51 protein-coding genes and 1 tRNA gene (2 of these 52 running past the window's edge) are annotated in these 57,130 nt (G+C 65.4%); 23 read left to right on the top strand and 29 right to left on the bottom strand.

Annotation, left to right across the window (positions count from 1 at the left end; translation table 11 throughout):
- The 6 genes from DCM79_RS05780 to DCM79_RS05755 all read right to left on the bottom strand — a co-directional run.
- Positions 1–378 carry the 5' portion of a sn-glycerol-3-phosphate import ATP-binding protein UgpC gene (locus DCM79_RS05780; RefSeq protein ID WP_257179039.1) on the bottom strand. The gene continues 711 nt to the left of window position 1, outside the view, so the window shows 378 of its 1,089 coding nt (coding positions 1–378); the start codon lies at positions 376–378; the stop codon falls past the left edge of the window.
- A 14-nt stretch (positions 379–392) separates the two neighbouring features.
- Positions 393–1,241 (bottom strand): sn-glycerol-3-phosphate ABC transporter permease UgpE, encoded by an 849-nt coding sequence (gene ugpE / locus DCM79_RS05775; RefSeq protein WP_257179038.1) that lies wholly within the window; start codon positions 1,239–1,241, stop codon positions 393–395.
- Position 1,242: 1 nt separating this feature from the next.
- Positions 1,243–2,124: a sn-glycerol-3-phosphate ABC transporter permease UgpA gene (gene ugpA / locus DCM79_RS05770; RefSeq protein WP_257179037.1), complete on the bottom strand. Its 882-nt coding sequence runs from the start codon at positions 2,122–2,124 to the stop codon at positions 1,243–1,245.
- 47 nt (positions 2,125–2,171) lie between these two features.
- Positions 2,172–3,488, bottom strand: coding sequence for a sn-glycerol-3-phosphate ABC transporter substrate-binding protein UgpB (gene ugpB / locus DCM79_RS05765; protein ID WP_257179036.1), 1,317 nt, complete (start codon positions 3,486–3,488; stop codon positions 2,172–2,174).
- 290 nt (positions 3,489–3,778) lie between these two features.
- Positions 3,779–4,984, bottom strand: a complete 1,206-nt coding sequence (locus tag DCM79_RS05760) for a CaiB/BaiF CoA-transferase family protein (protein WP_257179035.1) — start codon at positions 4,982–4,984, stop codon at positions 3,779–3,781.
- Positions 4,985–5,169: 185 nt separating this feature from the next.
- Entirely contained in the window at positions 5,170–5,595 is a 426-nt protein-coding gene (locus tag DCM79_RS05755; protein ID WP_257179034.1) for an organic hydroperoxide resistance protein, read from the bottom strand.
- Positions 5,596–5,745: 150 nt separating this feature from the next.
- On the opposite strand from DCM79_RS05755, the gene DCM79_RS05750 reads away from it, so the two are divergent.
- On the top strand, positions 5,746–6,207 hold the full coding sequence (locus DCM79_RS05750) for a MarR family winged helix-turn-helix transcriptional regulator (protein ID WP_257179033.1): 462 nt from the start codon (positions 5,746–5,748) through the stop codon (positions 6,205–6,207).
- Between the two features lie 5 nt (positions 6,208–6,212).
- Here the strand turns inward: DCM79_RS05750 and DCM79_RS05745 are convergent, their stop codons facing one another.
- From DCM79_RS05745 to DCM79_RS05735, 3 genes are all read right to left on the bottom strand, one after another.
- Positions 6,213–6,455, bottom strand: coding sequence for a GIY-YIG nuclease family protein (locus DCM79_RS05745; protein WP_257179032.1), 243 nt, complete (start codon positions 6,453–6,455; stop codon positions 6,213–6,215).
- A gap of 285 nt (positions 6,456–6,740) precedes the next feature.
- Positions 6,741–6,816 (bottom strand) — tRNA-Ala (locus DCM79_RS05740).
- Between the two features lie 94 nt (positions 6,817–6,910).
- Positions 6,911–7,318: a TIGR02300 family protein gene (locus DCM79_RS05735; RefSeq protein WP_028133602.1), complete on the bottom strand. Its 408-nt coding sequence runs from the start codon at positions 7,316–7,318 to the stop codon at positions 6,911–6,913.
- A gap of 160 nt (positions 7,319–7,478) precedes the next feature.
- Here DCM79_RS05735 and aroA point away from each other — a divergent pair, with 160 nt between their 5' ends.
- The 12 genes from aroA to DCM79_RS05675 all read left to right on the top strand — a co-directional run bounded on the left by aroA (position 7,479) and on the right by DCM79_RS05675 (position 19,704).
- The gene (gene aroA / locus DCM79_RS05730) at positions 7,479–8,816 is read left to right on the top strand and encodes a 3-phosphoshikimate 1-carboxyvinyltransferase (protein ID WP_257179031.1); all 1,338 of its coding nucleotides are present in this window, start codon (positions 7,479–7,481) and stop codon (positions 8,814–8,816) included.
- Positions 8,813–9,451 (top strand): (d)CMP kinase, encoded by a 639-nt coding sequence (cmk, locus tag DCM79_RS05725; protein WP_257179030.1) that lies wholly within the window; start codon positions 8,813–8,815, stop codon positions 9,449–9,451. Before aroA ends, cmk begins: the two co-directional genes overlap by 4 nt.
- A 267-nt stretch (positions 9,452–9,718) precedes the next feature.
- Positions 9,719–11,425, top strand: a complete 1,707-nt coding sequence (rpsA, locus tag DCM79_RS05720; protein WP_257179029.1) for a 30S ribosomal protein S1 — start codon at positions 9,719–9,721, stop codon at positions 11,423–11,425.
- A gap of 268 nt (positions 11,426–11,693) precedes the next feature.
- Complete coding sequence (gene sppA / locus DCM79_RS05715) at positions 11,694–12,674, top strand: signal peptide peptidase SppA (RefSeq protein WP_257179028.1); 981 nt, start codon at positions 11,694–11,696, stop codon at positions 12,672–12,674.
- 171 nt (positions 12,675–12,845) lie between these two features.
- Positions 12,846–13,151: an integration host factor subunit beta gene (locus tag DCM79_RS05710; RefSeq protein WP_008539997.1), complete on the top strand. Its 306-nt coding sequence runs from the start codon at positions 12,846–12,848 to the stop codon at positions 13,149–13,151.
- 67 nt (positions 13,152–13,218) lie between these two features.
- Positions 13,219–13,611 (top strand): lipopolysaccharide assembly protein LapA domain-containing protein, encoded by a 393-nt coding sequence (locus DCM79_RS05705; protein WP_028133607.1) that lies wholly within the window; start codon positions 13,219–13,221, stop codon positions 13,609–13,611.
- 66 nt (positions 13,612–13,677) lie between these two features.
- The gene (locus DCM79_RS05700) at positions 13,678–14,337 is read left to right on the top strand and encodes a phosphoribosylanthranilate isomerase (RefSeq protein WP_257179027.1); all 660 of its coding nucleotides are present in this window, start codon (positions 13,678–13,680) and stop codon (positions 14,335–14,337) included.
- Entirely contained in the window at positions 14,334–15,548 is a 1,215-nt protein-coding gene (trpB, locus tag DCM79_RS05695; protein ID WP_257179026.1) for a tryptophan synthase subunit beta, read from the top strand. Before DCM79_RS05700 ends, trpB begins: the two co-directional genes overlap by 4 nt.
- On the top strand, positions 15,545–16,381 hold the full coding sequence (gene trpA / locus DCM79_RS05690) for a tryptophan synthase subunit alpha (protein WP_257179025.1): 837 nt from the start codon (positions 15,545–15,547) through the stop codon (positions 16,379–16,381). The genes trpB and trpA overlap by 4 nt, the downstream gene beginning before the upstream one ends.
- Before the next feature lie 172 nt (positions 16,382–16,553).
- Entirely contained in the window at positions 16,554–17,495 is a 942-nt protein-coding gene (accD, locus tag DCM79_RS05685; protein ID WP_257179024.1) for an acetyl-CoA carboxylase, carboxyltransferase subunit beta, read from the top strand.
- Positions 17,492–18,835, top strand: coding sequence for a folylpolyglutamate synthase/dihydrofolate synthase family protein (locus DCM79_RS05680; RefSeq protein ID WP_257179023.1), 1,344 nt, complete (start codon positions 17,492–17,494; stop codon positions 18,833–18,835). The genes accD and DCM79_RS05680 overlap by 4 nt, the downstream gene beginning before the upstream one ends.
- 128 nt (positions 18,836–18,963) lie before the next feature.
- Positions 18,964–19,704 (top strand): metallophosphoesterase, encoded by a 741-nt coding sequence (locus tag DCM79_RS05675; RefSeq protein ID WP_257179022.1) that lies wholly within the window; start codon positions 18,964–18,966, stop codon positions 19,702–19,704.
- 90 nt (positions 19,705–19,794) lie between these two features.
- Here DCM79_RS05675 and DCM79_RS05670 read toward each other — a convergent pair whose 3' ends face one another.
- The 12 genes from DCM79_RS05670 to ubiE form a co-directional block, all read right to left on the bottom strand.
- Positions 19,795–20,802, bottom strand: coding sequence for an ATP-dependent DNA ligase (locus DCM79_RS05670; protein WP_257180705.1), 1,008 nt, complete (start codon positions 20,800–20,802; stop codon positions 19,795–19,797).
- Positions 20,803–20,948: 146 nt separating this feature from the next.
- Positions 20,949–21,269, bottom strand: a complete 321-nt coding sequence (gene trxA, locus DCM79_RS05665; protein WP_007598398.1) for a thioredoxin — start codon at positions 21,267–21,269, stop codon at positions 20,949–20,951.
- A 69-nt stretch (positions 21,270–21,338) separates the two neighbouring features.
- Positions 21,339–24,848: a double-strand break repair helicase AddA gene (addA, locus tag DCM79_RS05660; protein WP_257179021.1), complete on the bottom strand. Its 3,510-nt coding sequence runs from the start codon at positions 24,846–24,848 to the stop codon at positions 21,339–21,341.
- Positions 24,842–27,988, bottom strand: coding sequence for a double-strand break repair protein AddB (addB, locus tag DCM79_RS05655; RefSeq protein WP_257179020.1), 3,147 nt, complete (start codon positions 27,986–27,988; stop codon positions 24,842–24,844). The genes addA and addB overlap by 7 nt, the downstream gene beginning before the upstream one ends.
- Before the next feature lie 313 nt (positions 27,989–28,301).
- Positions 28,302–29,024 carry a nucleotidyltransferase family protein gene (locus DCM79_RS05650; protein ID WP_257179019.1) on the bottom strand — a complete coding sequence of 241 codons (723 nt, stop codon included), beginning with the start codon at positions 29,022–29,024 and terminating at the stop codon, positions 28,302–28,304.
- Positions 29,025–29,142: 118 nt separating this feature from the next.
- Positions 29,143–29,460, bottom strand: coding sequence for a PilZ domain-containing protein (locus DCM79_RS05645; protein WP_257179018.1), 318 nt, complete (start codon positions 29,458–29,460; stop codon positions 29,143–29,145).
- A gap of 87 nt (positions 29,461–29,547) precedes the next feature.
- On the bottom strand, positions 29,548–31,080 hold the full coding sequence (gene tsaE / locus DCM79_RS05640) for a tRNA (adenosine(37)-N6)-threonylcarbamoyltransferase complex ATPase subunit type 1 TsaE (protein WP_257179017.1): 1,533 nt from the start codon (positions 31,078–31,080) through the stop codon (positions 29,548–29,550).
- Positions 31,077–33,581 carry a PAS domain-containing sensor histidine kinase gene (locus tag DCM79_RS05635; protein ID WP_257179016.1) on the bottom strand — a complete coding sequence of 835 codons (2,505 nt, stop codon included), beginning with the start codon at positions 33,579–33,581 and terminating at the stop codon, positions 31,077–31,079. The genes tsaE and DCM79_RS05635 overlap by 4 nt, the downstream gene beginning before the upstream one ends.
- A gap of 205 nt (positions 33,582–33,786) precedes the next feature.
- Entirely contained in the window at positions 33,787–34,245 is a 459-nt protein-coding gene (gene dut / locus DCM79_RS05630; protein ID WP_257179015.1) for a dUTP diphosphatase, read from the bottom strand.
- Positions 34,242–35,690, bottom strand: a complete 1,449-nt coding sequence (coaBC, locus tag DCM79_RS05625; RefSeq protein WP_257179014.1) for a bifunctional phosphopantothenoylcysteine decarboxylase/phosphopantothenate--cysteine ligase CoaBC — start codon at positions 35,688–35,690, stop codon at positions 34,242–34,244. The genes dut and coaBC overlap by 4 nt, the downstream gene beginning before the upstream one ends.
- A 56-nt stretch (positions 35,691–35,746) precedes the next feature.
- Positions 35,747–37,321, bottom strand: a complete 1,575-nt coding sequence (gene ubiB, locus DCM79_RS05620; protein WP_257179013.1) for a 2-polyprenylphenol 6-hydroxylase — start codon at positions 37,319–37,321, stop codon at positions 35,747–35,749.
- Complete coding sequence (gene ubiE / locus DCM79_RS05615; RefSeq protein WP_257179012.1) at positions 37,318–38,079, bottom strand: bifunctional demethylmenaquinone methyltransferase/2-methoxy-6-polyprenyl-1,4-benzoquinol methylase UbiE; 762 nt, start codon at positions 38,077–38,079, stop codon at positions 37,318–37,320. The genes ubiB and ubiE overlap by 4 nt, the downstream gene beginning before the upstream one ends.
- Positions 38,080–38,160: 81 nt before the next feature.
- On the opposite strand from ubiE, the gene mutM reads away from it, so the two are divergent.
- A complete protein-coding gene (gene mutM, locus DCM79_RS05610; protein ID WP_257179011.1) occupies positions 38,161–39,060 on the top strand; it encodes a bifunctional DNA-formamidopyrimidine glycosylase/DNA-(apurinic or apyrimidinic site) lyase in 900 nt (299 codons plus the stop codon).
- Between the two features lie 131 nt (positions 39,061–39,191).
- Here the strand turns inward: mutM and DCM79_RS05605 are convergent, their stop codons facing one another.
- Positions 39,192–39,935: a ParA family protein gene (locus DCM79_RS05605; RefSeq protein ID WP_257179010.1), complete on the bottom strand. Its 744-nt coding sequence runs from the start codon at positions 39,933–39,935 to the stop codon at positions 39,192–39,194.
- A 236-nt stretch (positions 39,936–40,171) separates the two neighbouring features.
- Between DCM79_RS05605 and ggt the strand changes: the two genes are divergently transcribed.
- Both ggt and DCM79_RS05595 read left to right on the top strand, forming a co-directional pair.
- Complete coding sequence (gene ggt, locus DCM79_RS05600; protein WP_274069707.1) at positions 40,172–41,851, top strand: gamma-glutamyltransferase; 1,680 nt, start codon at positions 40,172–40,174, stop codon at positions 41,849–41,851.
- A 254-nt stretch (positions 41,852–42,105) separates the two neighbouring features.
- A complete protein-coding gene (locus DCM79_RS05595; protein WP_257179009.1) occupies positions 42,106–43,203 on the top strand; it encodes a sensor histidine kinase in 1,098 nt (365 codons plus the stop codon).
- An 81-nt stretch (positions 43,204–43,284) separates the two neighbouring features.
- On the opposite strand, the gene DCM79_RS05590 is transcribed toward DCM79_RS05595, so the two are convergent.
- Positions 43,285–44,646, bottom strand: a complete 1,362-nt coding sequence (locus DCM79_RS05590) for a serine protease (RefSeq protein ID WP_257179008.1) — start codon at positions 44,644–44,646, stop codon at positions 43,285–43,287.
- 239 nt (positions 44,647–44,885) lie between these two features.
- Here DCM79_RS05590 and DCM79_RS05585 point away from each other — a divergent pair, with 239 nt between their 5' ends.
- Complete coding sequence (locus tag DCM79_RS05585; protein WP_257179007.1) at positions 44,886–45,689, top strand: molybdopterin-synthase adenylyltransferase MoeB; 804 nt, start codon at positions 44,886–44,888, stop codon at positions 45,687–45,689.
- Positions 45,690–45,695: 6 nt separating this feature from the next.
- On the opposite strand, the gene DCM79_RS05580 is transcribed toward DCM79_RS05585, so the two are convergent.
- Complete coding sequence (locus DCM79_RS05580) at positions 45,696–46,697, bottom strand: D-glycerate dehydrogenase (RefSeq protein WP_028133629.1); 1,002 nt, start codon at positions 46,695–46,697, stop codon at positions 45,696–45,698.
- A 322-nt stretch (positions 46,698–47,019) separates the two neighbouring features.
- Between DCM79_RS05580 and DCM79_RS05575 the strand changes: the two genes are divergently transcribed.
- Positions 47,020–47,547: an SH3 domain-containing protein gene (locus DCM79_RS05575; RefSeq protein ID WP_257179006.1), complete on the top strand. Its 528-nt coding sequence runs from the start codon at positions 47,020–47,022 to the stop codon at positions 47,545–47,547.
- A 137-nt stretch (positions 47,548–47,684) separates the two neighbouring features.
- Here the strand turns inward: DCM79_RS05575 and irrA are convergent, their stop codons facing one another.
- Positions 47,685–48,176: an iron response transcriptional regulator IrrA gene (irrA, locus tag DCM79_RS05570; protein ID WP_257179005.1), complete on the bottom strand. Its 492-nt coding sequence runs from the start codon at positions 48,174–48,176 to the stop codon at positions 47,685–47,687.
- 380 nt (positions 48,177–48,556) lie between these two features.
- Here irrA and fabA point away from each other — a divergent pair, with 380 nt between their 5' ends.
- The 4 genes from fabA (at position 48,557) to DCM79_RS05550 (ending at position 53,498) form a co-directional block, all read left to right on the top strand.
- Positions 48,557–49,078: a 3-hydroxyacyl-[acyl-carrier-protein] dehydratase FabA gene (fabA, locus tag DCM79_RS05565; RefSeq protein ID WP_257179004.1), complete on the top strand. Its 522-nt coding sequence runs from the start codon at positions 48,557–48,559 to the stop codon at positions 49,076–49,078.
- A gap of 51 nt (positions 49,079–49,129) precedes the next feature.
- Entirely contained in the window at positions 49,130–50,353 is a 1,224-nt protein-coding gene (gene fabB / locus DCM79_RS05560) for a beta-ketoacyl-ACP synthase I (protein WP_028133633.1), read from the top strand.
- 136 nt (positions 50,354–50,489) lie between these two features.
- The gene (gene fabI / locus DCM79_RS05555; protein WP_257179003.1) at positions 50,490–51,290 is read left to right on the top strand and encodes an enoyl-ACP reductase FabI; all 801 of its coding nucleotides are present in this window, start codon (positions 50,490–50,492) and stop codon (positions 51,288–51,290) included.
- Positions 51,291–51,488: 198 nt separating this feature from the next.
- On the top strand, positions 51,489–53,498 hold the full coding sequence (locus tag DCM79_RS05550; RefSeq protein WP_373568107.1) for an autotransporter outer membrane beta-barrel domain-containing protein: 2,010 nt from the start codon (positions 51,489–51,491) through the stop codon (positions 53,496–53,498).
- A gap of 10 nt (positions 53,499–53,508) precedes the next feature.
- On the opposite strand, the gene DCM79_RS05545 is transcribed toward DCM79_RS05550, so the two are convergent.
- The 4 genes from DCM79_RS05545 to DCM79_RS05530 form a co-directional block, all read right to left on the bottom strand.
- Positions 53,509–54,105, bottom strand: coding sequence for a glutathione S-transferase family protein (locus DCM79_RS05545; RefSeq protein WP_257179002.1), 597 nt, complete (start codon positions 54,103–54,105; stop codon positions 53,509–53,511).
- A 133-nt stretch (positions 54,106–54,238) separates the two neighbouring features.
- Complete coding sequence (locus DCM79_RS05540) at positions 54,239–54,907, bottom strand: hypothetical protein (protein ID WP_257179001.1); 669 nt, start codon at positions 54,905–54,907, stop codon at positions 54,239–54,241.
- A 251-nt stretch (positions 54,908–55,158) separates the two neighbouring features.
- A complete protein-coding gene (locus DCM79_RS05535) occupies positions 55,159–55,614 on the bottom strand; it encodes a GNAT family N-acetyltransferase (RefSeq protein WP_257179000.1) in 456 nt (151 codons plus the stop codon).
- A 6-nt stretch (positions 55,615–55,620) separates the two neighbouring features.
- Positions 55,621–56,547, bottom strand: a complete 927-nt coding sequence (locus DCM79_RS05530) for a hydrogen peroxide-inducible genes activator (RefSeq protein WP_257178999.1) — start codon at positions 56,545–56,547, stop codon at positions 55,621–55,623.
- Between the two features lie 114 nt (positions 56,548–56,661).
- Here DCM79_RS05530 and katG point away from each other — a divergent pair, with 114 nt between their 5' ends.
- Positions 56,662–57,130: the start of a catalase/peroxidase HPI gene (gene katG, locus DCM79_RS05525; protein ID WP_257178998.1), read on the top strand. It continues 1,700 nt past the right edge of the window; the window shows 469 of its 2,169 coding nt (coding positions 1–469); its start codon is at positions 56,662–56,664; its stop codon lies beyond the right edge, outside the window.

The following is a 57,130-nucleotide window of genomic DNA, read 5'->3' as shown; positions in this document are numbered from 1 at the left end:
CGATGTGAGCTCGAGCACGCGCGCGGCTTGCTCGACGCGGGTCCTGATCTCGGCCTCCGCCATGCCGCGGTTGCGCAGGCCGTAGGCCATGTTGTTGTACACGCTCATATGCGGATAGAGCGCGTAGTTCTGGAACACCATGGCGATGTCGCGATCGGCGGGCTCGATGCCGTTGACGATGCGGCCGCCGATGTCGATCTCGCCGCCGGTGACCGTCTCGAGCCCTGCGACCATGCGCAGCAGCGTGGACTTGCCGCAGCCGCTCGGCCCGACCAGCACGCAGAACTGTCCGTCGCCGACATCGACGTCGACGCCCTTGATGGCCTCGAAGCCGCCGGGATAGGTCTTGCGGACGTTGCGCAGGGTGACGTTAGCCATCAAAAACTCACTTGTTACTTTTCCGTCTCGACCAGTCCGCGCACGAACAGCTTCTGCATGACGACGACGACGAGCACCGGCGGCAGCATGGCCAGCACGGCGGTTGCCATCACGATCGGCCATTCGGTCAGCGCGTCGGTGGTGGTGATCATCTTGCGGATGCCGATCTGGATGGTCTGCATATCGTCGCGCGTCGTGATCAAGAGCGGCCAGAGATATTGATTCCAGCCGAGGATGAACAGGATCACGAACAGCGCCGCCATGTTGGTGCGCGACAGCGGCAGCAGCGTATCCCAGAAGAAACGGAAGGGGCCGGCGCCGTCGATGCGGGAGGCTTCCAGCAGTTCGTCCGGCACGGTCATGAAGAACTGGCGGAACAGCAGCGTCGCGGTGGCCGAGGCGATCAACGGCAGCGACAGGCCCGCATAGCTGTCGAGCATGTGCAGGTCGGCGACGATCTTGTAGGTCGGATAGATGCGCACCTCGACCGGCAGCATCAGCGTGATGAAGATCAGCCAGAACAGCGCCATCCGGAACGGAAAGCGGAAATAGACGATCGCATAGGCCGAGATGATCGAGATCGCGATCTTGCCGACCGCGATCAGGAGCGCCATCACCAGCGAGTTCAGCATCATGTTGCCGACCGGCTCGCGGGTCGAGCCGCTCGTGCCGACGAAGATGGTCTGGTAGTAAGTCTGGAGGAAATGGCCGCCGGGCAGCAGCGACATCTGCCCGTTCGCGATCACCGCGTTATCCTGCGTCGACGCGACGAAGGCGAGGTAGACCGGGAAGGCGACGATCGCGATCCCGATCCAAAGGATGATGTGGGCGATGTAGCGCCGAAAGCCTTCTTCCTCGACCATATCAGTAGGTCACCTTGCGTTCGACGAAGCGGAACTGGATGCCCGTCAGCACGATCACCATGATCATCAGGATCACCGACTGCGCCGCGGAGCTGCCGAGGTTCCCCCCGAGCAGGCCGTCGGTATAGACCTTGTAGACCAGCGTCTCGGTCGACTTGCCCGGACCGCCCCGGGTCATGGTGTCGATGATCCCGAACGTGTCGAAGAAGGCGTAGACGATGTTGACGACCAGGAGGAAGAAGATGGTCGGCGACAGCAGCGGGAAAATCACGGTCCAGAACCGCCGCATCGGGCGAGCGCCGTCGATCGCGGCGGCCTCGATCACGCTCTTGGGGATGCTCTGCAGGCCGGCAAGGAAGAACAGGAAATTGTAGGAGATCTGCTTCCAGGCGGCGGCGAGGATGATCAGGGTCGCGGCCTGGTTGCCGTCGAGCAGCGGATTCCAGTCGACGCCGAGGGCGCGCAGGTAGCGCGAGAGCACGCCGAGAGAGGGATGCAGCATGAAGATCCAGAGCACGCCGACGACCGGCGGCGCCACCGCATAGGGCCAGATCAGCAGCGTGCGGTAGAGCATCGAGCCGCGCAGCGGCTTGTCCGCCATCACGGCGAGCAGCAGCGCGAACGACAGCGACGACACCGCGATCGCGAACGAGAAGAAGAAGGTGCGCAGGATCGCCTCGAAATAGGCGGGGTCCTTGAACAGGTCGATATAGTTCTCGAACCAGACGAACGTGGTCGACAGGCCGAAGGCGTCCTGCAGCAGGAACGACTGGATCATCGCCTGCAAGGCGGGCCAATAGAAGAATATCAGGACGATCGCGAGCTGCGGCGCAACCAGCGCATAGGGCAACAGCTTCGACTGGAAAATGGCTTGTTTCTGCATGATGCCCCGGAGCGGCAGGCCGGGCGACCGGCCTGCCGCTTGTCGCCTTACTTCACGGCGGTCTTTTCGAACTGGCGCAGCATGGTGTTGCCGCGCTCGACGGCCGCATCCAGCGCCTGCTTGGCAGTCTTCTTGCCGGCCAGCGCCTGCTCGATCTCTTCCGCCCAGACGTCGCGGAGCTGCACCATGTTGCCGAGGCGCAGGCCGCGCGAATTCTCGGTCGGCTCCTTGTTGGTCAGCTCGAGCAGCGGGGTCTCGAGATAGGGCTGGTCCTTGTAGAAGCCCTCTGCCTTGGCCTTGTCATAGGCCGCCTTGGTGATCGGCAGATAGCCCGACGATTTGTGGATGTAGACCTGCCGATCCGTATCGGAGAGGAACGTCAGGAACTTCGCCACGCCCTTGTACTCGTCGGCCGACTTGCCGCCCATGATCCAGAGCGAGGCACCGCCGATGATCGAGTTCTGCGGCGCGCCCTTGGCGTCCGGATAATAGGGCATCGGCACCGCGGTGAAGGCGAACTTGGCCTGCGCCTTGACGTTGCCGAAGAACGCCGACGAGGTCAGGTAGAGCGGACATTCGCCCGACGTGAAGCGGCCTTCGCCGGTGTTGGTGCGGCCGGCATAGTCGTAGGTCTTGTCCTTCTGGAGCTCGACCAGGTTTTCGAGATGCTTAACCTGGAGCGGACCGTTGAAGGACAGCACGGTGTCGAAGCCGTCGAGACCGTTGGCTTTGGTCGACAGGGGCACGTTGTGCCAGGCCGACAGCTGCTCCAGATTGACCCAGGTGACCCAGGAGTTGGAGAAGCCGCAGGTGGCGTGGCCGGCCGCCTTCAGCTTCTTGGCGGCGTCGAACACTTCGGGCCAGGTCTTCGGGATCTCGACATTGGCCTTCTTCAGCGCGTCGAGATTGACCCACATTACCGTCGACGACGAGTTGAAGGGGAAGGACAGCATCTCGCCCTTCGAGGTCGAGTAGTAGCCGGTGATCGCGGGCAGATAGGCCTTCGGATCGAACTTCTCGCCGGTCTCGGCCATCAGCTTGTAGACCGGCTTCACGGCGCCGGTCGCCGCCATCATGGTGGCGGTGCCGACCTCGAACACCTGCATGATGTGCGGCGCGTTGCCGGCGCGGAACGCGGCGATGCCGGCGTTCATCGTATCGGCGTAGTTGCCCTTGTAGGTCGGAATCACCTTGTAGTCGCTCTGGGCACCGTTGAAGTCGCTCGCGAGCTTGACGATGACGTCGTTGTTGGCGCCCGTCATCGCGTGCCACCACTGGATTTCGGTCACGGCCAGCGCCGGCGAGGCGCCGAGACCAACCGTGAGTGCAACAGCAGCTGCCGCACCAAAATGTCGAAGAGCCATCAAGAAAACCTCCCTTGCCCGCCACTAAAGAAGCGCTTGCGCTAGCAGCGCCGTATGACGTTCACATGACTGTGTAAGCGGCCGAAACGAAAGCGGCAAGCGCTGGAAAAGGGAAGCCGGAAAATAGGCGAAGGCGATGCGGACAGCCTCCCCCGTTCGCGGTGCACCCGCGTGGATCGCGCCGCAGTGCGGTATTGGGTAGTTGCGGGACGATGGGCCGCGAGTTCGAAAACCTCTCCCGCAAGCGGGAGAGGGTGCGCACCACCTTGACGAGCGACGTTTGGCCTACCTCAGCGCTTGCGCTCAGGGCCGCAGACCGTGCCGTTTTCGACCATCGCGTCGATCTCGGCCTTGGAGTAGCCGAACTCGCCCAGCACCTCGGCTGCGTGCTGGCTGAATTTCGGCGGCAGCCGGCGCAGGCTCGGCTTGCTGCGGTCGAGCCGGATCGGCGAGGCCACGCCCTTGTACCAGTCCTTCTCGATGATATCGCCGCGCGCGATCGTGTGCGGGTTGGTCAGCGCCTGGTCGATCTTCTGCACCGGACCTGCGGGCAGGCCCGCGGCGAGCAGGCGGTTGCACAGCGGCTCGGCCTCGTGCTGGCTGAACACCGCGGCGAGCTCGGCGCGCAGCGCCTCGCGGTTGGCGATACGGTCCTTGTTGCGGGCAAAACGCGGGTCAGTGCCGAGCTCCGGCTTGCCGATCTCCTTGGCGAGCTTGCGGAAGGTGCCGTCATTGCCGACGCCGATGAAGATGTTGTCGGTTTTGGTCGGGAAGATCGCGTAAGGCACGAGGTTCGGATGCTCGTTGCCGGTGAGACCAGGCGGCTTGCCATGCATGAAGTAATTCGCGGTGTGCGGATGCATGATGGCAAGGCCGGTCTCGTACAGCGTCGTCTCCAGGAACTGGCCTTTGCCCGAGCGCTGCCGCTCCGACAGCGCCATCAGGATGCCGATCGCCGCATAGAGCCCGGTGCCGATGTCGACCAGGGGCACACCGATCCGCATCGGGCCGCTCTCGGGCGAGCCGGTCGCGGCGATCATGCCGGTCATGGCCTGGATGATGGCGTCGTAGCCGGGATTGCCGCCGCGCGGTCCGTCGGCGCCGAAGCCGCAGATCCGGCAATGCACGAGGCGCGGGAATTTCCTGCTGAGGACGTCGTTGCCGATGCCCCATTTCTCCAGCGTGCCAGGCTTGAAATTCTCGATCAGGACGTCGGCGGTCTCCAGCATTTTCAGCAGCACGACGCGGCCGCCTTCCGAGGCGAGGTCGAGGCCGATCGAGCGCTTGTTGCGGTTGATGCCGACGAAATAGGCCGCGTCCTCCTCATGGAAGGGGGGACCCCATTCACGCACCTCGTCGCCGGCGGGCGGCTCGACCTTGATCACGTCGGCGCCATGGTCGGCGAGGATCTGGGTGCAATACGGGCCGCCGAGCACGCGCGTGAGATCGATGACGCGCAGTCCGCTCATGGCACCTGTGGCGGCTTCAGAACTCATGCCTTCGCTTCCCCTGTGTCGACGTTTGGTCACAGGCCTAGCGAGGTTTGCAGGGAGCAGCAATGGCTCCCGGCGTAGGGCCGCATGCGCCCGCCGTTGCGGCAATCCCGCGGCGTGGCAAATGCGGATTCTGGCGGAAGCGGCCGGCCCGAGGGGGATCCCGGGCCAGCCAATCCGCCGTTCGATCAGACGACCGTCAGGCGAACGTCGACGTTGCCGCGGGTGGCGTTGGAATAGGGGCACACCTGGTGGGCCTTTTCGACCAGCGCCTCGGCCTCGGCGCGGGCAAGGCCCGGCAGCGAGACCGCGAGGTCGATATCGAGGCCGAAGCCGCCTGCGGAGCGCGGGCCGATGCCGACGGTCGAGGTGACGGAGGCGTCATTCGGAACCTTCGGGCCGCCCTGCGAGGCCACGAACTTCATCGCGCCGATGAAGCAGGCGGCATAGCCGGCTGCGAACAGCTGCTCGGGATTGTTGCCGGCGCCGCCGCCGCCGCCGAGCTCCTTCGGCGTGGCCAGCTTGACGTCGAGCGCGCCGTCGAGGGTTGCAGCATGGCCGTCGCGGCCGCCGGTGGCCTTGGCGCTGGTCTTGTAGAGCACGTTCACGGACATTGTCGTCTCCCTGGTTTCGATGGGTGCGGTGTTTATTGCAAGCAATTTGATTGTGCGCAATTGAAATTGCAATGCCTCACATTTAATTGTTCGCAATTGAATATGCCGCCGCCGGGCGGCACAATGAGGCCAAACCCCGGGAGATTCGCCATGCCCCGAAAATCATCGGCAGCGGACGCGCCGCTGCGGCTCGATAACCAAATCTGCTTCGCGGTCTATTCGGCCGCACATGCCTTCAACCGCATCTACAAGCCGCTGCTGGACCGGCTCGGCCTGACCTATCCGCAATACCTGGTGATGCTGGTGCTGTGGGAACGCGACGACGTGCCGGTCAAGGACATCGGCGAGCGCCTGTTCCTGGATTCGGGCACGCTGACGCCGCTGCTGAAGCGGCTCGAAGCGGCGCATCTCGTCAAGCGCACCCGCTCCAGCGAGGACGAGCGCCAAGTCTTGATCGCACTGACGCCGCAGGGCCATGCCTTGAAGGACAAGGCCCGCAGCGTGCCGCAGTCGATCCTGGCGGCCTCGCACTGCTCGGTGCCGGAACTGGTCGCGATGAAGGACGAGATCGTGGCGCTGCGGGATCGGCTGAATGCGGTGATCGGGGAGTAGGGGTTCTAGGAAAGCCGCTTCTTCGTGAAGGCCCGGCCAGAGTGAGACTTCAAGTAAGCCTCGAACGCGAGCGCCTTATGCTTATTAAGGAAGGCGCAGTACCAGATCAGCTTCCATGGCCCAAATTTGGCGGTGTGACTGGACTTGCCGGCATTGTGTTCCGGAATCCGCCGCTTCAAATCCTCTGTGGCGCCGACGTATTCCTGCTCAGGAAATTCGATGCTGCGAAGGATGTAGACGTACCACATTGACGGCTATCGCCCGGGTAGTCGTTCGGTGGGGCCTCACCAGTCCGTCTTCGCCCTTCGGGCTACGCCGGACACCACGCTTCGCCCTTCTGGCTCCGACGTGGCTGCGCCACGCGTAGCGCCGACAGAGGGTTGCCCTATATTGGCGGCTTCCACATGGATCGTCGATAGAATTGATCGGAATTGTCACCAGTCCGTCTTCGCCCTTCGGGCTACGCCGGACACCACGCTTCGCCCTTCGGGCTCCGACGTGGCTGCGCCACGCGTAGCCCGAAGGGCGAAGCGTGGTGGAGCCAGGCGGGATCGAACCGCCGACCTCTTGCATGCCATGCAAGCGCTCTCCCAGCTGAGCTATGGCCCCTTAGTCCTCGACGGGGTGAATCTGGTGGATCACCCCAACCGGCGAGTCCGGGCGACTCGCGCGGTGCACCCTTTTTCACAGATCAGGACTGATCTCAAGTCTCTTCATCACCTCCGACATCACCAATGATGTCGGTCACGTCCTCATCGCCCTCTTCCTCGTCGGCAATGAAGGTCGAATCATCGTCATCGTCGTCGTCGAGGGTCTCGTCGACCTCGATATCGTCCTCCGACTCGGGCACCACGGCCTTGACCTTGCCGGTGTTCTCCTCGGCGTCGGCTTCCTCGAGCGAAACCTCTTCGACCTCTGCCGGCTCGGGCGCAGCATCCGCTGTCGCCGCGTGCCGGGCCTCCGCGCCGCGGGGCATGCGCGCCGGCGCCACAGGGGCGATCGGCACAACTTCGCCGGTATAAGGCGAGATCACCGGATTCTTGTTGAGGTCATAGAACTTTTTGCCCGTGGTCGGGCAAATACGTTTGGTTCCGAGTTCGGACTTGGCCACGGCAGGAATCCTGGGAATGTCTGAAAAGCGGTGTTTCACTTGGCTAGTTGGCGGCCCGCTGTCAATAGCGCATTACGGGAGAACGACATGCCCGTGACGGCGCGCGGACCATGTGGTACCTGCGCCGCAGTCCCCTCAGGGCTCATCCAAGGACACAATCTTGACTCATTCCGACCATCCGAGGCCGCTGCAGTCTCGCGCCAGCGGACCCCTGACCGGGAAAGTACGGGTGCCCGGCGATAAGTCGATCTCTCACCGTGCGCTGATCCTGGGCGCGCTGGCGGTCGGCGAGACCAGGATTTCGGGCCTGCTGGAGGGCGAGGACGTCCTCAACACCGCCAAATCCATGCAGGCGCTGGGCGCCAGGGTCGAGCGCACCGGCGATTTCGCCTGGAAGGTGAACGGGGTGGGCGTCGCGGGCTTCGCCACGCCCAAGGCGGCTCTGGATTTCGGCAATTCCGGCACCGGCTGCCGGCTGGTGATGGGCGCCGTCGCCGGCTGCCCGATCTCGGCGATCTTCGACGGCGACGCCTCGCTGCGCAGCCGCCCGATGCGCCGGATCCTCGATCCCTTGGAAAAGATGGGCGCGAAGGTCATCTCCGGGGGAGAGGGCGGTCGTCTGCCCCTGACCCTGCAGGGCGCGCGCGATCCGCTGCCGATCACCTACACCACTCCGGTCGCCTCGGCCCAGATCAAGTCGGCGGTGCTGCTGGCGGGCCTCGCCGCCCCCGGCACCACGACTGTCATCGAGACCGAAGCCAGCCGCGACCACACCGAGCTGATGCTGAAGCATTTCGGTGCCGACATCGCCTCGGCGCGGGAGGGCGTGCATGGCCGCCGCATCACGCTCAAGGGCCAGCCCGAACTGCACGGCGCCACCGTGGTGGTGCCTGCCGATCCCTCCTCGGCGGCTTTCCCGATGGTCGCTGCGCTGATCGTCGAGGGCTCCGATGTCGTTCTGTCCGACGTCATGACCAATCCGCTGCGCACCGGCCTGTTCACCACGCTGCGCGAGATGGGCGCCTCGATCGAGGAAAGCGAGGCGCGCGGCGATGCCGGCGAGCCGATGGCGAAACTGCGGGTGCGGGCCTCGAAGCTGCGCGGGGTCGAGGTGCCGCCGGAGCGGGCGCCCTCGATGATCGACGAATATCTGGTCCTGGCGGTGGCGGCCGCCTTCGCCGAAGGCACCACCATCATGCGCGGCCTGCACGAGCTGCGCGTCAAGGAATCCGATCGGCTCGAGGCCACCGCCGCCATGCTGCGCGTCAACGGCGTGAAGGTCGAGATCTCCGGCGACGATCTGATCGTCGAAGGCCGCGGTCACGTTCCCGGCGGCGGCACGGTCGCCACCCATATGGACCATCGCATCGCGATGTCCGCGCTGGTGATGGGCTGCGCCGCCGACCAGCCCGTGACGGTCGACGACACCGCCTTCATCGCCACCAGCTTTCCGGATTTCATTCCGATGATGCGTTCGCTAGGGGCCGAGTTTTCATGATCATCGCCATCGACGGGCCCGCCGCCTCGGGGAAGGGGACGCTCGGCAAGCGCCTCGCCCACCATTACGGCTATCGTCATCTCGATACCGGCGTAATCTACCGTGCGGTGGCCTACGCCCTGATGCAATCCGGTCATGATCTCCGTGACGAGGCGGCCGCGGTGCAGGCCGCGCTGGAGCTCGATCCCGAAAAGTTCGGCAATCCCGCGTTGAAGACCCAGAAGGCCGGCGAGGGGGCCTCCATCGTCTCGGCGATCCCCAGGGTTCGCGAGGTCCTGGTCAATTTCCAGCGGCAATTCGCCGCCGATCCGCCCGGCGCAGTGCTGGACGGCCGCGACATTGGAACCGTGATCTGCCCGGACGCCGACGTGAAGATTTTCGTCGTTGCCGACCCCCGGGTCCGTGCCCGCCGCCGCACCATGGAGGCCAGGGCGAGGGGCGAGGAGGCTGACGAGGCCGCCGTGCTCGCCGACATCATCCAGCGCGACGAACGCGACCAGAACCGGCCGATCGCCCCCTTGAAACCGGCCCCGGATGCTTACTTGCTAGATAACTCCCAACTGGATATAGAAGGCGGCGTCCGGGCCGCCATCGACATTATCGAGGCCGTCCGAGCGGGCCGGTCGCGGGGTTAAGCCGCAGCCGTCATTGGAGGAAGCGCCCGCTCCCGCTCTTTGAGGTCGATACGTCAGGCCCCTCGTTTCGGGACCGGCACGATCCAGGCTCCGGACACAAGATTTCCACGTATCGAACGCGCGGGCCTCAGCCGGCCCGCTTCCGCTGTTTCGGCGTCAAGCCGGGGCAGCGAGCGGTCGCTCGAAGGTTCTGCGGACCTTCCGACACTGCGCGTGCGATACGCCCATGAACCCAACGGCCGGCATGCTTCCGCAATTGGAGAACAAATGGCTTCGACTTCTGCTGATACCTATAGCCCGTCGCGCGACGATTTCGCTGCGATGCTCGACGAGTCCTTTGCAGGCGGCAACCTGCAGGAAAGCTCCGTCATCAAGGGCAAGGTGGTTGCAATTGAAAAGGACATGGCCGTCATCGACGTCGGCCTGAAGACCGAGGGCCGCGTCGCCCTGCGCGAATTTTCCGGCCCCGGCCGTGACAGTGAACTGAAGGTCGGCGACGAGGTGGAAGTGTTCCTCGATCGCATCGAGAACGCCCTCGGCGAAGCCGTGCTGTCGCGCGACAAGGCGCGCCGCGAAGAGAGCTGGGGCAAGCTCGAGAAGGCGTTCCAGAACAACGAGAAGGTCAACGGCGTCATCTTCAACCAGGTCAAGGGCGGCTTCACCGTTGACCTCGACGGTGCCGTGGCCTTCCTGCCGCGCTCGCAGGTCGACATCCGTCCGATCCGCGACGTTGCACCGCTGATGAACAACTCGCAGCCGTTCCAGATCCTCAAGATGGATCGCCGCCGCGGCAACATCGTGGTGTCGCGCCGCACCGTGCTGGAAGAGACCCGCGCCGAGCAGCGCCAGGAGCTGGTGCAGAACCTCGAAGAGGGTCAGGTCATCGACGGCGTGGTCAAGAACATCACCGATTACGGTGCGTTCGTCGATCTCGGCGGCATCGACGGCCTGCTGCACGTCACCGACATCGCGTGGCGCCGCGTCAACCATCCGACCGAGGTGCTCTCGATCGGCCAGACCGTGAAGGTCAAGATCATCAAGATCAACCACGAGACGCACCGCATCTCGCTGGGCATGAAGCAGCTGCTGGACGATCCGTGGCAGGGCATCGAAGCCAAGTACCCGCTGGGTGCCCGCTTCACCGGCCGCGTCACCAACATCACCGACTACGGTGCGTTCGTCGAGCTCGAGCCGGGCATCGAAGGCCTGATCCACGTCTCCGAGATGTCGTGGACCAAGAAGAACATGCACCCCGGCAAGATCGTTTCGACCTCGCAGGAAGTCGAAGTGCAGGTGCTGGAAGTCGATTCCGTCAAGCGCCGCATCTCGCTCGGCCTCAAGCAGACCATGCGCAACCCCTGGGAGGTCTTCGTCGAAGGTCACCCGACCGGTTCGGTGGTCGAGGGCGAGGTCAAGAACAAGACCGAGTTCGGTCTGTTCCTGGGCCTCGAGGGCGACGTCGACGGCATGGTCCATCTCTCCGATCTCGACTGGAAGCTTCCGGGCGAGCAGGTGATCGACAACTACAAGAAGGGCGACATGGTGAAGGCCGTGGTGCTCGATGTGGACGTCGAGAAGGAGCGTATCTCGCTCGGCATCAAGCAGCTCGAAGGCGACCCCTTCGCCGAGCCGGGCGATGTCAAGAAGGGCGCCGTCGTGACCTGCGAAGTGCTCGAAGTGAAGGAAAGCGGTATCGAGGTGAAGATCGCCGGTACCGACTTCTCGACCTTCATCAAGCGCTCCGAGCTTGCCCGTGACCGCAACGACCAGCGCGCCGAACGCTTCGCCGTCGGCGAGAAGGTCGACGCCCGCGTGATCCAGTTCGACAAGAAGGCCCGCAAGGTCCAGGTGTCGATCAAGGCGCTCGAAGTTGCCGAAGAGAAGGAAGCCATCGCGCAATACGGCTCCTCCGATTCGGGTGCGACGCTCGGCGACATCCTGGGCACCGCGCTCAAGAACCGCGACAGCAAGTAAGCGGAACGTTCTTTTCGCTGACATCGAAGCCCCGGCGCGAGCCGGGGCTTTTTTGTTGGGCTCGTCGTTCTTGTAGCCCGATGGAGCACAGCGAAACCCGTGGGGCTCCAAACGTGGCACGAATCCCGGATGACGCTGCGCTTCATCCGGGCTACGCAGTCGCAGGCCTTGTTTTCTTCAAATTGCGCCGCAATTGATGTATCCAGATAAGCCGTTGGTCACGCCGTGACGGCACAACGCGTCCCATCTTTCATTTGGAGATATTCCGATGTCGCTCGATTCGGACATCATCGTCGATCGCCGCCGGATCCGTCGCAAGCTGACGTTCTGGCGCGTCGTGGCCGCGCTGATCGCGATCGCGGCGATCGCAAGCGCCGCGCTGATCGCGACACCCGGCGCGCGGGGTAGCTTCGCATCCGCCGGCTCGATCGCGCGGGTTCACATCGAGGGCCTGATCCGCAGCGATTCCGATCGCACGCAGGCGCTGGAACGGCTGGAGAATTCGCAGGCCGCCGCCGTCATCGTTCACATCAACTCGCCGGGCGGCACCACCGCCGGCTCCGAGCAGCTCTACGATTCGCTGGTCCGGCTGAAGGCGAAGAAGCCGCTCGTCGTGGTGGTCGAAGGCCTGGCTGCCTCCGGCGGCTACATCACGGCGATCGCGAGCGATCACATCATCGCCCAGCAGAGCTCGCTGGTCGGATCGATCGGCGTGCTGTTCCAATATCCCAACGTCAGCGAGCTCTTGAAGACCATCGGCGTCAAGGTCGAGGAGGTGAAGTCGTCGCCGCTGAAGGCCGCGCCGAACGGTTTCGAGCCGACCAGCCCCGAAGCGCGGGCCGCCCTCGATGCGCTGGTGAAGGATTCCTACGCCTGGTTCAGGGGATTGGTGAAGGATCGGCGTGGCATGGATGACACGCAGCTCGAGAAAGTGGCCGACGGCCGCGTCTTCACCGGACGCCAGGCGATCGCCCTCAAGCTGATCGACCAGATCGGCGACGAGAAGACGGCGGTGTCCTGGCTCGTCGAGCACAAGAGCGTCAAGAAGGGTCTGCCGGTACGCGATTACAAGCTCCAGCCGCGTTTTGGCGATCTGACGTTCCTCAAGACGGCGGCCGCCGTCACGCTGGAAGCGCTTGGTTTGAGCTCGATTGCGCATCAAATCGGGCAAACCGGCGTCGCGCAGGCGGTCGATCGGTTCGGAATGGACGGAATGCTGGCGCTGTGGCAACCGGCCACCTCGAACTGAGGTGTCTAGGCGAGCTTCCCAAGGTTTTCCCGTCTGACGGGCATCGGGGCAGCCCGCTTTTTCGGCATTTGTCACGCATTTTCACGACGCTCAACCTTGATTTAGCGTCTTGACAGATCAAGGTATTTTCACGGAAATGGTCATCCGCACGCTCCCGGGTCCTATCTCTCGATGATCAAATCCGAACTTGTTCAGCGTATCGCCGAGCACAACCCGCATCTGTACCAGCGGGATGTCGAGAACATTGTGAATGCGATTCTCGAGGAGATCGTAGCGGCCCTCGCGCGCGGCGATCGCGTCGAGCTGCGCGGCTTCGGTGCCTTCTCGGTCAAGCATCGCCCCGCACGCGCCGGGCGTAATCCGCGTACCGGCGCCCATGTGCCCGTCGATCAGAAGAGCGTTCCGTTCTTCAAGACTGGCAAGGAAATGCGCGAGCGGCTGAACCGCGACCATCCGGATCCCGGCGCGGCGGACTGAGCCGGCCAGGTTGTCTGCGGTCGCGCATGACGCGGCTGCGAGCTTGATTCAAGGCGAGCGAAGCGAGATGCGAAAGTTCCTGACCGCGCTGATCGTGATTCCGCTGGGCCTGATCCTGGTGGCGTTTGCCGTCGCCAACCGGCATTTCGTCACGGTCTCGTTCGATCCCTTCATTGCGGACGATCCGTCATTGTCGATCACCTTGCCGCTGTTCCTGCTGCTGATCCTGGTGGCGGCCATCGGGGTCTTCGCGGGCGGCTGTGCCGTTTGGTTCGGCCAGCGGCACTGGCGGCGCTCCGCGCGCCGGCACGAGGCGGAGGCCCGGGCCGCCAGGGGCGAACTGGCCGATCTGCGGGCCCAAGCGGCCGCGGCGAGGCCCGAATCCCAGCGCCTTCCGGCCCCGATCGGGGTGGGGCTCTACGGGCCCATCGGGCGAGACAAGCAGCGTGCGACGTTGTAGAAGCGGCCGCAACGCAAAACCCTTTTTTCCGGCCGCGAGCCCGCGGTCTCCATTTGCCTTGAGATCATGTCCCTGCTCGTCAAGATCTGCGGCCTGTCCACGCGCGAGACGCTTCAAACGGCGCTCGCGGCGGGTGCGGATATGGTGGGCTTCGTGTTCTTCCCGCCGTCGCCGCGGCACCTGTCCCTCGAGCTCGGCGGCGAGCTCGGCCGCCAGGTCGAGGGGCGCGCGCTCAAGGTGGCGCTGACCGTCGATGCCGATGATGCCACGCTCGACAACATCATGGACGCGCTGTCGCCGGACATTTTCCAGCTCCACGGCAAGGAGAGCGTCGCGCGGCTGCGCGACATCAAGCAGCGGTTCGGCCGCCCGGTGATGAAGGCGCTGCCGGTCGAGACGGGGGCCGATCTCGCCGTGTTGCCGGGCTATGCTGCGGTCGCCGACCGCATCCTGTTCGATGCGAGGCCTCCGAAAGACGCGACGCGGCCGGGCGGGCTCGGAGCGCCGTTCGATTGGCACCTGCTGCAAAACCTTGAGCTCGCGCTGCCGTATATGGTTTCAGGCGGACTTCACGCCGACAACCTCGCCGAGGCGCTCCGCGTCACCCGCGCCGGCGGCGTCGACGTCTCCTCTGGTGTCGAGAGCGCCCCCGGCGTCAAAGACCCAGAAATGATCAAGGCCTTCATTCGCGCCGCGCGCGCTACTCAAGAGTTGAGCGTCCGATGAACATCGCCAAGCCAAATTCCTACCGCAGCGGCCCCGACGATCGCGGCCATTTCGGCATTTTCGGCGGCCGCTTCGTCGCCGAAACGTTGATGCCGCTGATCCTCGATCTCGAGAAGGCCTACACCGCGGCCAAGGCCGATCCGGCATTCCAGGCCGAGATGAACGGCTATCTCAAGAACTATGTCGGCCGGCCCTCGCCGCTCTATTTCGCCGAACGCCTGACGGAGCATCTCGGCGGCGCCAAGATCTACCTCAAGCGCGAGGAGCTCAACCACACCGGCTCGCACAAGGTGAACAACGTGCTCGGCCAGATCATGCTGGCGCGGCGCATGGGCAAGAAGCGCATCATCGCCGAGACCGGCGCGGGCCAGCACGGCGTCGCCACCGCGACGCTGTGCGCGCGCTTCGGGCTGGAATGCGTGGTCTATATGGGCGCCGTCGACGTCGAGCGGCAGCAGCCCAACGTCATCCGCATGGAGATGCTGGGCGCCAAGGTGATGCCGGTGCAGTCGGGCACGCGCACGCTGAAGGACGCCATGAACGAGGCGCTGCGCGACTGGGTCACCAACGTGCACAACACCTTCTATTGCATCGGCACGGTGGCGGGCCCGCATCCCTATCCGACCTTGGTGCGCGACTTCCAGTCGATCATCGGCAACGAGACCAAGGCGCAGATGCAGGAGGTCGAGGGCCGCCTGCCGGACTCGCTGGTCGCCTGCATCGGCGGCGGCTCCAACGCGATGGGCCTGTTCCATCCGTTCCTCGACGACCCCTCGGTCGAAATCTTCGGCGTCGAGGCCGCCGGCCATGGGCTGACGCAGCTGCATGCCGCGTCGATCGCGGGCGGCCGTCCCGGCGTGCTGCACGGCAACCGCACCTATCTCTTGATGGACGCCGACGGCCAGATCCAGGACGCCCATTCGATCTCGGCCGGTCTCGACTATCCCGGCATCGGACCCGAGCATTCCTGGCTGCACGAGGTCGGCCGCGTGAATTATCTCTCAGCGACCGACGACGAGGCGCTTGCCGCGTTCCAGCTGCTCTCGAAGCTCGAAGGCATCATCCCCGCGCTCGAACCCGCGCATGCCATCGCCAAGGTGATGGAGCTCGCGCCGAAGCGACCGCAAGACCACCTGATGGTCGTCAACCTCTCCGGCCGCGGCGACAAGGACGTCCCGCAAGTCGGCGACATCCTGAGGGGCAAGAAGTGACCACGCGTATCGATACTCGTTTCGCCGAGCTTGCGAAGCAGGGCCGCTCGGCCTTCGTGACCTTCCTGATGGCCGGCGATCCCGATCCCGCGACCTCGCTCGAGATCATCAAGGCGTTGCCGAAATCAGGCGCCGACGTGATCGAGATCGGCATGCCCTTCACCGATCCGATGGCCGACGGTCCGTCGATCCAGGCCGCAGGCCTGCGTGCGCTGAAGGCCGGCATGACGCTGAAGAAGACGCTCGAGCTGGTGCGCGGCTTCCGCAAGGACGACAATGCGACGCCGATCGTGCTGATGGGCTATTACAACCCGATCTACATTTACGGCGTCGACAAATTCCTCGTCGATGCCAAGGCCGCCGGCGTCGACGGCCTCATCATCGTCGATCTGCCGCCGGAGGAAGACGAGGAGCTCTGCCTGCCCGCGATGAAGGCGGGTCTCAACTTCATCCGCCTGGCGACGCCGACCACCGACGACAAGCGCCTGCCTGCGGTGCTCGCCAACACGTCCGGCTTCGTCTACTACGTCTCCATCACCGGCATCACCGGTGCTGCGGCCGCGGACTCTACGGCAGTTAGCGAGGCTGTTGCTCGCATCAAGCGGCACACCAAGCTGCCGGTCTGCGTCGGCTTCGGCATCCGCACGCCCGAGACCGCCCGCGCGATCGCATCCCACGCCAATGGCGCCGTGGTCGGCACCGCGCTGGTCGATGCGCTCAAGAACAGCCTCGATGCCGAGGGACGGGCGACCGCCAAAACCGTTAACGCGGTCGCCGAGTTGACGGCGGCCTTGGCCCAGGGCGTCAAGGGCGCGCAACAGGCGGCGGAATAGGCCATAATTCCGCTTTAGCCCTTCAGTTTGAGCATGATCTTGTCGGAAAACCGCTTCACACTTTTCCGGATCATGCTCTAACGCGGACGACACGGCGGCTTGCCGGGCGCAGGTCCGGCCGCCATATATCCTTTCAGGCGGCCCTCCGCGGGTTCGCACATCGGAGCAAACCATGAACTGGCTTACCAATGTGGTCCGGCCGAAGATCCGCAACATGCTGCGGCGGGAGACGCCGGAGAATCTGTGGATCAAGTGCCCGGATTCCGGACAGCTCGTGTTCTACAAGGACGTCGAGGCCAACCAGTTCGTCATCCCCGGCTCGAACTACCACATGCGCATGGGCGCCGTGGCGCGTCTGAAGTCGATCTTCGACAACGAGACCTGGTTCGACGTCGCGTTGCCCGAGGTGACGCCCGACCCGCTCAAGTTCCGCGACGAGAAGAAATACGTCGACCGCATCAAGGACGCGCGGGCGCGGACCAATCTCAACGACGCGATCAAGGTCGGCTACGGCAAGCTCGAAGGCTCGGCCGTCGTCGTCGCCGTGCAGGATTTCGACTTCATGGGCGGCTCGCTCGGCATGGCCGCGGGCGAGGCCATCGTGCGCGGGATGGAGCTTGCGGTCGAGAAGAACTCGCCCTTCATCGTGTTCGCCGCATCCGGCGGTGCGCGCATGCAGGAGGGCATCCTGTCGCTGATGCAGATGCCGCGCACCACGGTCGCGGTGCAGATGCTGCGTGAGGCCAAGCTGCCCTACATCGTCGTGCTGACCAATCCGACCACCGGCGGCGTCACCGCGTCCTATGCGATGCTGGGCGACGTGCAGATCGCCGAGCCCGGCGCGCTGATCGGCTTTGCCGGCGCGCGCGTGATCGAGCAGACCATTCGTGAAAAGCTTCCCGAGGGTTTCCAGCGCGCCGAGTACCTCAAGGAGCACGGCATGGTCGACATGGTCGTGCATCGGCATGAGCTGCGCCCGACCCTGGCGCGGCTCTGCCGCCTGCTGACCAAGGCGCCGGCGCAGGATGGCGCATCGAAGCCAGCGCAGGCCGCTACCGGCCCGGCACAGATCGTATCGGCCGCTGAGACGGCGCCGGCTGCGCCCCACGCGTGAACGCGTCTCCGGACAGCACGAAGACGCCGCTCGGCGCGTTGATCGGGCGGCTGTCGGTCCTGCATCAGAAACGCATCGATCTGGGCCTTGAGCGGATGCACCGGCTGCTCGAACGGCTCGGGCATCCCGAACGCAAGCTTGCGCCGGTGATCCACATCGCCGGCACCAATGGCAAGGGCTCGACGCTGGCCTATCTGCGCGCGACGCTGGAGGCAGCTAGCTTGCGCGTCCACGCCTATACCTCGCCTTATCTCGTCCGCATCAACGAGTGTTTTCGGCTCGGCCGCCTCGGTGGCGGCGTTCTGGTCGGCGACGACGAGTTGCGCGCGGCGCTGGAAGAGGTCGAGCGCGTCAATGCCGGCGAAGCCGCGACCTTGTTCGAGCTCAAGACGGCAGCCGCCTTTCATTTGTTCGCGCAGAATCCGGCCGACGTGGTGCTGCTCGAAGTCGGCCTTGGCGGCCGGCTCGACTCGACCAACGTCATCGACGTTCCGGCGGCCTGCGTGATTACGCCCGTCAGCATGGATCACATGGACTTTCTCGGCGATACGTTGACCTCGATCGCCGGCGAGAAGGCCGCGATCATCAAGCGCGGCGTGCCGGTGATCTCTGCGGAGCAGGCGCCGGACGCGATGGCCGTGATCGAGGCGCAAGCCAAGCGCATGCGTGCGCCGCTGTTTGCCGCCAGCGAGAGCTGGCACGTCAATGTCGAGCGCGGCCGTCTGGTCTATTCCGACGACCGCGGCCTGATGGATCTCCCGGCGCCGCGTCTGTTCGGCCGCCACCAATTCGCCAATGCCGGCCTCGCCATCGCGACGCTGCGCGCGATCCCTGAGCTTAAGGTGAGCCACGCCGCCTTCGAGGCCGGTATTGTCGGCGCCGACTGGCCGGCGCGGATGCAGCGCATCACCTCAGGCGAGTTGCTGTCCTGGGGTCCGCAGGGCTCCGAGATTTGGCTCGACGGCGGGCACAATGCCGAAGGCGGCCGCGTCGCAGCCGCCGCGCTCGGCGACCTCGAAGAGCGGGTGTCGCGGCCGCTGGTCGTGATCGCCGGCATGATGGCCAACAAGGATGCGCAAGGATTTTTGGCCAATTTCGCCGGCCTGACCCGTCACATCATCGCGGTGCCGATCCCCGACACCGAGAACGCGATGCCGGTGGACCGCCTCGCGGATGCCGCGCGCAGCCTCGGCATGCGCGTCGAGATCGCGCCCGGAATCGAAGCCGCGTTGCGTGCATTGGCGAAACTCGCCTACGAGGTGCCGCCGCGTATCCTGATCACCGGCTCGCTATATCTGGCCGGCCATGTGCTCGCCATCAACGGCACGCCGCCTGCATAGCTGTCGTGTCCCGGACGCGCGAAGCGCGAGCCGGGACCCAGAATGCCGCAACATGGGCCCCGGCTCAGCAGCGCACCGCGGAAGACGCGCTGCGCTGCGTCCGGAGCACAAAGCAGGGGATAACAAAAATGCGCTTTGCCGCCATCGCCGACGTTCACGGAAACTACCTCGCGCTGGAGGCGGTGCTCGCCGACATTCGCGCGCTTGACATCACCGCCATCGTCAATCTCGGCGACATGCTGAGCGGCCCACTCGATGCGCGCCGCACCATCGAGATCCTGATGAATCTCGATGCCATGCATGTGCTCGGCAACCACGACCGCTATCTGCTCGATCGTCCACCGGAGAAGATGGGCTCGTGGGATCGTCCCGCCCATGCGGCGCTCGACGCCGCGCAGCTGGACTGGCTGCGCGCGCAGCCCATGACGCGGGTGTTCCGCGACCAGGTGTTTCTCTGTCACGCGACCCCCGGCAATGACGAGGTGTACTGGCTCGACATTGTGCATCCCGATGGCGCAGTCGCGCTGTCGCCGCTGGACCGGATCGAGCAATTTGCGTCGGGACTCACGCAATCGCTGATCCTTTGCGCCCACACCCATATCGCCCGCGCCGTGCACCTGCGCGACGGCCGGCTGATCGTCAATCCCGGCAGCGTCGGCAGTCCCGGCTTTCGCGACAAGCATCCGTATCCGCATGTCGTCGAAGCCGGCACGCCGCATGCGCGTTATGCCATCCTCGAGCTGGTGGATGGTGTCTGGCAGGTGACGTTCCGCCACGTCGCGTATGATCACGAGACGATGGCGGCGCTGGCGCGCCGCAATGGCCAGCCTGAGCTGGCGAACGCGCTGGCAACGGGATGGATCGGGTAGCTGTCGTCTCGTAGCCCGGATGGAGCGCAGCGTAATCCGGGGCCTGCTCCTCGTGGCACGATTCCCGGATTGCGCTGCGCTCCATCCGGGCTACTTCAGCAGCTTCATCGGATCCGCCGCCTTCTGCTTCAGCTGCTCGAACGTGCATTGTCGAGGCGCCTTGTCGGGACGCCAGCGCAGGATCGAGGTGCCGTGGCGGAAGCGCTCGCCGCTGAAATGGTCGTAGCAGATTTCGATCACCAGCTTCGGCTTCAGCGGACACCATTTCGCCGAGCGCTCGGTCGACCAGCGGCTCGGCCCGCCCGGTGCATTGCCGGTGAAGCCAGGCTCGCCGATCAGCGCCTCCAGCCGGTCGGTCAGCGCGGGCTTCTCTTGCGCCTTGATCGCGGAGGTGAAGCCGACATGGTGCAGCAAGCCGGCATCGTCGTAGAGCCCGAGCAGCAGCGATCCCACCACTTTACGGCCGGCGATCTTGTTGGTGGCATAGCGGAAGCCGCCGACCACGCAATCGGCGCTGCGGAATTTCTTGATCTTCTGCATGCCGTCGCGATTTCCGGCCTGGTAGGGCAAGTCGATGCGCTTGGCGATGACGCCGTCCGAGCCGCCGCCGGATTTCGCCAGCCATTTCTTGGCCGTGGCGTAACTTGTCGTCGCCGGCGAAAGGCGAAAGGGGCTGCCCTTGAGATTGGCTTTCGCAAAGGCATCCAGCGCCGGCCGGCGCTCGTTCAGCATCTTCTCCGCCAAGCCTTTCTCCCGAGCCGTCGCAAGCAGATCGAACGCGAGGTACAGGGCCGGCGTTTCCTGCGAGAGCTTTTTCACGCGGCTTGCGGCGGGATGGATCCGTTGCAGCAGCGCGTCGAAGGAAAAGCCCTTGCCATGCGGCACGACGAGCTCACCGTCGAGCGTGAAACGATCCGCCTTCAGCTCCAGCGCAGCGGAAACGACTTCCGGAAAATAGCGCGCGAGGTCCTCGCCGGATTTCGAGCGCAGATCGACATCACCGCCGTTGCGTGAGAGCAGGCAGCGAAAGCCATCCCATTTCGGCTCGTACTGCCACTCCTTGCCGCGCGGGATTTCGTCGACCGACCGCGCCTCCATCGCGACAAGAGAGGTCGATCGTCGGGCGCGCTTTGCGGGAGCAGCAGGCAAGGGCGGGACTCGTCATACGCTGAACACGTCCCATCAACGCAGAACGGCCGGCATTTCGCCGGCCGTTGTCGAAAAAATTCTTAATCGCAGGTGGATCAGACCGCCGAGGTGATCCACTGCTGCAGCTTCGCCTTCGGCGCCGCGCCGACCTGGCGGGAGGCCATCTCGCCGCCCTTGAAGATCATCAGGGTGGGGATCGACATCACGCCGTACTTCGAGGCGGTCTTCGGGCTCTCGTCGACGTTGAGCTTCACGATCTTGACCTTGTCGCCCATCGCGCCGGCGATCTCATCGAGGGCGGGCGCGATCATGCGGCACGGGCCGCACCATTCGGCCCAGAAATCGACGACGACAGGGCCGTTCGCCTTGAGCACTTCGGCTTCGAAATCAGTGTCGGAAACCTTGCCAACGGCCATGGGAATACCTCGTTCGGTTGAAAGAGAATCGGCGCGACCTGGAATCGCGCCGGGGATCATGGCGTCAACCTATGAACGGCCCCTTGCCGGGTCAAGGACGCTCACGCTGAGATGAAGGGATGCCAGTGCCGCGTCCAGCGCGGGGGCTGAAATCTCCATATATTCAAGGGCCTCGGTCCAAAGCAGGACGGCCCGGATCGGGGTCTGGGGATAAAGCCGCGAGAGCACCGCCCGGTACAGCGCCAGCTGCCGGACATAGGCCGTGGGCGCCTCGCTGGCGCTCCCAGGCGCGGCCTGGTTGGTTTTGAAATCGACGATCAAGACCTCCTCCGGGCGAACGACCAGCCGGTCGATCTGCCCGGACACCAGGGCCGGCGGGCGGCCCGGCCGCTCCAGCCTGCCGGCGATAGCGACCTCCGCCCGGCTCCCGGCGGCGAACACCGGCGCAAAGCGCGGTTCGGTGATCAAAGCGAGCACCTTGTCGGCCAGCGCGGCGCGGTCGGCCTCGGTCCAGTCCGAGGCATTGCGCGCCATGAAGCCGAGCGCCGCCTCGCGCCGGCGGTCGGTGGCGATATCAGGCAGCGATTGCAGGAGACGGTGGACCAGCGTGCCGCGTTGCAGCGCCAGCGCGCGGGACTGCACCGATTCGCCGGAGCGTACGCTGCGGCCCTCCTCAGCCGGCTGACCGGACGGACGGACCAGGTCATCGTCGACGGTCTCGCGCGGTGCCGGCGTCCGCAGCCAGTCCGGCAGCGCGATCGTCTGCTGCACGGACGCCGCCGGCATGCCCAAGGTCGCGACATCCTCCGGGCGGGCGAAACGGGTGACCTTGCCGAGCGGCGTCTCGATCACCTGCTTGTCCAGGCCAGCGCCCGCGAGCCCGGTGTCGACCAGGTCATACCAGCTCAGCTTGCGGACCGTCTTCATGTTGCCGGGCATGCAGCCGCCGACGATCAGGCGGTCGGCCGCGCGCGTCATCGCGACGTAGAGCAGGCGGCGATATTCGTCCTCGGTCTCCTCGATCATCGCCTTGCGCGCTTCTGCAACCGGCTTGGGATCATCAGCCTTGCGTCCGGCCCAGACCACCACCTCGCCGCCATTGCCGCGCGGCACCTGAATCAGGCGCAGACGCTGGGAGTCCGCGGGCGACGACGTGGTGTCCACCATGAACACGACGGAGGCTTCGAGGCCCTTGGCGCCGTGTACCGTCATCACCCGCACCTCGTCGCGCGAGATCTCCATGTCGCGCTTCACCTCGGTGTCAGCCGAGCGCAGCCAAGCCATGAGGCCTTGCAGTGAGGCCGGCGCCTTGCGCTCGTAGTTCAGCGCCAGCTCCAGGAATTCGTCGAGCGCGTCGTTGGCCTCGTGACCGAGCCGGCGCAGGATGCGGGCCCGCCCGCCGTCGCCTCCGAGCAGCCAGGCATAGAACGCGAACGGCGTCTCCTCGCGCGCGCGCATCTCGCAGGCTTCGAGTCGGCGCAACACGGTCGCGAACTTCTCGCTCCCCGCAGCATGCTCGCCGAGCGCGCGGCGCAGCGATCCCTTGCGGCCATGGGCCAGCTGGAACAGGTCGTCGTCGTCGAGCCCGAACAGCGGGCTCTTCAGGGCCACCGCCAGCGCGAGATCATCCTGCGGCAGCAGCAGCGCATCGGCCAAGTTCATCAGGTCGATGATGCCAATATGTTCGGTGAGCTTGAGCCGGTCGGCGCCGGCGACCGGGACGCCTGCGTGCTTCAGCGCCTGGATCACGGCGTCGAACGCATTGCCGCGCCGGCGCACCAGGATCAGCATGTCGCCGTAGCGCAGCGGCCGGCGCTCGCCTTCGTGTCCCGTCAGCGTGCCGCTCTCGACCAGCCGCTTGATCTCGGCCTGGATACGGCGCGCAAGCTTGACCTCGGGGCTGGTGACGGCGACGCCGTCGAACGGGGCGCGCCAGCCCTCGATATCCTGCCTGTCCTCGGCTTCGGCGAGATCCCACAGCTCGACGACGCTCGGACCCGCATCGCTGAGGGAATTGTGCAAGGGGTGGCCGATGTCGATCGAATGAATGCTCTTGTAGATCGTGGGCTCGCGGAAGACATGATCGACCGAATGCAGGATCGTGGCACCCGAACGGAACGAATAGGTGAAGGCGACCGGGTCGAACTTCAATCCGGCGGCTTTGAACCGACGGTCCAGCTCTCGCTTGCGCTTGTCGAACTCGTGCGGGTCAGCGCCCTGGAACGAGAAGATCGATTGCTTCTCGTCGCCGACCGCAAACACCGTGCGGTTCAGCCCCTCGCGCGCGCCTTCTCCGGCCGTGAACTCCGAAATGATGTGCGCGACGAGGTCCCACTGCCGGGGGCTGGTGTCCTGGGCCTCGTCGATCAGCACATGATCGACGCCGCGGTCGAGCTTGTAATGCACCCAGCCCGAGGCGACGCGGTCCAGCATCGCCAGCGTCTTGTCGATGAGGTCGTCGTAGTCGAGCAGCCCTCGTTCCTGCTTCTCGCGGCGGTAGTTCGCGGCGGCGGCGGTCGCGATGTGCAGCAAGGCCTCGGTGCGATCGCGCATCGTCACTGCGCGGCGCCTCTCGATCAGCGCTTCGAGCCGTTGCGCCTCATTATCAAACAGGCGGGCGATAGACGGATTCAACTTCTCAAATTGCTTGGTTACCAGAGAGTCGCGGGGCTCAAGCTTCTCCGTGAGAAAAACGGTAAGATACTCGTCGACCTGCGCGCTGCCGCTAAATACAGTCGCTCCATGGAGACGGTCTGCCTGCTTCTGATCCGACTTGGTACCTTCTCTTAGTGCAAGGGCAATTGCGTCCCAGCGCGATCGCGGCAAATAGGGCCCGTCGAGGATCTCCGTCTCGACATCCTCGATGCGATCGCTCGCATCAACGCCCAGAACCGCAGCCATCTGCGCAGCAGCCGCTTCCGCGTTGCCGGCCTCGTCGGTCCACGCCATGAAATGATCGCGGCTGAGACAGGCCTCGCGCACGACTTCCTTGAAGGTGACGTCCGCGGCGCTCGCCATCGCGGTCAACAAGGCGCGGCCGGTGACGCTGTCCGGATCGCGCGCAGCCTCCAGCAACACCTTCAGATTGGCGCGCTCCATCATGTCATTCTGGTCGCGCTCGTCGATCACGGCGAAGCGCGCGGGAACGTTGGCCTCGAACGGAAATTGCTGCAGCAGGCGCGTGCACAGCGCGTGGATGGTCTGCACCTTCAAGCCGCCCGGCGTCTCCAGCGCGCAGGCGAACAGTTTTCGCGCGTCGCGGCGCAGCTTTGCATTGGGATGCGGGATGCCGACGGCGCGGATCGCCGCGTCGAGCGCGGCGTCATCCAGGGTCACCCAATGCCCGAGCGTGGTGAACACGCGCTCGGCCATGTTGGCGGCGGCCGCCTTGGTGAAGGTGATGCAGAGGATCTTTTCCGGCGGCACGCCTGATAGCAAGAGGCGGATCACGCGCTGCACCAGCACATGCGTCTTGCCCGAGCCGGCATTGGCCGACACGAAAGCCGAGGCGGTCGGGTCCGAGGCGCGAGCCTGCCGCGCGCGCACTTCATCCGGGATGGGGCGGGGCGCCTTCACCATTCCTCGATCCCCAATCCGCCGGCCGCTGACCATTCCTTGATCCGGGCGAGGTCGTCATAGGTGCCGTAGCGGTTCGCCCACATCGGCAGGTTCAGCGATGTGTAGGGCTGGTTCTCGTCCTCGAAAGCACGGACCAGCGCTTCCAGCTTTGCGCGCGCTTCCGCGGCGGCCGTATCCGGCGGCTGCGGTTCGTCGCCCTGCTTGTATTTGAGCTCGAGGATGCGCTCCTCGCCCGGCGGGTTGTTGCCGCTGAGGCGGACATAGACGAGTTGGCTCACCGACGAACCCGCGTCGATCTCGGGGAAGCCGCCTTCGCGCAGGATCGCCGCCTCCAGCGTCAGCTGCGGCGACAGGCCCATGCGGACCTGCTTGCCGGTCGGCGGCTGTCCGGTCTTGTAGTCGAGGATGGCATAGCCGCCGCCCTGGCGCCGCTCGATGCGATCGGCGCGCGCGGACAGATGGAAGGTGCGCGCGTTGTCGAGCCGGATCGAGATCTCGCCGCGGGTCTCGGCCATGATCGCCTCGATCGCATCCCGTCGCGCCGTCTCCCATTCGCCGAACCAGCGTGCGATGCGCTGGAAGCGCGGCCACCACAACGCCCGCGCCTCGGGGCGCTCCATCAACGGTGCGAAATGCTTCTCGCCGATCGCGCGCAGCACCCGGGCGGGATCATCAGGCAGGCGCGTCGCGTAGTGTTCCGTGAACTCGCCGATCGCCTCATGGATCGCCGAGCCGCGGTCGGCCGCCGAGAGCGGCATGTCGACCGGATCGAGCGCATCCAGCCGCAGAATGTGCTTTGCGTAAATCGTGTAGGGATCGCGCAGCCAGTCCTCGATCGCGGTCACCGACATCTTGAGCGGGCGCGTCGCGCGCGGCGGCCGGGGCTCGGGCTGCTTGATCGGCTTGACCTCGGCTGGCTGGTCCAGCGCGCCCGCGAACTGCACGTATTTTTCACCGGCCTGGATCGCCGTGGTCCAGAGATCATCTCCCGCGACCGCCTCCAGCCGGTGCAGGAAACGCGAAGCCACCGCCGGCGCGCCGCCGGCCTTGGCGGAATGGGTGAGGATCACCTCGTCGCCGCCGAGCAGTTGCGCGAAGTCGTGCGCGGAGAGGCCGATGCGGCGCTCCGGCAGGTCGAGCCCAAGCTCATGTCGCATCGGCCGGCTCAGCCAGGGATCGATGCGCGGCGCCGGCGGCCAGACGCCTTCGATCAGGCCGCCGACGATGATGCGGTCGGCCTGCATCAGGCGCGACTCCAGCGGGCCGTAGATATGCAGCCGCGCGCCTGGTCTGTCCGGCCGCCGCACCGCGCGATCACTGAACGCGGTCTGGAAGACGTCCGGATAGTCCGCTAGCTGCACCATCAATCCGCTGATCGTGCCGCCGCGCAGGAGATCATCGAAGGCGCTGGCGAGCGCGAGCCCCTCGCGGTCCTCGAAGGCGAGCGGGATGCCCTGCTCGTCGCGCGCCAGCTCGATCATGATCTCGCGATGCCGGTGCGCGAGCTCGGCGAAGTCGTAAGGCTTCGATGACGCCATGCTCTCGATCGGCGCCAGCGCTTTTTGCAGGGCATCGATCAGGCCCTGGATGCGATCGAGATCCTCGGCCTTGAGACGTGCGCGCGGCTCGGCGCGGTGCAGCGCGGAGGCCTCGCTCCGCCACAATTTTGCGAGCTCCTCGCGGAAGCGGTTGAATTCGCGCAAGAGGCCGGCCGTGCCGGCAGGCGGCCGCGTGCCGCGCAAGACCGCCAGCTCGAGGCCTTCGATCGCCGCCTTCCACGCGCCGGGCGCGCGGCCGAGCCGGCAGAGCGGATGCTTCAGCAGCGCCAGCAGCGTCGGCGGCTCCAATCCCTTCGTCGCCGCCTCTGCCGCAAGGCGTGCGAAGATTCCGGCGGAGGTTTCCATCAGGACGTCGCCGCCGGAATCGTCGAAACCGAGGCCCCATCGGCTGAGCGCGGCCATCACCCGTCGCGCCAGCGCACGGTCGGGCGTCACCAGCGCCGCCGTCTTATCGAGATGCCTCGCTTCGCGCATCGCAATCGCGATGGCGAGAGCTTCCATTTCGGGATTGGGAGCTTCGACGACCGCTAGCCTCGTCATGCCGCCGGCGATCTTTGCGGCGACATCCGGCTGCTTCAGCCGGTCGTGCCAGACTTCCGTCTTGGCGGAGGGCCGCATCGATTCGGAGGCGAGCAGGTCGCGGCCGCCTTCGGCCGGCGGCTGAAGAATCTCGACGTCGCTGCGCTTGATGCCGAAGCGCTGCAGCAGCGCGTTCATGGCATATTGCGGATGGTTGGAGGCCGGAGGCTCCGCGAATTTGCCAAGCGCATCGCGCACGCCGCCGATCGTTCGCCAGGAATCCTCGTCGAGATCGGTGTTGAGGCCGGGCAGCACCACGGCGCCATGCGGCAGCGCCGCGACTGCGTGCAGGAATTTCGCGGTGGCCGGCATCGAGCCGGTCGAGCCCGCCGCGATGACAGGCCCGTTCGGATGTGCGGTCAGCCGTTTGGCTTCCGCCGCGATCAGGAGATCGCGCCGCGCCGCCGGCTCGATCCGGTTGATTTCGGCGAGATGACCGGGCCAGGCGATGCGTGCGATGCGCAGGAACTCGAGCGAGTGCTGCCAGTAGCGGTCGAGGTTATCAGGCACGAGGCCGTCGAGCGCGTTCCAGTCGACGCCGCGCGTGACCATGTCGTCGATCAGGCGCGCGAGGTCGCCGGCGAGCGCAAGCGTCGAGGCGGGGCCGCCGACCACCAGCGGCGCCAGCACCGGGCCCTTGGCCCAGGCCGCGACGAGCTGCGCCAATGTCAGTCGCCGTTCGAGCTCGCCGAGCCGCGGCGGAATGTCGAGCGGCGTCGCGCCGGAGAATTGCTCGCCTTCACCAGCGAAAGCGAGCTCGTCCTCGTCGATGTCGCCGAGCGCGACGATGCGCGGCAGCACCACTGCGTCGGCCTTCATCTCGTCGAGGAAGATCTCGCGGACGACGCGCATGGCGCGCCGCGTCGGCAGGTACAGCGTGGCATCGGCAAGCCGCGCCGGTTCCTTGCGCGCCTCGAACCCCTCGACCAGGCGGCCCTCGAGCAGGGCCGTGACGACCGTGCGCAGGAACGGAACTGAGATGGGAACGCTGAAGACGCGCATGAGCTGCCTGATTCGGAAGATCAGGCAATATAGGGAGGCGGGATCAAATGGTCATGGGTGGAGGGGAGATAGTCCCCGCTGTTCGCGAGGCTGGACAGGTGTCATCATCCGCGAAGGCGGATGATCCAGTATTCCAGAGGCGATGGAGTTTGACCCGAGAGGCCGCGGCGTACTGGATGCCCCACCTTCGCGGGGCATGACAGTCTCATATGGTGGGCAAAGCGAAGCGTGCCCACGTTTTTGGCGATCGAGAGAGATGGTGGGCACGGCGCAGGGGCGCCTTTGCCCACTCTACGGCACCATTTGCGTGGCTCTAGGCCACGCTCTCCAGAAACGCCTCTTCCGCGGCATGCACGGCATCGGGCGTGCCGACATGCATCCAGACGCCGTCGAGGCGGAGGCCGAACAGCCGCTCCTGCTCGTTGGCGCGGTCGAACATCCTGGTCAGCGAGAACTCGCCCTTCGGTGCGCCGTCGAAGATCGATGGCGAGAGGATCGCCGCGCCGGCATAGACGAACGGAACGATCTCCTTTTCCTTGCGCTTGCGCAGGGCGCCGTCGGGCAGCATGCCGTAATCGCCGCGGCCGCTATAGCCGATGCTGGTCGCGGTCGGCGCCATCAGCAGCAGGATGTCCATGCGCGCGGGATCGAAGTTTTCGGCGAGCCGCGTCAGGTTCGAGCGCACGCCGTCGATCCAGAGCGTGTCGGAATTGACGTGGAAGAACGGGGCATCGCCGAGCAGCGGCAGCGCCTTGACCACGCCGCCGCCGGTGCCGAGCACCTGGTCGCGCTCGTCCGAGATGGTCACGCGCGGATGCTGGCGCGATGAGACGTGGTCGATGATCTGGTCCGGCAGATAATGCACGTTGACCACGGCCTCGGTCACGCCGGCCTGGCCGAGCTTGTCGAGCACGTGGTCGAGCAGCGGCTGGCCGGCCACCGGCACCATCGGCTTCGGCATCTTGTCCGTCAACGGACGCATGCGCAGGCCGAATCCCGCGGCGAGCACCATGGCTTTGGTCGGTTTGACGGACATCCTTCGCTTTCTCAGACCATTCGCGTTCGCAGCAATCCTAACACGAGGTTCGATCGGCCGCATCGCATCTCGACCGCCTTAGCCAACGGCCGTGACGGTTGTACGACGGGTGTTGCCGTCATGCCCCGACGGCTGTGGAACGGACCTTTTTCTTCTTCTCACCCACCTTGAGGAAATTGACGCCGATCTGGTCGCCATTGAGCCAGGCAAGCTCGCAGCGCCGGTAGGCCAGGCCGGTCGACGACAGTAGCAAAAAGAACTCTTTCAGATGCAGACCCTCGACCGAGCCGTCGATGGTCAGCTTGGCGCCGCTGTCGGAGACGTCCTCCATGGTGCATTCGCGCCGCCAGGTCCCGTCGATCCCCATCATCTGGGCCGGAATCCCGCGCTCGAAAATCACCCGGCTGTTGCCGCGCTGATCCGCTTTCGCCGCCATCTGCCTCGCTCCAGCCCGTAGTTTCCCGGCTCCCTCGGCGCCAGAATAGCGACATCTTGGCTAACGGCCGGTAAATCGGGCCACGAATTAGACCTGTGGCGGACTTTGGGGCGGCGGGACGTTGGCGAGATACCAGTCGCGCAAGGCGCCCAGCGCGGGATGGGCCAGTGAGCGCTGGAGATAGGTCCAGATCCGCGGCTGGTGGCGCAAATAATGCGGCTTGCCGTCGCGGCGGTTGAGGCGGGCGAAGGTGCCGAGCAGGCGCGTGTTCCGCTGCGCCGACATGATGGCGTAGAGTTCGGCGAAGCCGGCCGCATCAAAACCGGCATCGGCTGCGCGGCGCGCCTTGATGTAACGCGACAGCAGCGTCAGCTCGATGTTTTCGGGGACGTCGATGCGGGCGTCCTGGAGCAGCGACACCACGTCGTAGGATTGCGGCCCGAGCACCGCGTCCTGGAAATCGATCACGCCGACGCGCTCGATGCCGGTGCGATTGCCGAGCCAGATCAGATTGGGCGAATGATAATCGCGGATGATCCAGGTCCGCGGTGCCGCCAGCGGCTTCTTCAAGAGCTCGCGCCACATCGCGAAGAGCTCCGCGCGTGCCGCCTCGCTCAGCGCTGCGTTGCGGTCGGGCAGATACCATTCCGGCATCAACCCGATCTCGATCAGCATCGCCTCGATGTCGAACACGGGAATGGCATAGGTCTGCCCGTCGAGCGGCAGCGTCTCCGGCAGCGTCTTGCCGTGCAGCGCCGCCAGCACGTCGGCCGCGACCTCGTAGCGCTCGACGATCGGGCGCGGCGGATCGCCTTCGATCACGCCTTCGCTGCCGAAATCCTCCGAGATCAGGAAGCCATGGTCGAGGTCGAAATGGTGGATCGCGGGCGCCGAAAGTCCCTGCGCACGCAGGCCTTCGTCGACGGCGACGAAGGGCGTGACGTTCTCGGCGAGATGCACGGCCGCGCTGTAGGATTTTCCGTTGTAGAGCGCAGCGCCATCGGGGCGCTGCGGGGAGTTCATGAGGATGACGCTCTCGTCGTCGCGTAGCAGCCGCGCGTAGGAGCGGGTCGAGGCATCGCCGGCCATGCGCCTGCGCGTCGCATCCATGTAGCCGGACGTGTCGAGGAATTCGCGCAACGCCTTCAGCCGCGCGACGACGGCCGCACCCTTGCCGGAGCCGGTGATGTCGGCGGCGCGTGCGCTCGATCCCAGCGCCGGCCGGTGCGTCAGCGCGATGTCGATGCGGTCCTGCGGCATCGCCGATGGCGCGCGCTCCGGCCATTCGATCAGGACCAGCGTGGCATCGGGCAGCGGCGACAGCCCGATCTCCTCCAGCTCGCTCTCGTCCTCGACCCGGTAGAGATCGGCATGCAGGACCGGGAAGGGCGGCAGCTCGTAGCCTTGCACCAGCGTGAAGGTCGGGCTCGGCACCTCCAGCTCTTCGTCGCCGGCGAGGTAGCGGATCAGGCTGCGCGCCGCCGCAGTCTTGCCGGCGCCGAGATCGCCGGTGAGCGTGATGACGTCGCCGGGGCCGACCAGCAGCGCGAGGTCGGCCATCAATTGCGCGGTGGCCGTCTCGTTGTGGAGCGCGACGGAGAGCTTGGTGGGTTCTGTCATTCGGCGGCGTCGCGATGCGCCGCCTGGTCGGTCGGGAAATCGCAGATCACGACCGTGCCGCGGCCGACGATCGAATCCACCCGCACCTTGCCGCCATGCAGCTCGACGAAGGAGCGCACCAGCGACAGGCCGAGCCCGGCGCCGCGATGACGCGAGCCCTGCGAGCGGCTTTCGAACCAGTTGAATACCTTGTCCTTCATGTCGGCAGGTATTCCAGGGCCGGAATCTGTCACGGTGAAGACCACGCTGCGCTCGGTGCGCCGCGCGCTGATGCCGACGGTGGAATCCTGTGGAGAAAACCCGACGGCGTTGGCGAGGAGGTTATAGAGCACCTGCACCACGCGCTTCTCGTCGCCGACGAAGCTGCCGACATCGGGCGCGATCTCGACCTTGAGGCGGATGCGGTCGGTGGCGAGCCGGTCCTGGATGCCCTCGGCAGCGAGCTCGATGGCCTTGCTGACGTCGACTTGCCCGAGTTCCAGCTTCATCGCGCCGGCGTCGATGGTGGCGAGATCGAGGATGTTGTTGGTGAGCGCGAGCAGCGCATTGGTCGATTTGGTGACGTAGTCGAGATATTCGGCCTGCTTCGGCGTCAGCGGCCCGGTCGAGGGATCGCTGAGGAAATGCGCGAAGCCGATGATGGTGGTGAGGGGCGCGCGCAGCTCGTAGGAGACGTGGTGGACGAAATCCACCTTCATCTGGTCGGCGGCCTCCAGCGCCTCGTTGCGCTCGCGCAGCGCGCGCTCGACGTTCTCGGTGTCGGTGATGTCCTGGAACGTCAGCATGGTGGCGCCGTCGGGCAGCGGCCGGATCATGCCGTCGAGCACGCTGCCGTCCTTGCGCTCCAGCTTGAGCGGGACGTCGGCGCGGTTCTCGATCGAGGTGATGGCCTCGCGAATCTGGCGCCAGACCGCGGGGTCGTCGAACAGCTGATGGCACCAGGCTTCCACGGTCTGGACGTGCGGCTCGTCGCGCATGGCATCGCTCGACAGCTTCCACATCCGGACGAAGGCCGGGTTGAACAGCTGTGCCTTGCCGTTGCTGCCGAACACCGCGACGCCCTCGGCGAGGCTGTCCAGCGTTTCGCGCTGGACGCGGATCAGGCCGTCGAAGCGGCGGGCGAGGTCGAGGCTCTCGGTGACGTCGTCGAACAGATAGGTGACGCCGCCTTCCGGGTTCGGCGTGGTGACGACCGAGAGCGCGCGGCCGTCGGGGAGATACCAGGTCTCCTTCGCGGTCTCGACCGCGCGATAGGCTTCGTGCAGCTTGGCCTTCCAGGCCCGGAAGTCCGGCTGCTCCGGCAGCTTGCGCGCGGCACGAAGCTGGTCGAGCACGCTGGAATCGTCAGGGTTGGCGTCGAGGAAGCTGCGGTCGAGGTCCCACAGCCGGCGATAGGAATCGTTGTAGAAGGCAAGGCGGCGCTGGCCGTCGAACACGGCAACGCCGGAGGAGAGCTGGTCGAGCGTGCGCCGATGCGCCTCCGCCATCCGCACCAGTGCCGCGCTGAGCCCATCCGCCTCGCTGGCATCGATGGCGACGCCGACGCTGCCGCTGCCGACATTGACGGCGCGCACGTCGAAAATGCGGCGCTCGCCGCCGATCACGATCGGCAGCCGCGCGTTGAAATTGGTCGCCTCCTTCAGGCCCCGCTCCATCGCGCTGCGGTCGGCGCTGTCGAGCAGCTCGAGCTTGCGCTCCTGTGCATCAGTGACGCTGTTCGCCTCGGTCGCACGGACATAGGCCGGATTGGCGTAGGTCAGCGCGCCGTTCTCGCCCTTGGCCCAGATCGGCCAGGGTGCGGCGGCGGCAAAGCCGCGCAGCATCTCGGTCTCGTCGGAAAGCGCGTTGTAGCGCAGATTGGTCTCGGCCAGCTCGCGCCGCAGCCCCGAGAGTTCGCGAATCCGGACGATGGCCTGGCCGCCGATGGCGCGGCCGATCGCTTCCAGCGTATGGCCGTGCGCGGTGCTCAGCGTCAGCTGGAACCCGTCGCCGCGGTCACGCAGGGCATCGACGGCATGGTCCATCTGCAGTGCCGGTTCCGGCGGCAGCCAGGTTCCGAATGCGAGCACGCGTTGCGGCGAGGAATCGCGCGGCAGCACCATCGAGATGTCGCCGGAGATCTGGGCACGATTGTCGCCGGCCGGCCAGGAGATCAGAATCTGCGGCTCGGCGAACAGCAGCGCGCCGAAGCGGTCGGCCTGGAGCTGGAGTTCCCCGATCCGGGCGCGCAGCCGCGCCTCGTTTTTCGCCGTGCGCACCCGCGTACGCATCAGCAGGATCGCGGCCATCACCGAGAAGCCGAGCAGCGCCAGCGCGGTGGCGAGCACCGCGAGTTCCTGCCGGTTGAAATCCAGCATGATGGAGAGGGTTTCGATGAGGTCGGCGGCCTCGGCCGGCGCAGCCGGCAGCAGCGCTGCGAGAGCGCCTCCCAACAGGCCGTTGCGCGCAAGCGATGTGCACGACAGCAGCGTCCGACGCATCGACCCGATCACGCCTGACATAGTTGCCCCAAGACCGCGGAGTTCAAGACCGCACGAATTTGCGCGCGGCGACCCCCGTCGCGCGCGAATCAAAAGACAATACCCCCACCGTGACTCCGCCGGTAAGAGTCCAGATCGTGAACGTAAAAGCGGTCCCGAAAAAATGCCGGGCGCGTGTTCCGGCCTCACGTGATTCTGCGGATGATTCGGTTGGGATCGCCGCGCGCTAGCGCCCGGTCGAGCCGAAGCCGCCGGTGCCGCGATCGGTGGCCGACAAGGTGGCGACCGGAACCAGCGCGGCCTGCACCACGGGCGCGATCACCAGCTGGGCGATGCGCTCGCCGCGCTTGATCACAAACGGTGCCGCGCCGTGATTGATCAGGATCACCTTGATCTCGCCGCGATAGTCGGCGTCGATCGTGCCCGGCGAGTTCAGCACGGTGACGCCGTGCTTGGCGGCCAGTCCCGAGCGCGGCCGCACCTGCGCCTCGTGCGCGGGCGGCAAGGCGATCGCAAGCCCGGTCGGCACCAGCGCGTATTGGCCCGGCGCGAGCGTCAGGGGCGCGCCGTCCGCCACCGCCGCCATTAAATCGAGCCCGGCGGCTTCCGCGGTCTGATAGGCCGGCAGCGGCAGGCCTTCGGCATGGGCCAGCTGCTGCAGTTCGACGGTGATCTCAGTGCTCAAGATGCCGGCTCCCGGGATTTGGTCACGCTTTTCGCGATATGCGCGACCAGCTCGATGGCGACCTGTTCCTTGGTCATCACCGGCCAGGAATCAACCGTAATCTCGCCGTCCTTCGCACCGTTCTTGCGGCTGAGCAGGTGGACCGTGTTGCGATCGCCGCCCATGACGCCGGTCGTGGGAGAGACGTCGTTGGCGACGATCCAGTCGCAGCCCTTGCGCGCGAATTTGGCTTTGGCGTTGTCGATGAGGTGCTCGGTCTCGGCGGCAAAGCCGATCACCAGCGGCGGGCGCTTGTCGGTCAGCTTGGAGATCGTGGCGAGGATGTCGGGGTTCTCGACCAGCTGCAGCGGCGGCATGCCGGCGGAAGTCTTCTTCAGCTTCTGCTCGCCCTCGTTGGCGACACGCCAATCGGCGACAGCGGCGGCGAAGATCGCGATGTCGGCGGGCAACGCGGCCTGCACCTGCTCCAGCATCTCCCGCGCCGATTCGACATGCTTGACGGTGACGCCAGCGGGATCGTCGAGATCGACCGGGCCGCTCACCAGGATCACCTCGGCGCCGGCGGCCTGCGCGGCCGCGGCAATGGCAAAGCCCTGTTTTCCCGAGGAGCGGTTGGCGATGTAGCGCACCGGATCGATCGGCTCGTGCGTGGGGCCTGCGGTGATCAGCACGCGCTTGCCGGCGAGCGGCTTTGGCACCGGCGGACGCAGCAGCCGTTCAGCGGCATTGGCGATCTCGATCGCCTCGGACATCCGGCCGATGCCGGCCTCGCCCGCCTCCGCCATCTCGCCGGAATTGGGCCCACACAGCACCACGCCGTCGCGCTGAAGCTGCGTGACATTGCGGCGCGTGGCCGCATTGCTCCACATCAGCGGATTCATCGCCGGTGCCAGCAGCACCTTGCGGTTGGTCGCGAGCAGGATGGCGCTGGCGAGATCGTCGGCATGGCCATTGGCCATCTTCGCCATCAGGTCGGCGGTGGCCGGTGCCACCACGATCAGGTCGCAGTCGCGCGCGAGGCGAATGTGCCCGGCGTCGAACTCGCTCTGCGGGTCGAACAGGTCGGTATAGACACGCTCATGCGATAGCGCGCTCACCGCCAGCGGCGTGACGAATTGCTGTGCCGCCTTGGTCAGCACGCAGCGCACCTCGATGCGGCGCTCCTTCAGCCGGCGGATCAGGTCGAGTGACTTGTAGGCGGCGATGCCGCCGCCGATGATCAGGGTGACGCTGGCTTCGGGAACGGCGCCGGTGCGCTGCGGCGTCGGGGCGGCGGATGCGGCCGGCGGCGCCGAAAACGGCGTCAGCGGCTCCTCGCGGCCCTCGATCAGCTCCCGCAGGATGACCCGGACCTCCTCCTCGACCGATCTGCGGTTCTTGGCCGAGCGCAGCCGCAAATAGGTTTTGACGGTGTCGTCGAGCTTGCGGATGGTCAGGCTTGCCACGGCGCCCTCCAGCACGAAATGATAGCGATGCTATCATTCAAGTGATTGCAATGCAATCACAGATTCCGGACGGCGATCAGGATTCCAATGAAGGTCGCGGCGATGATCCAGAGCGCCACGGTGCGCCAACGGTTCTTGCGGCCCTCGCTACGGCCCATCGCGGCGATGCTCTCCGGCGACAGCCTGATGCCGTCCCGCGTCATGGCTTCGAGCTGCTCGAGCACCTTCACCGACCGCTCGGCGATCTCAGGCAGGCGCATCAGCACGCGCGCCAGGTCTCCGGTCCCGGCAAGCGCACCCTGCACCCGACCGACGGGTCCGAGATTGCGCTCGATCCATTCGCGCACGACGGGATCGGCGACCTTCCAGATGTCGAGCTTGGGATCGAAGCCGCGCGCCACGCCTTCAACCACGACCATGGTCTTCTGGAGCAGGATCAGCTCGGGCCGCGTTCTCATGTCGAACAGGCCGGTGACCTCGAGCAGCAGCGCCAGCAGCCGCGCCATCGAGATCTCTTCCGCCGTGCGGTTGTGGATCGGCTCGCCGATGGCACGGATGGCCTGCGCGAAATTCTCGACCGAGTGATGCGCGGGCACGTAGCCCGCCTCGAAGTGCACCTCGGCGACGCGGCGATAATCGCGGGTGATGAAGCCGAGCAGGATTTCGGCGAGGAAGCGCCGCTCCTTCATGCCGAGCCGGCCCATGATGCCGAAATCGACCGCGACCAGACGGCCGGCGTCATCGAGGAACAGATTGCCCGGATGCATGTCGGCGTGGAAGAAGCCGTCGCGCAGCGCATGGCGCAGGAAGCTCTGGATCACCTTGCGGCCGAGATCGGGCAGGTCGACGCGCGCCTCTTCCAGCCGCTTGTGATCGTTCAGCGCGATGCCGTCGATCCACTCCATCGTCAACACGTTGTGCGTGGTGCGGTCCCAGTCGACGGTCGGCACGCGGAAGTCGGGATCGTCGCGCGTGTTCTCCGCCATCTCCGACAGCGCGGCCGCCTCCAGCCGCAGGTCCATCTCCATGGCGACCGAGCGCGACATGGTGTTGATGACCTCGATGAGGCGCAGCCGCCGCGCTTCCGCCGAGTAGGTCTCGGCCTTGTGTGCGACGAAGAAGAAGTCGGAGAGATCGCGGCGGAAGCGCGCGGCGACGTTTGGTCGAAGCACCTTGACGGCGACCGACTTGCGGATCCCGTCTTGCAGGACTTCGCCGCGATGCACCTGCGCGATCGAGGCCGCCGCAACCGGCGGGCCGAATGTCGTGAAGATGTCCTTCAGCGGCCGCTCCAGCGACGTCGCGATGGCGGCCTCGGCTTCGTCCTGCGGAAACGGCGGCAGGCGATCCTGCAGGCTTTCGAGGTCGCGGGCCATCATGACGCCGACGACGTCGGGGCGCGTGGCCAGGAATTGCCCGAGCTTGAGATAGGCCGGGCCCATCCGCGTCAGCGCACGCGAGATTCGCGGGCCGTGCTTGGCGCCGCGGCGCTCGACGAGGCGGGCCAGCTTCAGCGCGAGCTGTCCCGGCGGCGGCACCAGGCTCGGATCGACCGAACCGAACACGCCCTCGCGCGCGAACACGAACGCGGCGCGGATCAGGCGCGAAATGTGGGTGAAGGCAGAGATCACAAACGCCAGCCCGAATGCAGTGCGACGATGCCGCCGGAGAGTGTCTGCCAGCCGACGCGGGCAAAGCCGGCGTCGCGGATCATGTCGGCGAAGGCGGCAGGCTTGGGAAACTTGCGGATCGATTCGACGAGATATTGGTAGGATTCGGCATCGCCCGTGACCATGCGGCCGAGCGGCGGGATGACCTTGAACGAGAACAGGTCATAAAGACGATCGAGCCCGGGCATCTCGACGGTGGAGAATTCCAGGCACAGGAAGCGGCTGCCGGGCTTGAGCACGCGATAGGCCTCACGCAGCGCCAGGTCGATCCGCGGCACGTTGCGAATGCCGAAAGCGATCGTATAGGCGTCGAAGCTGCGATCGGCGAAGCCAAGCGCCTCGGCATTGCCCTCGACGAAATCCACCCGGGTGTCGAGATTCCGCTTGACGGCGCGCTCGCGGCCGACGGCGAGCATGTCCGCGTTGATGTCGCAGACGGTGGCATGGAAGCCGGTGCCGGCCGCCTTGGCGGCGCGGAACGCGATGTCCCCGGTGCCGCCGGCAACGTCCAGCAATGCGAACGGCCGGTCGCTTCTCGGCGGGTCGAGCGCGGTGATCATGATGTCCTTCCAGACCCGGTGCAGGCCGCCGGACATCAGGTCGTTCATCAGATCATAGCGCGACGCCACGCTGTGAAACACGTCGTTCACCAGCGTCTGCTTGTCCCCGAGCGGGACATCCTTGAAGCCAAAATGCGTGGTTTCGCCCGGCCGATCCATTACTCTACTCCACAGGGCGGACCATAGCGCGCCCGCCGCAATGGCGCTATCACACCGCCCTCATAAGGTGAATGCCTGACCATGCCTGAATTGCCCGAAGTCGAGACCGTCCGCCGCGGCCTTCAGCCCGTCATGGAGGGCGCGAAGATCCTCAAGGCGGAGGCTCGCCGGCCGGACCTGCGCTTTCCGTTCCAGCCGGATTTCGTGGCCCGGCTGCAGGGGCAAGTCGTCACGGGGCTCGGCCGCCGGGCAAAATATCTCATGGCGGACCTTGCCTCGGGCGATGTGCTCCTGATGCATCTGGGCATGTCGGGCTCGTTCCGTGTCATCAAGCCGGACAACGGTGCCGTGCCTGGCGAATTTCACTATCCGCGGGGCAAGGACTCCGCGCACGATCATGTGCTGTTTCGGATGTCCTCCGGCGCCGACATCGTGTTCAACGATCCGCGCCGCTTCGGCTACATGAAAGTGATCGCGCGTGGCGCGCTCGAAGACGAGCCGCTGCTGCGCGGCCTCGGCCCGGAGCCGCTCGGCAACGAATTCGACGCCGCGATTCTGGCGCGCGCCTGCGCCGGCAAGACCACCAGCCTGAAGGCGGCATTGCTCGACCAGCGCGTGGTGGCCGGGCTCGGCAACATCTATGTTTGCGAGGCACTGCATCGTTCGCATCTGTCGCCGCGCCGGATCGCCGCGACGCTCGCGACCAAGGGCCGCAAGGGCATCGGCGGAGGCGAGCCGACCGATCATGCGAAGCGACTGGTCGGCGCGATCCACACCGTGCTGAACGACGCCATCAAGGCCGGCGGCTCGTCACTGCGCGATCATCGCCAGACCTCCGGCGAGCTCGGCTATTTCCAGCATTCGTTCAGGGTTTACGACCGCGAGGGCGAGACATGCACGACGCCGGGCTGCGGCGGCACCATCAAGCGCTTCACCCAGAACGGCCGGTCGACCTTCTGGTGTCCGAAATGTCAGAGGTGATGATCGGGCACGAAGACGTCTTCCCAAAAACGCGAAGCGAAGCAATCCGGCCGGGCTGGTGACCGGATTGCTTCGTCGCTGGGGCCCTTCCGGATGGTGAAGGGCCAGCTGTCGTCCGAGCGATGCCCCGCTCAGGACGCCAGTGTCGTGGTCTCGTCCGCCGCAAGATCGGCGGCGACATGCAGCATGTCGTCCGCGGCCGACATCACCTGCTCGATCAGGGCATTGGTCGTGGCTTCGAGCTCGAGCCGGGCCGCGATCCAGCGCCAGAGGCCGCGGATCTCGTCCGCAGACTTGCCGCCCGGCGCGAACTCGCTCACGGCAAGGCCGCTGGCGAGCGCGTCCTGGTGATCATTGCGCATCGCGATCAGCGGGCGCGCGAGCACCTCAGCGAGATCGAGCGACGCTTCCTCGGCGAGCGCGCCCGCGGCGTTGTCGATGCGCTGGCCGCGGATCGGCGTCTGGTTCAGCACGAAGCTGTAGGGCCGCTTCCAGGCACGCGCGACGCTGAGCGTCGAGACCGTCGCCTCGATGTCGGCGACGCTCGGACGGGCCGGGATCAGGCAGAGATTGGAATGGCGGATCGCAGCGGTGGTGGCGGCGGACAGGCCGGCGGCGGTGTCGACGATCGCGAGCTGCAGGCCGCTGTCAGCCAGCATCTTCAGGCGCGGCGCGATGTCGGCGGCATGGTAGATCGGCTCGACGACGAGATCATCGGCGCTGCGGCGGCGCTGCCAGTTGGACAGGGTGCCCTGCGGGTCGGTCTCGATCAGGCGGACGGTGAAGCGGGCCTGCTTGGCTGCGAGCGCGAGGCCGATGGCAAGCGTACTCTTGCCGCTGCCACCCTTTTGGGTAGCCAGTACGATCGTGTGCATGTGAGATCAATCCTTTGGAGTGCTTGGGTCAGGAATACGCCACGCGAACGTGCATCGATCTCGATGCTGAGCTCTTCTCGCTCAGGACGTGCCGGCCCGATCCAAAGGGGGATCGCGGAGGTCCGAATCAGCAGTAACGATGATGGCGAAATAGGGAATGCCAGCTAATCCGTACCATTACTGGACCAGTAGTCGTACGTGTGATGTGCTCGCTGCCGTGATGGAAAGGGCAGGCGATGAGAGGCAACTGGCGCGACCGGACCACAACCACCTTTGACTGCCAGAAGATGCCGACGGTCTCGAGCCGCGGCATGGTGGTCAGCAACCATCCCTTGGCCTCCAGCGCCGGCGCGGAGATGCTGGCCGCCGGCGGCAATGCCATCGATGCCGCGATCGCGACCCTGTTCACGCTGACCGTGGTCGAGCCGATGATGGTGGGCATCATCGGCGGCGGCATGACACATATCCGGCTGGCCGACGGTAGCCACCGCTTCATCGACGGCCAGAGCACCGTGCCCTCGGCCGTTCGCGACACCGCCTACACGTCGAAGCCCGGCTCGGCGCATGACGTGTTCGACACCGTCGGCGACGAGAACCTCAACGGCCCGAAGGCCGTCGCGGTGCCGGGCTCGCTCAAGGCCTGGTGCGAGACCCTGCATCGGTTTGGCACCATGAGCCTCGCCGACGTGATGCAGCCCGCGATCAAATATGCGGCCCGCGGCTATGCGGCGACGCCCTACTTGCATGAATGCATCAGCGAGAGCGCCGTCGAGATGCGCAAGGACAAGCCGATCGCGGCGATCTATCTGCCCGATGGCGAGCCGCTGAAGGTCGGCGAGCGCGTGGTGCAGGCCGAATATGCCGAGACCTTGCGCTATATCGCCGATCATGGCGAAAAAGCTCTCTACGAAGGGCCGCTCGGCGATATCCTCGTCGACTACATGGAGAAGAACGGCGGCTTCATCCGCCGCAATGACCTCACGGCTTACAAGACCGTCGAGCGGCAGCCGATCCGCGCCGATTATCGCGGCTGGACCATCCTTGGTCCTCCGCCGCCCGCCGCGTCCGGCGTGCACATTGCGCAGATGCTCAACATCCTGGAGGGCTATGACATCGGCGCCCTCGGCTTCGGCACGTCAGAGACGATCCACTATCTCGCCGAGGTGATGAAGATCGCTTTTGCCGACCGCGCTGCGGCCAGCGGCGATCCTGATTATGTCGGCGTCCCCGTGGAGAAACTGACCTCCAAAGCCTATGCCGAAGAGCGCCGGCGCGCCATCGACTCCGTGCGGGCGCAGAATTGGGGCGCCGGCGTGTCGCAGCTCGAAGGTGCCCACACCACGCACATGACGGCGGTGGACGCTTTCGGAAACGTGGTCGCGACGACGCAGACCATCAACAATCTGTTCGGCGCCAAGATCATGATCCCGAGCTTAGGGGCCATTGCCAACAACTACATGAACCTGTTCGATCCGCGACCGGGCCACGCGCTCTCGCTGGCACCGGGCAAGCGTGTCACCACCTCGATGTCGCCGATGATGGCTTTGAAGGGTGGCAGGCTGCGCTATGCGCTCGGATTGCCCGGCGGCAAGCGCATTTTTCCGAGTGCGATGCAGGCCCTGGTCAATCTGATCGACCACGGCATGAGCCTGCAGGAGGCCGTCGAGGCGCCCAGGGTCTGGACCGAGGGCAACGCGCTCGAGGTCGAGCAGACGGTGCCGCAGAGCGTGCGCACCAAGCTCGAAAGCCTTGGACACGCGGTGCAGCCCGTTGCGACGGTCGCAGGCGGCATGAACGGCATCGCTTTCGACGACGACGGCACCATGACCGGGGCCGCCTGCTGGCGTGCTGACGGCACGCCAGTCGGGATATCGGGTGGTCTCGCGCGGAGTGGCATCAGATTCAGGTTGGGCTAACCGGGAAATTACAAGACCGGTTCGCGCGCCCGTCGAGGCCACTGAAGTTGTCCAATCCCCCGCGGACGCCATCGCCGTTCAGCGTTTGGCAGTTCTCGGACTGCCGCGGCATTATTCGAACAATGGCCTTTGCCGGTGCACATCGACGTCACCTCGGACCCGATCCCCTGCGGATGACGGCATGAGCCTGGCAGTATATGCTGGGGCTGGCTGGCGGCAGGCGCGTCTGTCAACGTCTCAGTAAGGCTGTGCGTATGGGCAGGGATATCGACGGCGACTTCTTGGCTGGCGGAGGCGAGTTGGGCGCTTTGACGCGAGCGTTTGACTGGTCGAGCACATCCCTGGGCGCTCCAGAAAGCTGGCCCCAAAGTCTTAGGGTTACGGTGCGGCTCGTTCTGACCTCGCGGCACCCCATGTTCATCTGGTGGGGGCCGGAGCTCATCCAGTTCTACAACGATGCATACCGGGAGACGATGGGGCCGGAAAGGCACCCAAGTGCTTTGGGAAGCCGCGGTCGCGAGTGCTGGGCTGAGATCTGGGACATCATTGGTCCTCAGATCGAGTACGTTATGTCCGGCAAGGGGGCGACCTGGAATGAGGACCAATTGGTGCCGGTCACGCGTCACGGGCGTCGCGAGGACGTTTGGTGGACGTATAGCTTTGGCCCCATCGACCTTGAAGGCGAGGTTGGCGGCGTGCTTGTCGTCTGCAGGGATGTCACGTCCGAGCATATGGCAAGGGAAGCGCTCAACCTCATCAACGAGGAGCTGAAGCACCGCGTCAAAAATACGCTTGCAGTGTTGAGCGCGGTCGCTGCGCAGACCTTTCGCGATCCCACGAGCAAAGTGAGCCTCGAAAAGTATCAGGCGCGGCTGGGCGCCTTTGGACGCGCGCAGGACCTGCTGACCGCGTCAAATTGGGCGGCCGCGCCGCTTCACGATGTGATCCGCACGGCTCTAGCACCCTACCGGACAGGTGAGGGCCGCTTCACGGTGTCGGGTCCTCCACTCGTCGTGAAGTCTCGCCAAGCGCTTGCTCTGTCCTTGGCGCTCCATGAGCTTGCGACCAACGCTTTGAAGTACGGCGCTCTGACCGTGGCGGCAGGCTGTGTATCCATCACATGGACGGTCCAGACTGAGGATGGTGAGTCAAAATTCATTTTTGTCTGGGAGGAGATTGACGGCCCGCTTGTGTCGGAGCCTGTCGGCGCAGGTTTCGGCTCCAGGCTCATTTCGCGCGTGCTGAAAGACGATTTTAGCGGTTCCGTCGATGTTTCCTACGGCTCGGCCGGGCTCAAATGTCGTCTGACGGCGCCCCTCAAGAATCTCGGGACTTCGCAAAATACCACGTGAGACTCTGCATAGGCGTGGTCAAGCGGAACGCATCCGGTGCCGCACCGCATCGGATACGAGAGAGTATGATGATCTCTCGCTCTATTTCCTGACGCAGATCACGCGCACGACGGCGGCCTTGGCGTCCGTCGAGGTGCCGTTGGCTGCGACATTGTTCGCCTTCAAGAAATCGCGCACCGCATCCGCGGACACCATCACGGCCTGCGAGGCCGGCACCGATGTCGCAGGTCCCGCCACCAGGGCCGGCTTCAGCAGCGCGATGCCGGCGAACTTGCCGTCGCCATCGATCGCCGCAGCACCGGAGAAGCCGACCGCCGGCGGTGGCGACAGCGCGGAATTGCCGCGCGACACCGGTGCCAGCGCAGCCTTGAGGCTCGACACGCCGGTCGCGCCGCCCTGACTCTGCGGATCGGCGATGCCGACGACATCGACATTCGTCTTCGCTGCCGCGCCGGCAGCCAGGCTGAGCGGCTTCAGGCCGCGTGCGCCGTAGATGCGCAGCAGCGCGAGATCGTGCTCCTTGTCCTCGGCGAGCCGGTCGGCATTGCCATGGCCGGCGATCGTGATCGCGAGGCAGCCGTCGGTGAGGAGGCGGTCGGCAACGATCGCACCGTCGTCGCTGATGACGATACCGGTGCCGTACTCGACGGTCTTGCGCGGCGGCGGCCCGGCCTGCGGTCCTGACGGGAATGCATTGAAAGCACTCGACATCGCGATCACGACTGGCTCGACAATGTTCTCGGTGGCCTGGTCGTAGAGGATCGTCATGGTGCGGACCTCGTCGCCCTTGAAGCTGCCGCGGACGTAAAACTTCTTCAGGCCCTGCAAGCCCGACAGCACGAAGAAGTCGGGCTTCACCACGGTGTAATCGACCTTGCGCCCCGACGGCTCCTTCTCGAGCTCCGCGAGTTTCGTCGCGGTCGGGTTCGCCTCCTTGCGGCGGCTGAGCAGCACCTGCACCGTGCCGGTCGGCGAGGTCCATTTCGAGCCGTTGGCGTCGCTGGCCTGCTGCGGCACCAGCTTCGAGGGGATGCCGAGCCGGGCGCCGCTGGTCGGCTCCGTCACGATCTTCCAGCCGACGCTGTCCTGCTTCTTTCGTGCCGTCTCGGCGAGCGCGGCGCGCTCCTGCGGATTGAGCACGCCGGTCGGCTTGCCGCCCTTGGCCTTCTGGTATTCTTTGATGGCGGCGACCATGCGTTCGCTGACGTCGCCGGTGATGGCGCCGTTGTACTGGCCGACCCAGGCGAGGTCAGATTGCAGCGCCAGCCGCTCGGCTTTTGCCATGGCATCCGCCGTCGCCGACGGCGTCTGCATCGCCGGAGGCTGGATCGGCACGGTCTGGACCGTCTTCGGCTTGGTGCCGGGGACCTGCGATGTCGTCATCTGGGCCTGCGCGCCCGTGGCAGCCGCAAACATCAAGGTTGCCGCAAGCATCGATCTCATGACAAATCCAGCCAGCCCATTGAACGCAATGCCATTGAAGCACATCTCGTTGGTCGCGAACAATGTTGGGCTGGTTCAGGTGCCGCAGAGGCAGCGAACTCAGACCCTCAACCTGGGGAGCGGCCGAAGGCCGCGTCTCGAAGGATGGCCGCAGGCGAGATCCCGACCTGCATGGTTCGAGACGCGCGTTCCTCACCATGAGGGAGAGAGCGATGGCTCGGTAGGAGAGACGAAAGACGATGCTGGGCCCGGACGAACTCGAACGCTACGCCCGCCATATCGTGCTGCGCGATGTCGGCGGACCGGGTCAGGCCGCCCTGAAGCGGTCCTCCGTGCTGGTGATCGGCGCTGGCGGCCTCGGCGCGCCGGCCCTGATGTATCTGGCCGCTGCCGGCGTGGGCACGCTCGGCGTGGTCGACGACGACGTGGTGTCGCTGTCGAACCTGCAGCGTCAGGTGATTCACACCACGCCCGATATCGGCCGGCACAAGGTCGAGAGCGCCGCCGAGCGGATCGCGGCGCTCAATCCGCATGTCCGCTTCGTCGGGCACGCCACCTGGCTCAATGCCGACAATGCGCTCGACCTGATCGGCGACTACGATCTCGTGCTCGACGGCTCCGACAATTTCGCCACGCGCTATCTGGTCTCGGACGCCTGCTTCTTTGCCAAGCGGCCGCTGATCACGGCGGCGCTCGGCACCTTCGACGGCTCGCTCACCACCATTCGCGCGCATGAGCGGAACGGGCAGGGCGAATTCAACCCGACCTATCGCTGCCTGTTTCCGGAGGCGCCGCCGCCCGGCACCGTTCCGGCCTGCGCCGAAGCCGGCGTGATGGGCGCGCTGGCCGGTGTGCTCGGCTCGATGATGGCGCTGGAGGCGATCCGCGAGATCGTCGGTTTCGGCGAGGGCCTCGTCGGCCGCCTCCTGATGATCGATGCGCGCGCGATGCGCTTCGAGACGCTGCGCTACGGCCGCGATCCCGCCAATCCGCTCAACGGCGACGGGCCCGTGGTCGCCGATCTCAGCGCCCACCGCACCTGATCGACTTCAGAGCATGCTCGGCAGCACGCGGTCCGGCGGCTTGTGGGCGTCGAGGAAGGTGCGGATGTTGATGATCACCTTCTCGCCCATCTCGACGCGGCCTTCGATCGTGGCCGAGCCCATATGCGGCAGCAGCGTCACCTTGCCGGCTTTGGCCAGCCGCACCAGCTTGGGGTTGACCGCGGGCTCGTGCTCGTAGACGTCGAGGCCGGCGCCGGCGATCTCGCCGCCTTCGATCAGCTTGATCAGCGTGTCCTCGTCGGTGACCTCGCCGCGCGCGGTGTTGACGATATAGGCGTCCTTCCGGATCAGCTTCAGCCGCCGCGCCGAGAGCAGATGATAGGTCGCCGGCGTGTGCGGGCAGTTCACCGAGATGATGTCCATCCGCGCGAGCATCTGGTCGAGGCTTTCCCAATAGGTCGCGCCAAGCTCCTCGGCGATGACAGGCGCGACGGGACGGCGGTTGTGATAGTGGATCTGCAGGCCGAAGGCGCGGGCGCGGCGCGCGACCGCCTGGCCGATGCGGCCCATGCCGATGATGCCGAGGCGTTTTCCCCCGATGCGGTGGCCGAGCATCCAGGTCGGCGACCAGCCCGCCCAGGGTTTGCCTTCGGTCAGGATCGAGGCGCCTTCGATCATCCGCCTGGGCACGGCGAGGATCAGCGCCATGGTCATATCGGCGGTGTCCTCGGTCAGGACCTTCGGCGTGTTGGTGACGGTGATGCCGCGGGCGTGCGCGGCCGCGACGTCGATATTGTCGACGCCGTTGCCGAAATTGGCGATCAGCCGCAGCTTGCAGTCGGGCTGGTTGACGATGTCGGCGCTGACATGGTCGGTGACCGTGGGAACCAGCACGTCGGCGGTGCGCGCGGCTTCGGCAAGCTGCTCGGTGGACATCGGTGTGTCCTCGAGATTGATCCGCGCGTCGAACAATTCGCGCATCCGCGTCTCGATCGAATCCGGCAGCTTGCGCGTCACCACGACGAGGGGCTTCTTCTTCACCGACATGTCCTGCTCTCATGAGGCGTCGCAGGCCGCCTCTGTCGCCAAAGGCAGGCCGTTGAGGTCTCATTAACCCGGTTGTTCGACACTGCCCTTGCCGTGTCCGTCCCCGGCGTTTCCTTCAAGCTCTCCCGAGATTTCCGGCCGGAAATCGGGGCAAACTGGTTGTTCAAGTGCCCGTCCTCTCTAGCAGAAGGCCGGGCCAAGACAAGAACCACGGGCCAGGCCTGGGGAACACCCGCGTGGGGCGGGTCGGGATCGACGCGGCAGGATTTGGAATTTCGGGGTGAGGTCCGGCAAGGCCGGGTCCTCGACAGGAGACGGGTTGATGGCGTTGAGGCGTGTTTGTTCGGTGATGGCGCTTGTCTGCACCTGGTGGAGCGCCTCGGTCGGTCCCTCGCATTCGGCCAAGGATACCCCGCAGACCTCCAGCGGCCTGCCGGTGCCGCGTTACGTCAGCCTCAAGTCGGATCACGTCAATGTTCGCGCCGGCCCGACCAAGGACAATGACGTGGCCTGGGTCTATACCCGCGCCGGCCTGCCGGTCGAAATTACCGCCGAGTTCGAGAATTGGCGCCGGGTGCGCGATTCCGAGGGCGCCGAAGGCTGGGTCTACCACTCGCTGCTCTCGGGCCGCCGTACCGCGGTGGTCACCATGAAGCACAAGGACGAGCTCGCCCCGATCTACGATCGGGCCGATCCCGACAGTGCGGTTGCAGCAAGGCTCCAGGCGGGCGTCGTCACGCAGGTGAAAAAGTGCGCCGCAAACTGGTGCCGCGTCACCGGCAACGGCTTCGACGGCTGGATCCAGCAAGAGCGCCTCTGGGGCGTCTATTCGGATGAGCAGCTCAACTGACCCAACAGAGCGAAGTGTTGCTCCAACGTCATGCCCGGGCTTGTCCCGGGCATCCACGCCCTTCACGCCTGGTCCAAAAACGTGGATGGCCGGGACGAGCCCGGCCATGACGATCTCAGTTCGGTCTTAGGACGAGTTCAGCGCTTCTTGCGCAGACGCACGACCATGTCGATGCGGGCGATCTCGTAACCCTCCGGCACCTCCGGCATCTTGGACAGCGCCAGATGCGGATCCTCGATGTCGACCAGCTCATGGCTGTTCTCAAGGTAATAATGGTGATGGGTGGTGACGTTGGTGTCGAAATAGGTCTTGGTGCCGTCGACGCTGACCTGGCGGAGCAGGCCGGCATCGGTGAGCTGGTTCAGCGTGTTGTAGACGGTTGCCAACGACACCGGAACCTTGGCCAGCGTCGCTTCCTCGTAAAGCATTTCAGCCGTCAGATGGCGTGCACCCTTGCCGAACAGCAGCCAACCCAGCGCCATCCGCTGGCGCGTCGGACGGAGCCCGGCAGACTGGAGCATTTCATTGACGTCGTGCCAGGGGCAGCCGGTCAAGGCCGGCTGACGGCCGGACAAGAGGGCTGCGGCGTGGACGTCGTCGTCGTGATGGGACGAGGTGTTCTCGGTCATTTCCAGATTTCAGGCACGCGTGAACAATATCTCTCTGCAATATAAGAACAGAAAGATGCAGATGCAAGTTTCTCGCAACTAGAGAGGTTCTAATCAGGCTTGAAGGTCTAATCAGTCTTGAAGGCTAGTCAGTCTTGGAACCGGTCCGGGATCGCGTCATTTTACCTTCATGGATGCACTTTGCCACCCGATGGGCCTGTGTTAGAGAGCGCGCGGTTCCGCTTAGCCGATTTTGGCGCGGCCGGGCGTGGGGGCTCGGTCGACAATCCATCCGGGGCATGCGGGAGCCGCGCCTGACGGTGGCAATTGGCGTTGCTCTCCGACCGACGGGGCCCATTTCGCCAAAACGCCGCTATCGGAATTCAAACAGAGGCTCGTGCATGCTGAACAGGCGCAACGGTTACGAATACGAAGATCTGCTGGCCTGTGCCCGCGGCGAGATGTTCGGCCCAGGCAATGCCCAGCTGCCGTTGCCGCCGATGCTGATGTTCGACCGCATCACCGAGATCAACGACAACGGCGGCGAGTTCGGCAAGGGTCTGGTGCGCGCCGAATTGGACGTGAAGCCCGATCTCTGGTTCTTCGGCTGCCATTTCAAGAACGATCCGGTGATGCCCGGCTGCCTCGGCCTCGACGCGCTCTGGCAAATGGTCGGCTTCTATCTGGGCTGGATCGGGGGCGAAGGCCGCGGTCGCGCGCTCGGCCTGAACGAACTCAAGTTCAGCGGCCAGGTGCTGCCGGAGGCGCGCAAGGTCGTGTATCAGGTCGACATCAAGCGCGTGATGCGCGCAAAGCTGGTGCTCGGTATCGCCGACGGGTGGCTTTCGGTCGATGATCAGATTATTTATCGCGCCAAGGACCTGAAGGTCGGCCTGTTCAAGCAGGGCACGAGCCTGGGCTAACGCGCATCACCACGAAGAGAACGAGAAGACAACGAGCAGGGCGAGGCTGTCATGAGGCGGGTTGTGGTCACCGGGATGGGCATCGTCTCGTCGATCGGAAACAACACCCAGGAAGTGCTTGCGAGCCTTCACGAGGCGAAGTCGGGCATTTCTCGGGCTGAGAAATATGCCGAGCTCGGCTTCCGTTCGCAGGTGCAGGGCGCACCGACGCTCGATCCTGCGACGGTGGTCGACCGCCGCGCCATGCGTTTCCTCGGTCAGGGCGCGGCGTGGAATCACATTGCGATGGAGCAGGCGATTCAGGATTCCGGTCTGTCGCCGGACGAGGTCTCCAACATCCGCACCGGCATCATCATGGGCTCCGGCGGCCCGTCCGCCCGCACCATCGTCGAGGCCGCCGACATCACCCGCACCAAGGGACCGAAGCGCGTCGGACCGTTTGCAGTGCCGAAGGCGATGTCGTCCACGGCGTCCGCGACGCTTGCGACCTGGTTCAAGATCAAGGGCGTGAACTACTCGATCTCCTCAGCCTGCGCGACGTCGAATCATTGCGTCGGCAATGCCTATGAGACGATCCAGATCGGCAAGCAGGACGTCATCTTCGCCGGCGGCTGCGAGGAGCTGGACTGGTCGCTGTCGGTGCTGTTCGACGCCATGGGCGCGATGTCCTCGAAGTACAACGACACGCCCGCCACGGCCTCGCGTCCCTACGACGTCAACCGCGACGGCTTCGTCATCGCCGGCGGTGCCGGCGTGCTGGTGCTGGAAGAGCTCGAGCATGCCAAGGCGCGCGGCGCCCGCATCTACGGCGAGATCGTCGGCTACGGCGCGACCTCGGACGGTTACGACATGGTCGCGCCGTCGGGCGAAGGTGCCGAGCGCTGCATGCGCATGGCGATGTCGACGGTGAAGACCAAGGTCGACTACATCAATCCGCATGCGACCTCGACGCCGGCCGGCGATCCTCCGGAGATCGACGCGCTTCGTCGGGTGTTCGGCAGCGGTGAGAAGTGCCCGCCGATCTCGGCGACCAAGGCGCTGACCGGCCACTCGCTGGGCGCCACCGGCGTGCAGGAGGCGATCTACTCGCTGCTGATGATGAACAACGGCTTCATCTGCGAGAGTGCCCACATCCAGGAGCTCGATCCGGTGTTTGCCGACATGCCGATCGTGCGCAAGCGCATCGACAACGTCAAGATCGGCACCGTGCTGTCGAACTCCTTCGGCTTCGGCGGCACCAACGCCACGCTGGTGTTCAGCCGGATGGATGTGTGATCACTGATGTTGTCATGCCCCGCGAAAGCGGGGCATCCAGTACGCCGCGCCTTCGCGGTTAAAAACAGCTATCTCGGAATACTGGATCGCCCGCCTTCGTGGGCGATGACGTCGGAATGATAGGAGTCGCCGGGCAATGGAAGGTCTGATGAAAGGCAAGCGCGGTCTGATCATGGGCATCGCCAATGATCATTCGATCGCCTGGGGCATGGCGAAGACGCTGCATGCCCACGGCGCCGAGCTCGCCTTCACCTTCCAGGGCGATGCCCTCGGCAAGCGCGTCAAGCCGCTGGCGGAGCAGCTCGGTGTCGATCTGGTGCTACCTTGCGACGTCGAGGACATCGCCAGCGTCGATGCCACCTTCGCCGCGCTGCGGGAAAGATGGGGCAAGCTCGACTTCGTCATTCACGCGATCGGCTTCGCCGACAAGAACGAGTTGAAGGGCCGCTACGCCGATACCAGTCGCGAGAACTTTTCGCGCACCATGGTGATCTCCTGCTTCTCGTTCACGGAGGTCGCAAAGCGCGCCGCCGAGCTGATGAATGAGGGCGGCAGCATGATCACGCTGACCTTCGGCGCTTCGGAGCGCGCGATGCCGAACTACAACGTGATGGGCGTCGCCAAGGCCGCGCTGGAAGCTTCGGTGCGCTATCTCGCCTCGGATTTCGGACCGCGCGGCATACGCGTCAACGCGATCTCCGCAGGTCCGATCCGCACGCTCGCGGGCTCGGGCATCGGCGAGGCGCGCGCCATGTTCGCCTTCATGCAGAAGCATTCGCCGCTCCGCCGCGGCGTCACGCTCGACGAGCTCGGCGGCTCGGCGCTGTACCTGCTGTCGGATCTGTCCGGCGGCGTCACCGGCGAGATCCACTATGTCGATTCCGGCTACAACATCGTGCTGATGCCGCGGCCCGACGATCTGAAGGCTCCGGATTAGGATGCTTTCGTAGGGTGGGCAAAGCGAAGCGTGCCCACCATTTGAAGACGTGGGCACGTCGCTAACGCTCCTTTGCCCACCCTACCGAATCTTACTCCTCCCGCCCCACGATCATGGGGCTGACTCGATCACAAAATTATGCATGCTGCCGCGGTGGCGCCGCAGGGTCGTATCTCCTGCGGTCCGGGAGGAGGGATCGTGCCAAGGCCGCGTGCGACAAGCCTGCATGCGATAGGTCGCGCGAGCGCGCTGGCGTCCGTAGCGGGCGTGATGCTGCTCTGCGGCGGTTCGCGAGCCCTGGCACAATCGGCGATCTGGGACACGACCCTCTCCAACACCGACTGGTACGTGCCGACGGCGCAGCTGCTGGCCTATGCGTCGCCGAAAACCGGCTTCTCCAATCCGATCCCGATCGGCGACCAGACCCTGTGGTCGCTCGCGACCGCGACGAACGGCTCGTTCACGGGAACAAGCGTGGCGCAGCTCAAGATAGGTCCCGCGCTTCTCACCGACAACTCGACCATCCAGGGCTTTGTCACGACGGCGGGCCAGATCACGATGCAGTTCACGCCGACGTCCGGCGGCGCGGTGACCGTTGGTCTCGGCCACATGAGAACCATTGGCGGCGTGACCTCGATGGAGATGCAGATGATCACGGGCGACAGCGTGCTCGTGACTCATTGGGCCTACATGCTGCCCTACGATCCCGCGACCTTCACGCCGCCGGCCTCGCAGCCCGTTCCCGCCAACTCCGTGCCGCAATGGGCATGGATGCCAGGCACGCCGTGGCGGATCGCCAGCAATTCGTTGTTCGGCACCTCCGCGCCCGGCCGCTTCGTCATCACGAATTACCAGAACGGATATTTCTGGGGCGCGGGCGTGGCGCCCGCAGGCAGCTCCGCCGCCAACTTCACGCTGCTGGGATCTGTGACCCCGGAGGGCAATGTCCTGTTCAACACGCTCTCGCGCGGCACGCTCGCCAGCCTCTATGGCAACGCGAGCGGCGACGCCTCGGGCGCACAGATGCTCGTCGGCACCTACGATCTCTCGGGCAACCCGACCGGCGGCGTTGCCTATATCTCCCTGGTGCGCCCCTATGCCGAGACGCTTCAGGCGCAGAACAGCCGCGCGGGCTTAGGCGCGGCCGACATGCTTTATCGCCTGTCGGCGACATCGCTCGGCTGGACCGGGAGCATGGCGACCGGCTTCGCCGCGCTCGACAATCTCAGCGGCTCCGGTCTCGTCGACGCGGTCAACCAGACCTTGCCCGTCCTCACCGGCGCGGCATCGCAGGCGACCTACGCCACGCAGCGAATGTTTCAGCAGGCGATGACGGGGCGACTGGACGATGTGCTCGGGCTGAACACAGGCGTCACGCCTGAGCGGAATGTCTGGATGAAGCCGCTCGGCGGCAGCATCCGGCAGGGCGGCGTCGACGGGGTCCCCGGCTATAGCGCGTCGGGCGGCGGCATTGCCGTCGGCGCGGACGGGGCGATCTCGCCGCGCGCGATGCTCGGCGGCGTGTTCGCCTATTCGCATCAAGCCGTCACCGGCAGCGAGGCTGCCGTCCCGCACCGGCTCGCCATCGATTCCTATCGGGCGGGTCTCTACGGGGCCTATGCCCTCGGCCACGGCCTTCAGGTCGACGGCCAGCTCGACGGCGCGCTGAATGACAATGGCGCGAGCCGCTCGCTCACCTTCATCAACGGCCTGGCCGGCGCCGGCTATCGCTCCTACAGCGGCCACGCGGGTGCCGGCCTCCGCAAGCTGATTCCGGTCGAGCCGAGGCTTACCATCGCGCCGTCGCTGCGGCTGGACTATGGCCATGTCCGCTCATCCGCCTATCAGGAGGGCGGCGCGGGCGGCTTCAGCCTCAACGTGGAGGCGCAAACCTATCGCGAGCTGACGTTGACGGCAGGGCTGAAGAGCGCGTACCAGGTCACGAAGCAGGTCTATCTCACTGGCGATGTCGGGGTCGGCTACAACACGTTGAACCAGGGACTGCAGATCAAGTCGGCGTTCGCCGGCGGCGGCGATAGTTTCGTCACCAACGGCCTTGCGTTATCACCCTGGATCTACTCGACCGCGCTGGGTCTCGTCGCGGCCGACGGCAAGGGATTTGATCTCGGCATCCGCTACGGCCTTGCGGCGACATCCTCCGGACTGCTTCAGCAGTCCGGGCTCGCCGTCCTCAAGATCAAATTGTAAGCGCGCCGTCTCACCCTGCCGCGATCTTCTCCGCGCGCTGGAACGCCGGCCGCGCGGTGCAGCGCGCCAGATAGGCATCGAAGGCGGGGCGCGTCGGCACCATCTTGAACAGGCGCACCGCGAAGTTCAGACCCGAGCCGACCACGATGTCGGCCGCGGAAAAGTCCTCGCCGAGAATCCACGGTCCCTTGGCGAGCGCGGCTTCCAGCACGTCGAACACCTGCGTGGCGCTGCCCCAGGCCGCGGTCGAGGTCGGAATCTCGATCTTGGTGAAGATCTGGATGATGGCGGGCTCGATGCAGCCCGGCGAGAAGAACAGCCATTGCAGATAGCGCGCGCGGCGTGCATCGGTCACCCCCGGCGCGAGCTTCGTCTCTGGATAGCGGTCGGCGATGTAGGCGCAGATCGCCGCGGCTTCGCCGAGCGCGGCATCGCCGTCGGTCAGCGCCGGCACCTTGCCCATCGGATTGATCTTCAAATAATCCGGCGCCTTCTGTGCGCCGGTCGAGATGTCGGTCAGCACCCGCTCGTAGGGCAGGCCGCTCTCCTCCATCAGCCAGAGCGTCGTGAACGAGCGCGAGCGGGGCGACCAATAGAGCTTGATCATGGCGCGGACCTTCCAATGTGCGAGAGACGCAAGTCTAATTCATCGCGTGTCTGCCTGGAATCCGCAACTCACTACGCATGGGAGAAGACCGTGTTCGGCGCGCAATATCTTGGTCAACCCGAATGAGTGGGTGTCACTCCTGCTTCAGATAGCCGGGAAGGCCCCGATCGAGCCTGTCGGTCACGAGCGCACGTGTTCTCTCGCGCAGAACCGCGCTGCTCGAAGCCGTCGCGGGCGGATTGGGGAAATGATCGTTGTCGAGCTTGGTGAGTGGATCCTCCGTCAACCGCATGCTCGCTGCGAGGTTGACGCCGAAATTCACGAACGGACGGTTGATCTGCTCATAGCTTCTACCGTCGATCAGGTTGATCGAGATGTTGGCGAACAAATGCGAATGCCGGATCAGATTCCCGAGGCCTTGATTGAACGTGCCGATACCATTCAGCATCAGTCGGCTGCCCGGCAATTCGCCCTTGTACGTGGTCGCAACCAGATATCGATCGCAGCTCGCGCTCGGCGTGATGCCGCGCACGATCGCCGGCAGGCGTTCGCTGGGATCGGGAATGAATCGCGATTTCGGATTGTAGAAGGGTTCGAAGGCTCCCTTGGGATAGGTGATCCTGCGAACACGGGGATCGTTACCCGCTGCGGCCTTCACCCTTGCAAACACGAGGTCGTCAAGACCCCAGTCGATGGCAACTTCGGTCTCCTCGTTCTCGAAGATGGTCAGCCCGAACTTCTGGACGGAGTAGCGTTCGCCGATCACCGAGATCACGCCGAGCTTGCAGGGGCCGATTTCCACCGCTTGCGGCTTGTTCGCTGCCGGTTGCTTGGCCTTCGGCCCCGCCTTCTTCCCAGCCGGCTTGGTCGTCGCCGGAGTTGCGGCAGTGGGTGGAGCAGAGGGGACTGGGACCACCCGGTCGCGGCGCAAGACGACACGAGGATGGCAGCGACGGCGAAAGTGCGTAACATGATTGGGGAATGAGCGGTTGAGAATTCGAGAGTTGCAAAACTAGAGCGTGCAAGCCTTGCCCGCAAGTGTAGCTCGGGGTTTCAATCTGCCTTCTTCCACCGATAATATTTCATCGTGAATCCGTTCGACGGCTCGATCTCTTCCTTCTCGAACACGAAGCCTTCGCGTTCGTACCAGCGCCAGGCTTTTTCGTTCTCGCGGACGCAACGCAGGTACATCTCATCCGGCATTTGCGTGCGGGTGAAGGCGAGCAATTGCCGGCCGAGCGATCGGCCCTGATAGGCGGGCGCGACGAAGAGCATGTCGAGATAACGCCTCGGCACATGCAGCGCCAGCATGGCGGCGATGGCGCCGCGATCGTCGGCGACGAACAGGCTCCAGCCGTCCTCGATCTCGCGCCGGATGCGCGCGCGCAGGTTTGCGAGCAGGAAGTCGCTGGCCTCGCCGAGCCCGGTCGAGACCCAGCTTTCCATCCAGACGCGGCCGACCTCATCATATTCGTCTGCATCGGCGGGACGGATGACCGGAGGCGACATCGGACGTCAGGCTCTCTGGCTGCGCACGGATTGCCGCGCGCGCACCTTGCCGGCCGACAGGCAGACCACTTCGGAGATCTGCAGCAGCTGCCGGGCCAGCGGGCTGGTCTTGCGCCAGACCATGCCGATGGTGCGGGATGGCTCGGGATCGCGGAAGCGCGCGAGCGAGACCGAGGCCGATCGCGTCTCCACCGGCACTGCCATCTCCGGGATCAGCGTCACGCCGATGCCGGAGCTGACCATCTGCACCAGCGTCGACAGCGAATTGGCATCGAGCATCTCGCGCGGCGGCGCCGACTGCATGTTGCAGAACGACAGCGCCTGATCGCGGAAGCAGTGACCCTCTTCGAGCAGCAACAGCCGCATCTCGCGCATCATCTCGCGCGAGGGCGCCGGCGTCCCCTCATCGGAGCCCGGCCGGACCAGCAGGAATTTTTCCTCGAACAGGGCGACCTCGGTGAGCGAGGGCTCCGACACCGGCAACGCGACGATGGCGGTGTCGAGCCGCCCCTCCACCAGCTCCTGGATCAGCCGCGGCGTCATGGTCTCGCGCACGCGGATATCGAGCTCCGGATGCAGGCGCGTGAGATTCTTGGTGATCGTGGGCAGCAGGTAGGGCGCGATGGTAGGGATCATGCCGATGCGCAAGCGGCCGGCAAACCGGTCCTGCGAGGCGCGGGCGAAGTCGCCGAGCTCATCGACCGAGCGCAGGATGTCGCGGACGCGCTGGGAGAGCTCCTCACCAAACCGGGTCAGCGCCACCTGGCGCGCGCTGCGCTCCAGCAGCAGCCCGCCCAGCGCCTCCTCCAACTCCTTGATCTGCATCGACAAGGCCGGCTGCGAGATGGAGCAAGCCTCGGCCGCGCGGCCGAAATGGCCATGACGCGCCAGCGCATCGAAATACCGGAGCTGGCGGAGCGTCACGTTCAGCATCAGCAAATCTTATTGCAGCGATCATTAAAGTCAACTTCCCCTGATCGAACGCGACGCTTAGAGTGGTTCTACCTGGTCAAAGGCGCGAGTTCGACGCCACCAGAGGAGGTATTCATGGACGACACTTCGAAGTGCCCGTTTTCGGGCGGAAAACCCACGCGCGGGAATCGCGACTGGTGGCCGACGCAGCTCGATATCGAGGTGCTGCACAAGAATTCCGACAAGTCCGATCCGATGGGGAAGGACTTCGACTACGCCAAGGAGTTCAAGTCGCTCGACCTCAACGCGGTGATCAAGGATCTGACCGCGCTGATGACGGATTCGCAGGAATGGTGGCCGGCCGATTTCGGTCATTACGGCGGCCTCATGATCCGCATGGCCTGGCACAGTGCGGGCACCTATCGCATCACCGACGGCCGCGGTGGCGCCGGCGCCGGTCAGCAGCGTTTTGCACCGCTCAACAGCTGGCCCGACAACGCCAATCTCGACAAGGCGCGCCGTCTGCTGTGGCCGATCAAGCAGAAATACGGCCGCAAGCTGTCCTGGGCCGATCTGATGGTGCTCGCCGGCAACGTCGCGCTGG

Source organism: Bradyrhizobium sp. WBOS07 (genome assembly GCF_024585165.1).
Lineage (GTDB): Bacteria > Pseudomonadota > Alphaproteobacteria > Rhizobiales > Xanthobacteraceae > Bradyrhizobium > Bradyrhizobium japonicum_B.
Note: the sequence above shows the minus strand (reverse complement) of the source record. Positions and strands in the feature narration are given on the sequence as shown.

Coding starts and splice junctions, on each gene's coding strand:
- DCM79_RS05635 (WP_257179016.1), bottom strand. CDS start 33,581: ATGTCAGGCGTGATCGGGTCGATGCGTCGGACGCTGCTGTCGTGCACA.
- ugpE (WP_257179038.1), bottom strand. CDS start 1,241: ATGGTCGAGGAAGAAGGCTTTCGGCGCTACATCGCCCACATCATCCTT.
- irrA (WP_257179005.1), bottom strand. CDS start 48,176: ATGACCGAGAACACCTCGTCCCATCACGACGACGACGTCCACGCCGCA.
- DCM79_RS05710 (WP_008539997.1), top strand. CDS start 12,846: ATGATCAAATCCGAACTTGTTCAGCGTATCGCCGAGCACAACCCGCAT.
- DCM79_RS05675 (WP_257179022.1), top strand. CDS start 18,964: ATGCGCTTTGCCGCCATCGCCGACGTTCACGGAAACTACCTCGCGCTG.
- DCM79_RS05590 (WP_257179008.1), bottom strand. CDS start 44,646: ATGAGATCGATGCTTGCGGCAACCTTGATGTTTGCGGCTGCCACGGGC.
- addB (WP_257179020.1), bottom strand. CDS start 27,988: ATGCGCGTCTTCAGCGTTCCCATCTCAGTTCCGTTCCTGCGCACGGTC.
- DCM79_RS05605 (WP_257179010.1), bottom strand. CDS start 39,935: ATGCACACGATCGTACTGGCTACCCAAAAGGGTGGCAGCGGCAAGAGT.
- ggt (WP_274069707.1), top strand. CDS start 40,172: ATGAGAGGCAACTGGCGCGACCGGACCACAACCACCTTTGACTGCCAG.
- DCM79_RS05585 (WP_257179007.1), top strand. CDS start 44,886: ATGCTGGGCCCGGACGAACTCGAACGCTACGCCCGCCATATCGTGCTG.
- DCM79_RS05645 (WP_257179018.1), bottom strand. CDS start 29,460: ATGGCGGCGAAAGCGGATCAGCGCGGCAACAGCCGGGTGATTTTCGAG.
- rpsA (WP_257179029.1), top strand. CDS start 9,719: ATGGCTTCGACTTCTGCTGATACCTATAGCCCGTCGCGCGACGATTTC.
- trxA (WP_007598398.1), bottom strand. CDS start 21,269: ATGGCCGTTGGCAAGGTTTCCGACACTGATTTCGAAGCCGAAGTGCTC.
- ugpA (WP_257179037.1), bottom strand. CDS start 2,124: ATGCAGAAACAAGCCATTTTCCAGTCGAAGCTGTTGCCCTATGCGCTG.
- fabB (WP_028133633.1), top strand. CDS start 49,130: ATGAGGCGGGTTGTGGTCACCGGGATGGGCATCGTCTCGTCGATCGGA.
- fabI (WP_257179003.1), top strand. CDS start 50,490: ATGGAAGGTCTGATGAAAGGCAAGCGCGGTCTGATCATGGGCATCGCC.
- ubiE (WP_257179012.1), bottom strand. CDS start 38,079: ATGGATCGGCCGGGCGAAACCACGCATTTTGGCTTCAAGGATGTCCCG.
- accD (WP_257179024.1), top strand. CDS start 16,554: ATGAACTGGCTTACCAATGTGGTCCGGCCGAAGATCCGCAACATGCTG.
- tsaE (WP_257179017.1), bottom strand. CDS start 31,080: ATGACAGAACCCACCAAGCTCTCCGTCGCGCTCCACAACGAGACGGCC.
- mutM (WP_257179011.1), top strand. CDS start 38,161: ATGCCTGAATTGCCCGAAGTCGAGACCGTCCGCCGCGGCCTTCAGCCC.
- DCM79_RS05535 (WP_257179000.1), bottom strand. CDS start 55,614: ATGTCGCCTCCGGTCATCCGTCCCGCCGATGCAGACGAATATGATGAG.
- ugpB (WP_257179036.1), bottom strand. CDS start 3,488: ATGGCTCTTCGACATTTTGGTGCGGCAGCTGCTGTTGCACTCACGGTT.
- DCM79_RS05705 (WP_028133607.1), top strand. CDS start 13,219: ATGCGAAAGTTCCTGACCGCGCTGATCGTGATTCCGCTGGGCCTGATC.
- DCM79_RS05670 (WP_257180705.1), bottom strand. CDS start 20,802: ATGGAGGCGCGGTCGGTCGACGAAATCCCGCGCGGCAAGGAGTGGCAG.
- trpB (WP_257179026.1), top strand. CDS start 14,334: ATGAACATCGCCAAGCCAAATTCCTACCGCAGCGGCCCCGACGATCGC.
- DCM79_RS05755 (WP_257179034.1), bottom strand. CDS start 5,595: ATGTCCGTGAACGTGCTCTACAAGACCAGCGCCAAGGCCACCGGCGGC.
- addA (WP_257179021.1), bottom strand. CDS start 24,848: ATGGTGAAGGCGCCCCGCCCCATCCCGGATGAAGTGCGCGCGCGGCAG.
- fabA (WP_257179004.1), top strand. CDS start 48,557: ATGCTGAACAGGCGCAACGGTTACGAATACGAAGATCTGCTGGCCTGT.
- DCM79_RS05530 (WP_257178999.1), bottom strand. CDS start 56,547: ATGCTGAACGTGACGCTCCGCCAGCTCCGGTATTTCGATGCGCTGGCG.
- DCM79_RS05750 (WP_257179033.1), top strand. CDS start 5,746: ATGCCCCGAAAATCATCGGCAGCGGACGCGCCGCTGCGGCTCGATAAC.
- DCM79_RS05575 (WP_257179006.1), top strand. CDS start 47,020: ATGGCGTTGAGGCGTGTTTGTTCGGTGATGGCGCTTGTCTGCACCTGG.
- DCM79_RS05745 (WP_257179032.1), bottom strand. CDS start 6,455: ATGTGGTACGTCTACATCCTTCGCAGCATCGAATTTCCTGAGCAGGAA.
- DCM79_RS05595 (WP_257179009.1), top strand. CDS start 42,106: ATGGGCAGGGATATCGACGGCGACTTCTTGGCTGGCGGAGGCGAGTTG.
- DCM79_RS05545 (WP_257179002.1), bottom strand. CDS start 54,105: ATGATCAAGCTCTATTGGTCGCCCCGCTCGCGCTCGTTCACGACGCTC.
- DCM79_RS05580 (WP_028133629.1), bottom strand. CDS start 46,697: ATGTCGGTGAAGAAGAAGCCCCTCGTCGTGGTGACGCGCAAGCTGCCG.
- DCM79_RS05700 (WP_257179027.1), top strand. CDS start 13,678: ATGTCCCTGCTCGTCAAGATCTGCGGCCTGTCCACGCGCGAGACGCTT.
- DCM79_RS05650 (WP_257179019.1), bottom strand. CDS start 29,024: ATGTCCGTCAAACCGACCAAAGCCATGGTGCTCGCCGCGGGATTCGGC.
- cmk (WP_257179030.1), top strand. CDS start 8,813: ATGATCATCGCCATCGACGGGCCCGCCGCCTCGGGGAAGGGGACGCTC.
- sppA (WP_257179028.1), top strand. CDS start 11,694: ATGTCGCTCGATTCGGACATCATCGTCGATCGCCGCCGGATCCGTCGC.
- DCM79_RS05760 (WP_257179035.1), bottom strand. CDS start 4,984: ATGAGTTCTGAAGCCGCCACAGGTGCCATGAGCGGACTGCGCGTCATC.